The organism is Candidatus Venteria ishoeyi (assembly GCF_030378065.1).
GTDB lineage: Bacteria > Pseudomonadota > Gammaproteobacteria > Beggiatoales > Beggiatoaceae > Venteria > Venteria ishoeyi.
The window spans coordinates 1-57,671 of the sequence record NZ_JAUCGJ010000004.1 but is presented as its reverse complement, the minus strand read 5'-3'; the positions used below and the strand labels follow the sequence as shown (position 1 = coordinate 57,671).

Genomic DNA, 57,671 nt, shown 5'->3' with positions numbered 1-57,671 from the left:
CAGCCTGTCCATATTGCTGTCAGGCTCCTGATAATCCAGTTTATCAGGTAAATATAAATCCCAGCGTGAATGGGTGACTATCATGTCCGGGCGTGGCAGTACGCTGTAAATCGCACCAGACTGCCCCAGGGCTTCCAGTTTGCTGGCATAAATCACTTCCAGGGGAAAGCCTGCCGTGGAATTAATCATTTTAATTAATACGCTGCGGCGATTGGCATTACTGACAGCGGGTTCTTCGGCTTCTGCGGGTTTTTCACTTTTACCGCCGACAAACACTGACCAGACTTCCGCATCTGGCGGCAGTTGCAGGCGCAAAAACTGTTTGCGGCTGTTGCGTATGGTATAACGCGCAGTGGTTACGCTGAGGCCGTCACGGGTGAGCAGGGTGTGATAAGCCGCTTTCTCAATGGCGGCAACCTGTACGTCCAGTTCTTTATGGCGGGTGATTTTCAAACCCAGTCGATACGGGGTGTCTGCGCGTACATAACGATAAGCCAGCAAAATCGGGTTAGTAGTTTTTAATACCAGTTGCTGCGGCAGTTCATTTAAGTCCAAAGACGACAACTGCACCAGTGAAGAGGCCTGTACTTCCACGGCGGCTAAGGCTTCAACCGCAATGCGTCCATATTCCACTTCGGCATCGGTCACTGATACCAGCGGCACGCTGTTTTCTTCACTACCTTCCGCCAGAATCACTTCATAATTGAGTTCCAGTCGAAACTGGCCTTCAATTTCCTGGGTAAACTCTACATGCAGCTTTTGTTTATCTGCTTCGTTATTAATTTGATAGGTGCGCAACGCCGGACTGTTCAACGCCAGCACGTTAACATCCTGCGGCAGCCATAGGTTTAAGTCCATCACACTGCCGGATTTAATATTTAATTCCAATGTTGCCGCACCTTTTAAGGTGACATCACCAATGGAAATCAAGGTATCCGTGCGCACGTCAAATTTGCCACGTTTGCGCTCGGGGGTAATGGCCTGCGCCATCAGCAGCGGTTTGTTTCCACTGTATTTATAAGTATGCGCCACGGCCATTTTTAAGGCTTTACGCACATGGGTGGGTAGCTGGTTTTCTCCCACCCGCGATAAACGTTCGGTTTGCAGGGGTTTTAAGGCCAGTTCCGGGCCGGATAATAAGGCCAGCATACCGCGTTGGCGGTGGACATCAACGGCGCGTAATAAAGGCACCTGGAAATTTTCAGGTTTACCGCTGAGCAAGTATTCGTAATTCACCTTAAAGTGGAACTTGCCCTTAACCTTGCGATCCAGGAAAATACGCACGTTTTGGCGTTGCTGCGACTGGCTGCCTGTCTTGTCTACAGCGTCTTCTAACATGCGCCAGTCCGTCACCTTGCCGATTTTGGTACTGATTTGGTTAATCTGGGTGTTTGCCGGTACTTCAAGCTCCAGAATATTGGTTTCTCCGCGTGTCACCTGATACAACACAAATGCCTGTCCGTGTAATACGCCTTCTTCTGCGTGAACCGCATGATACAGGCTGGCATTGGCGCGTAACTCATCTTTGATTTCTGTAGGCACGGCTTCTGTCCAACTGAATGTCACCTGGGTGCGCATGGGAATATAAACACTGGCAACAGTTTCGCCCTCATCTTCCGTTGCTTCGCTTGAAGCACTTTCTGCCTCACTGTGTTCCAGTGTAACGGTTGCTGAAGGAGTGACCTGCACTTGTTTTTTCCCCGGCAGGCTTAATTCAAAAAAGGATACCGGCACTTCCGGCACCAACAGCGTGGCATTGGGCGAACCCTGATTTTTCTGAATCGGCACTTCAAAATACACCTTGATTTCATAACTGCCTGCACCTTGCAGCAGCGTGGCAAAATGCGCTTGGCGGGTAATTGCCAGTACCTGCTGGCCTTTCCCTGGATTTTTGCTTTCTGCTGCTTTTAATAACAGCATGGCTTTTTCATCATTGACCAACACTTCGGTCAAAGTGACTTCGCGTGGAAACAAAGGCAAATGGATAGGGTCGTCAGTAAACACCTCGACATTAAATCGCGCTGCCCAGCGCAAAGCATCGCCTTCTTGTTCACCCTGATAATGCGCACGGCTGAGTACATAATCCTGCTGTAGCGGTGCTTTCCAGGCAATTTGCAGGGCATTAGCAGCGGGAATCTCCGCGCTGACATGGGTTTCCCTGGCTTTATTTTCTGTATGAATATTCACTGCGGGTATGACCGAAGCCACCACGTCGGTTTCTTCAAAAATCATAGACAAGTGGCTGGCAGGGGCTTTAGGCAGAGGTGCAGCCAGTACCAAGCCCTGTTTTGAAGCCAGCGCATCCAGCTTATATTCCAATTGCACGGCATAGGTGTCCGCCTTTTGCACTGCCCAACTGAAACCCGCAGAGGTACGCACCAACTGTACTGGCTGACCATTCACGCTGGCTTGCGCTAAAGCAGTGCTGGCAGGTAAAAAAGGAATCAGCGTCCATTCATCAACAAAGCTTTGCACTTGAAAATGGATATTGATATGAGCATGACTGCGCTGATTTTCACTGCGAATGCGCATGTCAATTTGTGCCTTGCCAATGGCGTAACTGGCGGGGGCTGCTTGTGGCGGATTTTCAGCCAATTTGAGTAGTTTACGGTATACATCCAGCGGTACGCGCACTTCACCGCTGGCATTTTCCCAGTCTTGAGGCTCGAATTCAGTCTCCGCTTGGACAAAATGTCCAAAACAGCTCACAATACAAAACAGTATCCAGAATCTTATTGGCATGATTCGATCTCCTCAACTGGTTCTAACAAGTATTTCTAAAAATAGTAACAGGAGTTGTTTTAATATGAAACGCTTATCTATTTTTACACACAGTTCATGGTTTGTGCGTATTGCTGTTTATGTGGCGCTGTTCGTCATCATCGGCAGTATTCTGATTGGTTTATTGATGCTTTCTCCGGTTTCTGAACGACTCAGTCTTGAATCAAAACTAGGAGACGTTGAAAAAGAAAATCATGAGGATTATGTCCTTTTCGACTTGCCTGTGCCGATGCCCCAAGAAATTGACGCGGATAGTTTTGAGGTATCCGATGAGGAGATGGATGATGAAGCGGGTGCGGTGTATGAAGCACAAAAACAAGACAGTTTTTATGGGCAGGATAATAAACCTGCGTCCAAACGACATGTACCCATGACAGGAAAACGCAGCGAACAAGTGCTGGCGGAAGAAGAAAGCACCCGTGCAACCAGTAGCGATTATGCACAAAAAAACGCTATGTTTCGACAACTCGCTATAGAAAAACAAATGGCTCCGGTACAATCCACTGTAGGCCAATCAACGCCAGAACAGCCAACTTCAGGTATCGCACAACTTCGGGCCTTGAATCTGACTGGAGCAGTTGATGGCCTGCGCAAGCTTAAACCCACCTCACCACAAAAGCTGCAACGGGCCTTAATGAAACCCAAGGCTCCACCCGCTCTGATAACAGGCAGTGTTGCAGGCGGCGAAGCCTTGCGCAGAGACAGTAGCATTGCCAATGGTCGTTTGCGCAATGAAAACCGGGAACTTAAGCAAAGAAAAAAAGCTAAAAAACTTCAAAATAAACTAAAAGATAAACAAGCGCCCCGCAAAGCCCTTGCCCTGGCTGAAACCGTAGTAGCAGATTTTTATCAACAACGTGAGCAAATTCAGGGTTTATCTTATCAGGAGGCCAGCGGTTACTGGGAAAATAGCTATGTACCCGGCGATCCCTTGTTACGCCATTTGCAGGTGCGTCTTAATCGTCAAAAGCTGACTGCCGGTATCCGGCAAACCGCCTTAAAACAAATCTGGCAGCCGTTTGATCCCCCCCTGGATGCTGCGCTGGCAGTATATTTACACAGTGATAAGACTGCAATACAAGGGCCTACGCGACTACTGGCGCAAGTTGGCCTGAAAGGCAGCCTGCGCCACAGTGGGCGGCGACCGGCAATGAATGTGGGTATTATTCTGGATTTACGTACTGCGCTCAGCAATGAAGAAAATGCTGCGGTGCGTGCTTTGCTCAAAGCCTTTGTGCAGGCGCGGCGCAGCACAGATCGCTTTGCCTTAACCGTGGCTGGCGTACCCGGTGGTACGCTATTACCGCCGGAAGATTTTCGCCACGGCCCCTTGCAAGTCAAAATGGCTCAGTTATTTGGACAGGGCGCAGAAAGCCAGAGCGCACCCACCCTGAATCTGGTGGAGGCTATGCAAAACACCATGTCCTGGGTGCAGGGCCACAGCAAAGCCGATGCCTTACTGGGCAGCAGCGCAGTCATTCTAATTTCCAAGGGCAGTTTTGGCAGTGACCTGAGTATTTTGGAAAACCTCGCACACCACAGCGCGATTCGCGGCATCCCTCTGAGCCTGATTCAGTTGGCGGCTGCGTCCAATAAAACATCCCTGAACTATCAACAGGATGAGGAGATTCAGCGTTTAACCCTGATAGGTCAGGGCAACCGCCGTTTTTTACGCCGCCCGGATGCGGCAACCGGTCTGGTGGATAAAGAACTGCATTCAGCAGGCCGCACCGTGGCACGCGCCGTGCGTTTGAATATTCGTCTGGCTCCGGGAGTTAAACTGGTGGATGTTATCGGCTCCAAACCCCTGGCACAGCAACGCAGCCAGCAGGTCAGGCAGGCAGAACAAAGTTTGGATCAACGACTGGCGCGCACCCTGGGCATACAGCGTGATCGCAGTCGGGATGATGCCGGTATTCAGATTATGATTCCTGCTTATCATGCAGGTGATAGCCACAGTATTTTGCTGGATGTGGTCGTAGAGCGCCCAGGGCCGATCATGGAAGTGACAATGCGTTATAAGGATTTGGTGTATTTGCGTAATGGCAGCAACCAGGCGCAGCTCAGCCTGGGCAGTCAGGAAAGCCCACGCGGGCCGTTGGAATATAATGTGGTAAAAAACCTGCTGGCGATTCAATTAGCCAACAATGTGCGCCGTGCCGGTGAATATTTGGAACAAAATCAACAGCAAGCAGCTTTGAAATTATTGCAGCGCTACCAGAGCCTGTTGCAGTCGGTACAGCAGCAAACTGCCTTTTGGCATAATGACGCGGAACTGCTTCAAGATCAGGCCATGCTCACAGCCAGTGTACAGCAATTGAACTACAGTTCTGCTACGGAACGCCGTTTGCTGGCAGATCGTTTGCTGTATGCGGGGTTTATGAAAGTATTGCCAGAGTCTGCTGAGCCTTAGCACAGGCAGATTATAGGAAAACCTGAAATTTTACAGGATTTTGTAATTGCTGATTTAAATCCCTATTAAACGAAGGTGCTGCCATGTATCCCGATTTTATTCAATATTTACTCACTCATCCCCATGCTTACCCCCATCAGACTAAGCAGATTGAATTGGTCGAAACGCATATTTCCTGGGTGCTGCTGGCGGGGGCATTTGCTTACAAAATCAAAAAACCAGTTAATTTTGGTTTTCTTGATTACACACATCTGGCACAACGCAAGTTTTATTGTGAAGAAGAATTACGCTTAAATCGACGCTTGGCCCCGGATTTGTATTTAGCACTTATTGCGCTTACCGGCAGCACTAAAGCCCCTCGCTTAAATGGCACAGGCGTTGCGTTTGAATATGCCGTTAAAATGTTACGTTTCCCCCAGGAAAATCAACTGGATCGTTTACTGAGCCGACAACAACTCAGCAGTCAACGCATTGATGAACTGGCGCAAATTATGGCAAGATTTCATCAACAGCTTCCTCCAGCGGCGCAGGATACTGCCTGGGGCGAACCTAGCGCCATTTATCAACCGGCAATGGATAATTTCACTCAGTTAGGCAATATGCTGCCACTGAATAACACCTTATCTGAACAAATTCAGCACTTGCAACAGTGGACTGTAAACACTTATCAACAGCTTAAATCAATACTGATACAGCGTAAACAACAAGGTTTTATCCGGGAATGTCATGGTGATATGCATCTGGGCAATATCACAGTGATGCAGGGTAAGCTACTGATTTTTGATGGTATTGAATTTAATGCACAGCTACATTGGATAGATGTTTGCAGCGAACTGGCTTTTACCCTGATGGATTTACAGGCGCATGGGGAAATGGGTATGGCGCGGCGTTTACTGAATGCTTATTTAAGCCATAGTGGTGATTATGCGGGTTTGAAAGTGTTACGTTTTTATCTGGTCTATCGTGCGATGGTACGTGCTAAAGTTTATGCTTTGCAGGCACAGCAAGCCAAACCGGGCAGTCAAAATCATTGGCAGGCATTGCAGGCGCTGCAAAAATACCTGAACCTTGCCGAAATTGAAAGTAAACGCCAGGATAAACCCGCTTTACTGATTACTTATGGGGTATCGGGTAGCGGAAAAAGTTATTTCAGTCAGCAACTGCTGGTGCAGGTGGATGTGATTGTCTTACGCTCTGATGTGGTGCGTAAACGTTTGTTTCAAAACCAATCAGCAGACAAGGCAACACTGGCAAGCGGTATGTACAGTCAACAGGCCACGCAAACCACTTATGAATACCTTGAGCAACTCTGCCATTTGTTATTAAATGCCGGTTTCAGTGTTTTGGTTGATGCCACATTTTTACAACAGAGCCAGCGCCAGCGTTTTGCCGCAATTGCCAAAGTTGCAGCCTTGCCGTTTTATATTCTGGATTGCCAGACGGGTGAACAAACCTGCCGCCAACGTATTGAGCAGCGTTTGTCACAACATCAGGATGCTTCTGATGCCACGCCTGAAGTATTAAAATACCAGTTACAAACCATGCAGACCCTAACCCCAGAGGAACAAGGCTATCGTATTCCAAAATTGCCAGCATCACGCATAATAAATCTTCTAAATCCGCAGGCAGCCGAAACGGGTATCATGGAATAGTCGTGAAATTTACCAATAATGCAGTTGCTGGCATTCGAGAATTATAAAATCCTCGTTCCTTAGGAGTGAGGATAAAATAAATACAGAAACTGGGCGCAGGATTTTTATTCATTTTCAAGGCGTGAAAACAGGCGCATAGCAAGCTATGTAACTGTTTTCGGAACACAGAAAATGGAGAAAAAGACCAGCCAAGTTGCTGAAGTTATAAAATTCTCGCTCCTTAGGGTTGCTTTTGATATTGTAATAAAGCACCATCTTTTTCATACAAGGAAAGTACGCCATTTTCCAAAGCCACTTTTTCATAGCGATGCATCAATTTGCCATTGCTGGCGATAATGTTGAGCTGCCCCCGATTAAATTGCCATTGCCCTGCTTCAAATGGCAGGTTTTCCAAATGGGAAAGATAATAATGTATGCCCTTACTGATGCCAAATTGCAGCCGCATAACCGCTTCCCCCCCTAAACCTCGCCATTCACCAATCAGGGACTGAGCCGTTAGGCCATGGAAATTACCCTGGTAGTAGTGCTGTAACGCCTGAGTTCTATGAACAGTCATACGAGCTAAACACTGTTGTTGGCTGACACCATAACTCTGTTGTGCCAGACAGTTTTCATCACGAAACGGCAGCCATAAACGTTGGCTGGTGCGCAATTGTTTTTTATCATGTTTATGCAGACTGCCCATAATGTGTCGATATGTTTGATTAAGCTGGCGGTCTGCGCTGGCATAATCAGGTGCAGTCTTTGCCTGTGGCAGTGGTTTTTGCAGATAAGTGTTTTGCCATTCTTTTACTCTGTTTGCGGTCAAGGTTCTCAGGCATTGCATATCTGCTAATTTTGTTGTTGTACGCTGACATTGCGCGTCACGAAAGCGTATCCAATTGCGTTGTGACAGACGCAAAGCGCGTTGCGTGGCTTTTGGCAATTTTTTCATGAGTTGCTGATAATGCTGATTTAAGGCAGCATCCGCCTGTTGCCATTGCTGTTTTACGCAGGTCAGTGAATTTTTATTGTCACTACAATTGCTGCTTGCAACGGCCTGACTGCTCAATGCGCCAATATTGAACAATAAAATGATGGCTAAGAATAAACGGAAAAAAGGATAGTACATGGCAGTTATCTCTATAGGCTGTTTATGTGTACGCTATTATTTAGGAGCGAGAATTTTATAACTTCAGAAACTGGGCGGGTCTTTTTCTCCATTTTCTGTGTTATAAAAACTGTTACATAGCTTGCTATGCGCCTGTTTTCAAGCCTTTGCTGAAGTTATTTTGCTCCTGTTCCCTGGCGATTATCTTCATCCCGTAGAGGACGTGTCATTAACCGCACTTTTACCCCGTTGCCTTCCAGCATCGCAATTAAACGCAGCACCTGCTCATAGGTCACCTGCCTATCGGCGCTGATGACAACCGGGCGTTGTCGATTAATCCGCAAATGCGCCAAAACATGCGCCCCCAATTGTTGCCAGTTGTGTGGCGCATAAGCTTGATCCTGCGCATTTTCATCACTGAGCAAAGCAACGCCGGATTTTATGACCTTAATCAGCACAGGTAAAGCCGGATCGGGCGTATTGGGTGCGGTTTCAATCACCGGTAAATCTACTTCAACGCCCTGTGTGAGATCCAGCATGGGGGATGTCACCATAAAAATGATTAACAAAACCAGCATGACATCAATATAAGGTACCACATTCATTTCCGCCATTAAACGACGGCGGCGACGATAAACCGGCATGATATTCCCCTGAAAATAGCACTATTCATTGGTGCTGCTGGTTGCTCCAGTTGCAGCAGGCGAGGTATAGGCATGGCGTTGTAACACGCTGGTAAATTCCTCGCTAAAGCTATGATAACGTGACAACAAACGATCAACCTGAGTGATTTGTTGATTATACGCAATCACTGCGGGAATCGCGGCAAACAAACCCAGAGCGGTGGCAATCAGCGCTTCTGAAATACCCGGTGCCACCATTGCCAGCGTAACTTGTTTGGCATCTGCCAGCGCATGAAAAGAATGCATAATGCCCCAGACCGTGCCAAATAAACCAATATAGGGGCTGACTGAGCCAATTGTTGCCAGGGTGGGCAGGTTTTTTTCCAGCTCATCGGCCTCATTATTTAATACGATTTGCATCGCGCGCTGGGTCGCGCTTAAGCGATCAGCAGCAATCGCTTCAGCCTGTTTGCGCATTCTTGCAAACTCGGTATAACCTGCCATAAATAATTTTTCCATGCCTTGTTCATGGTAATCATGGGCATTAATACGGTTATATAGGCTGGCAAAATCCCGTGACTTCCAGAACCAGTCTTCAAAACTACGGGCATGTTGCCCGGCTTTTTTCAGACGACGACTGTTGTAAAAAATTAAATACCAGGATACAAAGGATAAGGTCAGTAATAACAACATTACCATCTGTACCAGCAAACTGGCATCCAGGACTAATTCTAAAATTGTCGTATCAAATTTCATAGGCTCAAAAACTAAGGTGCAGTGTTTTGGGATAAAGACTTAGGAGTGAGAATTTTATAACTTCAGCAACTTGGCTGGTCTTTTCCTCCATTTTCTGCGTTGTGAAAACAGTTACATAGCTTGCTATGCGCCTGTTTTCACGCCTTGAAAATGAATAAAAATCCTGCGCTCAGTTTCTGCATTTATTTCATCTTCACTCCTTAGCTATTAAAAACTCTGCCGCCCTTCCTCGCGTCCATATTGTATCCAATGCTCCCAAGCGTCCATACCTACTGCTGCAACATCGGGGTTGGCTGCAAAATATTTTTCTGCATCAAATGCCTGTTGTGAAATATCTGCTGGCAATGAGTGTGGTTGCTGCGACTCTGGCTCTCTTAGCAACTTCTGGGTGCTGTCACATGACGATAGCCTGCCAGCCGCAAAGTCATATCCATATCTTACTCTTTACTTGCTAATAAACTAAAACAAGGGCCATTAGGATGTTCTGCCGTTGCTTCACCATAAATCTGGATATTTTTAAATCCAAAAAATACCAGTGCATCCAAAATTGTTTGCCGTGGCAGCCAGCAACTGCTGGTTTCCGGCCCGCCACAAAAACCATTCCAGTTTAATGCGGCCTGATAATCCTGTGGATAAAGCGTGTGTTGAAAACCTGCCCAGCTTGTTTCTTGCCCCTGGGCAAATTTGTCAGCCGGAATATTGGGATTGTTAGCCAGTATTTCTTTATCGTAATAATGCGTCCAGATAAATAATCGGTCACTGGTTTTAGCCAGTAGTTCCAGCAATTCCACTGGGTTTTTCATGTGATATAACACGCCACTGGCAATACTTAAATCAAAGTGTGGCACTTGTTCACGGCGCAACCAGGTGACAAAATCGCCTAATAAAAAACATACCCGCTGTAACTCCAGCACTTCTTTCATGACTAAACATTTAAGATAAGCCCGGGTATTGGCTTCAATCGAAGTAACAGAGGCTGCGCCTGCCTGTTCCAGCATATAACTGTGTCCGGCTTCCAAAGGCCCCAGTTCCAATATATCCTGACCGCTGATGTCACCTATTTGTTGTAACATCCAGGCAATGCGATCATCTTCAAATAAACCCGCCTGACCGGTCGTTTTTAGTGGCGCGTAAGCCTCTGGAAGCTTGGAACGCCATTCACCCTGAAATAAATTTAGCGCATTTTGTGGTGTAGGTAAGTTTGTAATATAGGCATCGAGAATATTATTGCTTGGCATTCATATTCCTTAGATTTGGTGTAAGGTAACTCACAGCGAATACCCCCCCATTTTGCTGGTCTTTTTACCCGTTTTCCGCGTTATAAAAACCGTTACATAGCTCACTATGCGCCGGTTTTCACGCCTTGAAAACGGATAAAAATCCTGCGCGCTACGGGGGTGTTACTTCTTGCGAGTTACCTAAAATAATTATTTCATGTAACACAATGGTAGTTTTTTATGTCTAAGAGAATAAGTAGGCTACCTTTGCATAATATTCATTATTAATAACAATTTCGCTTTATCTATGCAAGTATTAAACAACTAAGATTAAGGAAAAAATTTATTTCAACTATAGTTTGAAAATAGAAATACCTTCATGCAAATCGTGTGCGGTTTGATCCAGTTGTTGCAGTGCTTGATTCGAGTGCGACAGGGAGTCTGCGGTCTGGCGTACAGAGTCGTTTAATTCACTGATAGCGTCACTGATTTCATCGGCACTGAGGGTTTGTCCCTGCATCCCTTCGCGTACGGTTTGAAAGTGAGGCAGCAGGCTTTTCATACGCTCAATAATATCGGCTAATTGCTGGCTGACCTGATCGATGCCTTTGACTTCATGACGAATCTGGCTGCTAAATTGCGCCATGCCTTGTACGCCGCCAGATACCGCGCTTTGCATTTCTTTGACAATCTGTTCAATATCCCAGGTGGCTTCGGCTGTTTGATCGGCAAGACGACGGATTTCAGCCGCCACGACACTGAACCCCAAGCCATAATCTCCGGCTTTTTCCGCTTCAATCGCTGCATTTAAGGATAGCAGGTTGGTTTGATCGGCAATTTTGGTAATTGTTGTCACAACCGTGCCGATGTTATCGGCTTTTTCCTGTACCAGTTCCAGCTTGGCATTAATAATATCGGTGGCATCCAGCATCTTGTGCATGGATTGCTCCATACGCAATAAGTCGGCATGTCCGGCTTCAGCAGATTCTGAAGTATTTTGCGCCAGTTCCGTCACTTCATTCATGGTATAAGCCAGATCGCGGGTTGATTTTGAAATCATGGTGGCTGTGGACATGATTTCATTGGCTGTTGCCGCTTGCTCGGTAACGGTAGCTTCCTGCTCACGGGCTGTCACTGCAATCTGTCCGGTTGCCGCGCTCAACTGGGCACCGGAGGCTTGTAAATGCGCAACTAATTCAGAGAGGTGTTGTACCATAATCTGCATGGCTTGCAACATACGCCCGGTTTCATCTTTCTGAACTTCATTGGCTTTTAGGTGTATGCGTAAATCCCCTTCGGAAACTTGCTCGGCCACCCGCACCGCACGAAATAAAGGCGTGGTAATACTTTTGACCAAACGTCTTGAGCCTAAGGCGGAAAGCAGTAGCATTGCCAGAATTGCCAGTATACTTAAGGAAGTTAAGGTATTAAGCCAGGTGAGCAAATCCTGATTGTTATTTTTCATTTTTTGTTGTTCATATTTGCCCAATTGGTTAATAGTGTAACGAATATTTTCCAATAAGGGGGCAACCTGCGTGTGCAGTAAGTAGGCATCCTGCCGCCACTGCGGGCTACTGTGCAGCTCACGAACTTGTTGCAGATTTTCCATATACTGTATTCTGGTTTTTTGAATCTGTTTAAGTTCCTCTCCCTGTACAAAATTTATATCATCACCTAAAGCCGCAATCAGCTTTGCTTCGTAAGTCAGAAACACCCTATAATATGCATCAATATTGCTAAACGTTGCAACGCCGCGATGGGCTAAAAAACCACGTAATTCATTAACAATCTGTGACCAGGTATGACGCATCTGATAAAGTATTTTCACTGTCCCCATATTATCCATATCTTCTTGCAGTAAATTACTGATAGATTGCAGTAATTCCAAACTGCCAGGGTTTAAATGCACTTGTGAATAATCGAGTGCCGGATAGTTTTTCTGGTCATCTTCAGTCAGGGCAATAATATCTTGACCTTTGTTATAAAAAAGCTCCGATTGTTTGCTGATGGCTTTGCTCAAACGACGAATTTCAGGATTGATATGGGTCTGTGGATGTTGCTCTAATTCCAGCAATAAGGTATCCAGTTCTTTTTTACTATCAAAATATTTTTGTTTAAAAGTCACATCCCGGCTGAGCAGGAACATTTCCAGCAAACTCAGGCTTTGTTCCATCTTATTTGCCAGCAACATGGTGTTTTGCACCATAGGCAAATCGTTATCAACCACTTCCGAAAACTGTTGCTTGAAATTGGATATCATGATGATAGCAATAAGTACCGCTATTAACAGGATAAACAGGAAACTGGAAAAACCCAGCCAGAGTTTTTGACGAATCGTGAAATTAGGTAGAGAAAAAACTGCCATGTCGTAAATACCTTGGGGAACTTGAGTCAAGCATTAGACTTTTAAATTTAATGTTTTCAAAAATGCTTGGGCTTCTGGTGGTAATGAGGTAAAGACAATTCTGAATAAATACTGTTGTGTGTCGTCTTGTTGTTTTGTTGCCGATTCTGCCACTGGTGCAGTTGCTGGCAATATAGCCGTTACTTTAGCATAGAGTTCCTGATACAACACAGCCTCTTGCGCATTAAGCAGGCTGATTTTTAGATTACTCAGTTTATCAATAGGGGTTTGGGTTTCCACATCGGCGCTATTTTCCAGTAAGCGCAGAATTTTACCAGGCCATAAAACCTGCCCTACATCTTTTTCCGCCAACACCGTAAATTGAATCGCCAAAGGTGTAGCCAGTATTGATAATGGCTGGCTTATCTTTTCAGGTAAATAAATATTAAAGTCTCCACCAATACCACCAATTTCACTGATGGTCATGGGTTTTTTAACGCCCTTGGGCATCACTTCCATCTGCTCATCAATGCGTAATATATCGCCACAAGCTTTCAGGGTATGCTCAGAAACCAGAATCTGTCCACCAATACTATAAGATTCTATGCGTGAAGTCAGGTTGACATGCTGCCCCACCACGCCATATTTAGCGCGTTTGCTAGAGCCAATATTGCCTACCACCAACGCGCCGGTATTAATGCCTATGCCCATATCGACTTCTGGGTAATTCGCATCACGATTCATCTGATTGACTTCCGTCATTGCCTGCTGCATTTCCAGTGCGCAAGCCACAGCGCGCTGGGCATCATTATCACGTTGTACCGGCGCGCCAAAAATCGCCAGAATTGCATCGCCGATAAACTCATCAATGGTGCCTTGATACTTGAAAATAATATCTGTCATGCGCTCCAGATAAATATTGATCATGGCAACCACCGTTTCCGGTGGCAGGCGTTCACTGATGGCGGTAAACCCCCGTAAATCCGTCATCATGATCGTGGCAACACGCTTTTCTCCGCCCAGTTCCAGACCATCAGGGGATTCCAGTAATGTATCCACCACATCTTCAGACAAATAACGTCCGAAAGTCTGGCGAATAAAGCCATTGGCTTTTTCCAGTTCCTTCATGGCTTCATTTCTTTCCAGCAGGTTAATATAACCCCGGGAATGATGGCGAATACGCGCAATCACCTCCAGCGGATCAGGCAGCTTGACCATGTAATCGTTAGCGCCGACACTGAAAGCCTTAGCCTTGACATCACCTTCTTCCTTGCTGGATAAAACAATCAGTGGCACATCACGGGTTGCCGGATTGGCGCGAAAATAACGCACTAATGTCAAACCCTGTACTTCAGGCATCACCAAATCCTGCAAAATAACAGTCGGTTGGATTTTATTGGCAAGCCCAATGGCGCGGGTGGGATCCTGACAATAATGAAAATCAATATCCGGTTCTTCATGCACCATGCGCTGCACGGCTTCGCCGATGATCTGTTGATCATCGATCAATAAAACCGTAATCCGGTGGGAAGTCAGCGCAATGCCGTGTTCTGTGTCCATAAATTAACGTGTGCAGGCAGATATTATTACCGAGGCGGTCATGATAGCATCCTCTGCGCCTTAGCGCCTTAGCGGGAGATAAAAATATATTTTTGAGCACTCCAGGAAATTTACTACATGCCATTCCCGAAGCGAATGCTTTCATTTTGCCAGTCCACCTTAATAGTTTGTCCCGGTACAAATTGCCCACTTAACAGAGCTTGTGCCAACGGGTTTTCCAGCATTTGCTGAATTGCCCGTTTTAAGGGTCTGGCACCATAGACCGGGTCAAAACCGGTGCGGCTGACATGACTTAAAACCTCATCACTGATTTCCAGCCCCATCTGTTGCTCAGCCAGACGCTGCTGTAAACGCTGCACCTGTAACTTGGCAATTTCCCGAATCTGATTTTCCTGTAAGGGATGAAATACCACCACATCATCCACACGGTTAATAAATTCGGGACGGAAGTGCTGGGTGATAATATCCATCAGCGCAGCTTTCATTTCGCCATATTGTTCCTCACCCGCCATGTTCTGAATGATTTGTGATCCCAGATTAGAGGTCATGACAATCACCGTGTTACGAAAATCCACTGTGCGTCCCTGACCATCTGTCAGCCGACCATCATCCAATACTTGCAGCAGTACGTTAAATACTTCCGGGTGGGCTTTTTCAATTTCATCCAGCAGTATGACGGAATAGGGTTTGCGGCGCACGGCTTCAGTGAGATAACCACCTTCTTCATAGCCCACATACCCCGGCGGTGCGCCAATTAAACGGGCCACGGAATGTTTTTCCATAAATTCTGACATATCTACCCGCACGATGGCATCAACCGTGTCAAACAAAAAATTTGCCAGGGCTTTGGTCAGTTCAGTTTTCCCCACGCCTGTAGGGCCAAGAAACATAAACGAGCCATTGGGTCTTGCAGGATCGGATAAACCCGCGCGTGAGCGGCGAATGGCATCGGCAACCACCTTGACGGCTTCGTCCTGCCCCACCACCTGCTGATGTATTGCCTGTTCCATGCGTAATAATTTATCGCGTTCACCTTCCAGCATTTTAGTGATGGGAATGCCCGTCCAGCGTGAAACCACTTCTGCCACTTCTTCTTCTGTCACCGCATTGCGTAACAATTCCATGGTATAGGTTTCGGCCTGGTCTGCTGCGGCAAGTTGTTTTTCCAGCGCCGGGATGCGCTCATACTGGATTTTTGCCATTTGCTGCAAATCACCAGTACGCTGCGCGGCTTCCATTTCAATACGGGCGCGTTCCAGGTCTTCTTTGATGTGCTGTGCACCTTGCACTGCTGCTTTTTCTGCCTTCCAGATTTCCTCTAAATCCGCATATTCCTTTTCCAATCCGGTTATGTCGGTATTTAATTTTTCCAGACGTTTCAAAGAAGCCTCATCGGTTTCTTTTTTCATTGCCTCGCGTTCAATTTTTAATTGCACCAAGCGCCGATCCAAGCGATCCATGCGCTCAGGCTTGGAATCAATTTCCATGCGAATACGGCTGGCAGCTTCATCAATTAAATCAATGGCTTTATCCGGCAGTTGGCGGTCGGTGATATAACGATGTGACAAGCTGGCTGCGGCGACAATTGCCGGGTCGGTAATATCCACCCCATGATGGACTTCATAACGCTCTTTGAGGCCACGCAAAATAGCGACGGTATCTTCTACATTCGGCTCGTCCACCAGCACCTTTTGGAAACGGCGTTCTAAAGCGGCATCTTTTTCAATAAATTTACGGTACTCATCCAGCGTGGTGGCACCAACGCAGTGCAACTCCCCCCGTGCCAGGGCGGGTTTGAGCATATTACCGGCATCCATTGCGCCATCGGCTTTACCTGCGCCGACCATGGTGTGCAATTCATCAATAAATAAAATAACCTGGCCTTCCTGTTTAGCAAGATCTTTTAACACCGCTTTCAAACGCTCTTCAAATTCACCTCGAAACTTGGCACCTGCAATTAATGCGCCCATATCCAATGATAAAACCTGGCGATTTTTTAAGCCTTCCGGTACTTCACCATTGATGATACGCTGTGCCAATCCTTCAGCAATTGCAGTTTTACCAACGCCTGGTTCTCCAATCAATACCGGATTGTTTTTGGTGCGGCGCTGCAAAACCTGAATGGTACGACGAATCTCTTCATCCCGACCAATAACGGGATCTAATTTACCCTGTTCTGCACGTTCAGTTAAATTAATGGTATATTTACTCAGTGCCTGACGGTGTTCTTCGGCATTGGGGTCATCAACAGACTGTCCACCACGAACTTGTTCAATAGCCTGTTCCAGTAGGGCTTTATTAGCACCCGCCTGGAGCAGTAATTTGCCGATTTCCCCCTTGTCTTCCAGCACCACCAGTACAAACCATTCACTGGAGATAAATTGATCCTGATGTTTTTGTGCTTGTTTTTCGGTCAGGTTTAATAAGCGGCCAAGCTCGCGGGAAACATGTACTTCACCCTGATGACTTCCGGTGACGCTGGGCAATTTATGCAAAAGTGTCATTAATGTATTGCGCAAGGCATTGACATTGACCCCAGCACGGCCTAATAATTGACGGGTAATACCGCCTTCCTGATCTAACAGGGCAATCATCAGGTGAATAGGCTCGATAAATGAATGATCCAGGCTGATAGCCAGACTCTGCGCTTCTGCCAGTGCCTGTTGAAATTTTGCAGTAATTTTTTCCATATTCATGCGATAGTTCTCTCATGTTATGTTTAAGTTATTGCTTCCCGATGTTGGATTGATTTATCTGGAATCAATATTTCTGGAAATATTTTTATTGGCGCAGACCGTAATTTAGATTAAGCTTTCTGGCATAACTTGTGCCTGAAGCCAAGTGCTAATGGCTATAATGGCACCCCAGCTTTTCTTAAATTAGATAGATTTTTTGATTTTTTATTTTTTCATGAAGGAGGAGCACAGTGGACAATACAGCATCCACCCAAGCATCCATGCAATCTCAAGAACCCTTTACACAACGTTATCTGCCGATTATTTTGAGTTTAACAGTCGGTGTTCTGGTCTCTATTGGCTTATATTATTTTGTGAACGCCTGGGAAGAAGACCGCATTAAGCAAAACTTTAATAAGGCGGCAGAAGACCGGGCAGTTTCCATACAACGCACGCTGGCGCATAAAATGGAAATGATTGCCAGCCTGAAAGCCTTTTTTAATTCCGTGGGCACTGACATGGGTCCGGAATTATTTCAAAGTTATGTGATGCCATTTATTACGCAAGACCCCTCAATTCAGGCAATTGAGTGGATTCCTTATATTCGTAACAATGAACGTACGCAGTTTATTGAAAAAACTCAGATATTACACCCCAACTTCCGGATTAGCGAACTCAACGCCGACAATAAAATTGTAAATGCCACAGAACGTGACAGTTACCTGCCACTGTATTACGTGCAACCGATTGAAGGTAATGAAGCCTCCGTGGGCTTTGATATTTCTGCGGATAAAAAGCGCCGTCAGTTATTGCATGAATCGCGGGATGAAAATAACTCGCTGGCTATTTCCCACGCCACCCTGGTGCCGGATACGGCTAATCAACATGGCTCGGTGGTCTTTATACCCATTTATAAAAACGACATGCCAATTCAAACCATTGCCCAACGTCGCACGGCTTTTGCCGGTTTTGCAATGACCGTGTATCTGATTGGTAAAGTACTGGATAATGCCATGGATACTCTGGAACCACGCCCGATTGATATTCGCGTGTTTGATATGTCAGAAGATATGGATGATGACTCCCGTTTCCTGCATTTCCTGCCGGGACAGGTAGATGAAGAAATTCTGGATATGCTGGATGACAGTGAGTTGACACAGAATATAGACAGCGCAAAATATAAAATCACCCGTGAATTTGAGATTGCAGGACGTAAGTTATCCGTTACCTGTACGCCAGCACCCGGTTATCTACAAGGTATCACCAGCTCCTGGCAAGCACCTGTAGTATTAATACTGGGGCTGTTATTAACCTTCCTGCTGGCAGCTTATTTTTACAACGCCATACGCCATGCTTACCTGATGGCAGAAGCTGCACAGGAAGCTAATATCGCACAATCCCGCTTCCTGGCGAATATGAGCCACCAGTTGCGCACCCCGCTGAACGCAATTATCGGCTACAGCGAATTATTGCAGGAAGAAGCCGAAGATATGGACGACCCCACCATTATTGGTGATGTTGAAAAAGTGAATATCTCCGCCAAATACCTGTTATCACTCAGCGATGGTATTTTGGACTTATCCAAAATTAAAAGTCAGCGCGTGGAAATTCATTCTGAAACCTGTAAGATTTCACATCTGGTGGAAGAAGTAGAAAAAATCTCCACGGTATTAGCCAAACAAAATGGCAACGCCCTGAATGTTACCTGTCCGGAAGATATTGGTGCCATGCAAACTGATATTACCCGTTTGCACCAGATTCTGTTTAACCTGTTAAACAATGCTTCTGATGCCACGGAAAATGGTGAAATTAACTTACATGTCGCCAGAGAGGTTGAAGGTGGCAAAGAATGGATTCGCTTTGCCGTCAAAGACATGAGTGGCGGTATGCCTTCTGAGCGCCGTGAATGGCTGCTGAAAGCGCTGGCGCACCCTGATCCCCATGCCAGTGGTAGTGAACAGTCAGTACGTCTGGGATTGGCTATCAGTTCTCACTTCTGGCAAATGATGGGCGGTAAATTTGATATTGAAGTTGAATCTGGCAAGGGTACAACTTATATTTTGAAATTACCTGCGCATAATGCTTAAGGAGTGAGGATGAAATAAATACAGAAACTGGGCGCAGGATTTTTATTCATTTTCAAGGCGTGAAAACAGGCGCATAGCAAGCTATGTAACTGTTTTCATAACGTAGAAAATGGAGAAAAAGACCAGCCAAGTTGCTGAAGTTATAAAATTCTCACTCTTAAGCTAAATATAGAGACGTAGCGCTGCTACGTCTCAAGCCGGTCGGGTTGTGTAAACCCGACCGGAACGTTTTGACTTAAGCAAATTCTGATTTACCTCTTTCCCAATGTCCAGATTGGAAATGCATATCTCGCAAATACGGCTTAGGAGTGAGGATGAAATAAGTGCAGGAACTGGGCACAGGATTTTTATTCATTTTCAAGGCGTGAAAACAGGCGCATAGCAAGCTATGTAACTGTTTTCACAACGCAGAAAATGGAGAAAAAGACCAGCCAGGTTTCTGAAGTTATAAAATTCTCACTCCTTAGGCTGAGCCTCCAGGGTAAACATTCCCAGGTAGAATCTGGAAATGAAGAATGAACATAAATAGTGCAATAGGATAAATAAGTGAATAAAAAATGTTTCGCAATGCTTCTGCTACTCTTTTTAATTATTATGGGTGGTGCATATAAATTTATCATTCAAGGCAGCGTTACTGAAAGTACCGATGGCAGGATGGCAATACATCTCACGCCTGCGGAGAGGGATTTAGTCCTTACAGAAATGCGGGCATTTTTAGAGAGTATCCAGAAAATAACCCAAGGTATTGCTGATAATGACATGAAACTGGTTGTGGAATATGCAAAAAAAGTGGGGGCAGCAGCACAAGGCGAGGTTCCCGGCTCACTCATAGGAAAACTGCCCATCGCATTTAAACGGCTTGGCTTTGATACGCATACTAAATTCGACCAGCTTGCAATGGATGCCGAGTCATTGGGTGACGGCGCTTATGCTTTAAAACAACTGACGGAATTAATGCAAAATTGTGTCGCTTGTCATGCAGGTCATCGTTTGGAACTGGAACAAAAATAAGCCTTTATGTCTTACGGCAAGTTCAAATCAGTTGAAGAAGTGGCGATTAAATTTGATATTACGGTATCAGACAGAACCCCATTTGTCGCACAAAAGCCATTTGAAATTCTGAATATTGTGTTTGAGATGATTGCCAAAAAACTCAAAGATGATACCAACTATATCAACGAATTTGCAATTTGTGACGCGCTGATTCGCCCTATTTTAGATATAGTGGCGGACAATTACCCCTTAAAGGTCTGGTCACATGTGCCATATAACGTGGATGAAGAAAAAGGTCTGGTTGGCGAGCCTGATTATTTGATTGCCGCAAAAACGAAATATGGCGCAATGGCAGAACCTTCACTTTGCATCATTGAAGCTAAAAAAGACAATTTTGATGATGGCTGGACACAGGCTTTATCGGAAATGGTCGCATCCTCCCTGTCGCAGGCACGTATTTGTTATGGCATTGTCACAACCGGCGCACTTTGGCAGTTTGGTAAGCTGGAAAATAATATTTTTGTGATTGATCCGAGATATTTATCGGCTACCACGGAATTACAGCAGGTATTTAATACGCTGAACTGGATGTTTAATCAAATAAATCAAGTGGAAAATTTGCAATAGCGAGTATTATCATTATTGATTGGGAAATTATTCACCTGAAAATCTATAGAAAATAAAACCATGAATTTATTAGCCGGAATAAAAAACTTTCTCATGGGCGGCAAACCTCAGCAGCGCAGCCCCGAAGCACAAGCGCAAGTGAATGAAAACTGCGTGCATTTAAGCCTGTATCATTTCCCTGCCTGCCCTTATTGTATTAAAGTCCGACGTCAGCTGTGGCGCTTGAACCTGCCCATTGAATTACGCAATGCCCAAAAATATAAATTTTCCCAAGCATTACTTGAACAAGGTGGACTTGAGCAAGTGCCTTGTCTGCGTATTGAAGAACTCGATGGCATTCAGTGGTTATATGAATCCGATGCCATTATCCATTATTTACAACAACACTTTTCCTGATTTAACCTGAGTTCAAGTTTATTTATGGCCGCCCAATCCTATCGTTACTCAGCCTGCGATGCGCAGGGAAAAAAACACCAAGGCACTCTTAATGCAGAAACTGAGCAGGAAGCCGTTGCCATACTGCAAAACCAGAAACTGATCCCGGTACAGATTCAACTGGATGAATCCGCTCCCAGTGGCGGGCGCTCGCGCAGTGGTATAAAAAACCGCGATGTCATTGATTTCACTAATGGTTTATGTACCCTGGTGGAAGCGCATGTGCCCTTGGATAAGGCACTGAGTTTACTGGAAGGTATTACCAGCGCCGCAGAAATGCAAAACTTGATTAATGAAATGCGCCGGGAAGTTAAAGATGGGCATAGCCTTGCCGATGCTTTGCAAGCGCACCCGCAAATTTTCTCGCGTATGTATATCAATATGGTACATGCCGGTGAAGAAGGCGGCATCTTAGAAAAACTGTTGCCGCGCCTGGCAAAATTTCTGGAAGATGCCGAAGAAGCAAGACGCACGGTGATGGCGGCGCTGACCTATCCCTTGATACTGCTGGTGGTGGGCGTGTTCAGTGTTGCCGCGCTGCTGATGCTGGTGGTACCGCAGTTTACCCCGCTGTTTGAAGACATGGGTGATGCCCTGCCTGCTTCCGCCGCCTTATTAATGGGGATTAGCGACTGGCTGAAACACTGGTGGTGGACGCTGCTGGGCTTACCGTTCTTACTGGCTTATGCCTGGAAACAATGGGGAACCAGCAAAAGTGGACGCTTGCAACGGGATGGTTTTTTATTGCGTATACCCTTACTGGGTAATTTGTTGCTGGAGGCAGAATCCTCGCGTTTTTGTCGTACGCTGGGCGCATTGTTGCAATCAGGTATCCCGCTGTTAAAATCACTGCATATCGCGCGCGGCGTGATGGAAAATCAAATGCTTTCCACTAACCTGGAATCCGTGGAAGAAAATGTACGCTCCGGTGCTGGCTTGGGTAAATCCCTGGCACAAGCTGGTAATTTTCCGGTTTTATTATCACAACTGGTGGTGGTTGGGGAAGAATCTGGGCGCACGGCTGAAATTCTCAACAAACTGGCGGAATCTTTTGACACCAATGTCCGTCAGCAAACCAGCCGCCTGATGTCCTTGATTGAACCGGTATTGATTTTAGTGCTGGGTGGTATGGTGGGTTCTGTGGTGATTATCATATTCTCCGCCATATTCAGCCTCAATAATGTGAATTTCTAATGCGTGCCATGATTCTGGCAGCAGGACGCGGAGAACGTATGCGTCCACTCACCGATACCACGCCTAAGCCACTGCTCAAAGTGGCTGGAAAAGCACTCATCAGCTACCATCTGGAGCATTTATATCAGGCGGGCTTTCGAGATATTGTCATCAATCATGCCTGGCTGGGCCAGCAAATAGAAAATACCTTAGGCAATGGCACGGATTATGGCCTGAATATTCATTACTCCCCGGAAACCACAGCGTTGGAAACCGGTGGTGGCATTTTTCAGGCGCTGCCTCGGTTAAGTCCGACCAGTACTGAAGCTTTTATTGTTATTAATGGCGACATCTGGTGTGATTGCGCGCTTGACAGTCTACAACTGCCTCCGGGCAAACTGGCCCATCTGCTGCTGGTGGATAATCCTGAACACAATCCTGCAGGGGATTTTGTGCTACATGACCACCACGCCTATGAAAAAACCACCCTGCCTGAACACATCCAGGAACAAGTATTCACCTTCTCCGGCATCGGTGTGTATCATCCTTTGTTGTTTAACCACTGCCAGGCCGGTGCTTTTCCTCTCGCGCCTTTGCTCAAACAAGCCATGCGCCAGCATTTAGTCAGTGCACAACATCATGATGGTCTATGGATGGATATTGGCACACCTGAGCGTTTAGCGCGATTAGACAAGCTGACTTCAGAGGCCAAAAAGTAAGCCCTTATATTGCTTATAAACTGAGAAATAATTGTGGAATTTTTTGCCATCGCCAACATAGAGGTAACCCCGGCAACACTGCAAGCACTCACTGTCGATAAACTGAATAAATATTGTGCGGATATTAACAAGGTGCTCCATATCGAAAATGATAATCAGGCAGATGTGTATTGTGTATGGGGAGAATTTACGGTTCACCGGCAGGTGATTAATGGCGGGGTTCGTTTCTCATTGCCTGACTGCCCTAATGCCTTGGCCTGGACCATAACAACAGGCTTTGCACCAGAACCGGAGAAGGTTGTGATTCATTGTACGATTAATCGCACAGAACATGATGCAGATTTTATCGACTCCATACAATTATTTATCCAATCCTGGCAATTTGGTTTGGAGAAAAATCTGGGTAAGCGGATTTCTGAGTCATAAAAGTGGCAGTCAATTTCTAAAAATCCGCCCCCATCATGCGCATGGCATCACGCATCATCTCACTCATGTTGCGCATAATTTCCCATTTTAGCTGAGCGGGGTTGCCACCACCGGGCATTACATTCATGACGCTGGGCGGTATTTCAGGCACTGGCATTGCAGACAGGGACTGCATGGGGCTGCCACCCTTAAGTTTAGGGGGGATATGGCTGCTGATACGGGCAAGTACGACAAAGTTTTTTGCCAGTATAATAAGATTTTGAGTAGCAACCGGTAACACCTTTTTAAGTTTTTTATACAGGTTTTGATTATCTTTACGCCAATCCACCTGTGCCAGATATTCCAATAATTGCTGCCACTTTCCTAAAAGCACTGTGCCACGCTCCCCAAGCAGGGTAAAACGATGAAACACGGCAGTTGCATTTTTGCCAAAAGCGCCGCTTTGTTCCAGTTGCTGACTGAGGCGGGTCAGTTCCTGAAATTCAAGGTGTAATGCCTGCACCTGTGGAATCAGTTGCTGACGTAACAGCGCCATGCCTTGTAATTGTGGTGCATTTCCCCGCTTACCGGCTGACTTTTGTGCATCACCCCCCATCCAGTACCAGAGCTGCTGTAAAAACTGTTGAAAATCTTTACGAATACGTTGATTCAAACGATGGTGTTGAATTAGTTGTTGTTGAGGCGGTAAATTCGCGTATTTGTTCTTTGCTGCTTGTCGGGATGACTGGTAAGTATTTGTACGTCTTAATAAAAATTGATTACCTTCACTATCCAATAGAAAAGCGCCGCTCTGGGGCATCAAAGTGAACTGAAAATAATGCGCCTGACTGTTAAATGTCCCCAGCAGATAATGGCCCTCTGGTTGTGCGGTTGCCGGGTAATATTGTTTATTAATCGTTAAACTGCCGGTATAGTGCTGCCCATCACCTTGCAAAGACAAGCTAACCTGCCCATCTGAAAAAGTGCCCTGCCAGTTTGTATGCTCATTTAGATTTGTGCCTGAATGCTGTTGTAATGGATTATATGCACTGAGTTCTGCTAAAGGTGAAAAAGATTCAGATAGTGGTAATATTTCTTGCTCTTGCGCCCAGGCTGTTTGAGCCAGAATGAGCAGGTACTGAATAAGAAATGATAGAATAGGTTTTAGATAGGACATTAAGGCTGTACAGTTTTAAGGAGTCGGTTTTATTTCATTACCATTCCTAAGCGTTCAAAAAGAAGTAACTCTGGTATGATGCGATACCATTATAAAAATAATTTACCCTTTATTCACCTTTTTTTATGTGAAACCCTATGCGCTACGCTGACGATTATATTGATACCCGCCTGTTTGATGCTGCTGAATTTCAACAACGTTTACAAACTACCAAATCTGCTATTCCTGTTTTTCGTGATGCTTTGAAAACTGGAGATAAAGAACTTAATTTACGTTTTCAGGATAATGCTTCCATCACTGAAATCGTTGGTCAACGTGGCTGGTTAATCGATCAAATATTAATTCACATGTGGCAGCAATATGACTGGCCTGACCAAAATGCCGTGGCATTACTGGCAGTGGGCGGTTATGGTCGGCAGGAATTACATCCGGCTTCTGATGTTGATTTATTGTTTTTATATCATGATGTACTGGATGATGTCACGCAAGAATATATTGAGCAGTTTTTGACCTTTTTATGGGATATTAAGCTGGAAGTGGGTCATAGCGTGCGCACCCCAATTGATACGCAGGCAATGGCGGCTGATGACATCACGGTGATGACCAATCTGCTGGAAGCCCGTTTACTGATTGGCAGTCAGGCATTGTTTGAGCAATTACAGGCATTGATAGGGCCTGAACACATGTGGCCTGCCAAAACTTTTTTTGAAGCCAAAGTGGCTGAGCAGGCTAGCCGTTATAGCCGCTACCATGACACGGCTTATAATCTGGAGCCAAATATTAAAGATGGCCCTGGTGGCCTGCGTGATATTCAAACCGTCTTGTGGGTGGCAAAACGTCATTTTGGATCGCCACAACTGCAAAACCTGTTTGGTCGTGGTTTTTTAACCAACGAAGAATACCAGTTACTGAATGAATGTCAAAATTTTTTATGGAAAGTGCGTTATTTGTTACATCAATTAACCGGGCGACATGATGATCGTCTGGGGTTTGAGTATCAACGCACCATCGCTGAGAAGCTCGGTTATCAGGATACGGAGCAACATCTCGGCGTGGAAACCCTGATGAAACAATATTACCGCACTGCTGAAGAAGTGCGTCAATTGAATGAAATGTTGTTGCAATTATTTCAGGAAGCCATTTTACGCCCGGAAAAAAATCAGGTAAAACCGCTGAATAAACGCTTCCGGGTATGTAATGATTTAATTGAAGTCGCGCATGATCGGGTGTTTGCAGATCGCCCTTTTGCCTTGCTGGAAATTTTCTTATTACTGGAAAACCATCCTGAAATCAAAGGAATTCGTGCCAGTACCGTGCGCTTACTGCGTTATTATAAATCCTCTATTGATGACGCTTTTCGCAGTGACTTACGTGCCACCAGCCTGTTTTATGAAATATTATGCCAACCTCAGGGCGTGACCCGCGTGCTCAGAATGATGCGGCGCTACGGCATCCTGGATGCTTATATTCCCGCTTTTGGCAATATTGTCGGGCAAATGCAATATGATTTATTCCACGTCTACACGGTGGATCAACACACCTTATCCGTATTACATAACCTGCGATGTTTTTCCATCGACAAACACCAACATGAATTCCCCTTGTGCTCTAAAATCATGGCACACTTACCCAAGCCTGAATTGCTGTATCTTGCGGGTTTATTTCATGACATTGCCAAAGGGCGTGGTGGTGATCATTCAGAACTGGGCCAGCATGATGCCATGGCATTTTGCCAATTACATAGTATGAGTCCGCATGGCAGCCGTTTAGTGGCCTGGCTGGTTAAAAATCATTTGCTGATGTCCGTCACCGCGCAGCGTCAAGATATTTCCGATCCCGATGTGATTCACCGTTTTGCCTTGCAGGTGATGGATTTGGCGCATCTGGATTATCTGTATTTATTAACAGTTGCCGATATTCGCGCCACCAGTCCAAAATTATGGAACAGTTGGAAAGCCTCGCTGCTGGAAGATCTCTATAACCGTACCCGCCACGCGCTGCGAGATGGTCTGAGCAACCCGATTGACCGTCAGGTGCGGATTGAAAGCATTAAGCGTCAGGCGAATAGTTTATTGGACAGCACGGATCAGGTGGGGGTGGGTATGTTGTGGGACACCCTGGATGATGAGTATTTTCTGCGTTGCAGTCCCGGTGATATTGCCAGAGAAACTGACGCGATTTTATTAAAAGCGCCTAACGAACCACTGGTGCTGATTCCTGATGCCCTTAAAGGCAGCACGGATTTTACCATTTACACTGAAGATCGTGATGATCTGTTTGCCACCACCGCTTTATACCTGGAAAAACAGCGCCTGAATGTGGTTGCTGCATATATCATCACCACTAAAAAACACTGTACCTTATTACATTACACTGTACTGGAAGATGACAGTACCCATCTGGATGAAAAACGCGCGGAAGTCATACGCCAGGGTTTGATCGCAGCCTGCCAGCAACCACAGGATTTCTCCGCCATTAAACGTCACCAACCCAGCCAGATTAAATATTTTACCATTCCCACCCAAGTCGAATTCACCATTGATCACAGCAGCCATCACACGGTGATGGAACTGGTGACCACCGACCGCCCCGGTGTTTTATCGCGGGTTGCCCAAGTCTTGCAAAAATGTGGCGGTCGCCTGAAAAATGCCAAAATTGCCACTTTTGGCAGCAAGGTTGAAGATGTTTTTTATATTATTGATAAAGAAGGCAAACCGCTGCAATTGCCAGAGCAGCTTGATTGCCTGCGCACTCAGATCAAAGAATGGCTGGACGATACGGAGCAACAAAAGCTGCAAAAGCATGTTATTTGAGTATTTGTGTTTATTTCAAAATACCCCGAATATGTGCCAGATTCGCGCTGCCCTTGGCTTTACGCGCTTCCGGGTCCGCTGCTTGTTGTTTACCGCCCTGCCAGTGTAAATCCTCTTCCGGCAACTCGCCTAAAAACCGGCTGGGGTCGCAGTTTTTCATTTCCCCGTAACGTTTGCGCTGCTGGGCAAAGCTGAAAGTCAGGCTGCGCTGGGCGCGGGTGATGCCCACATAGGCCAGACGCCGCTCCTCCTGTAGCATCTGCTCATCTTCCAGGGTATTGGCATGGGGTAGCATTTCCTCCTCCATGCCGACCAGAAATACATGCGGGAACTCCAGACCCTTAGCCGCATGTAAGGTCATCATCGTCACCCGGTCATTATTTTCTTCGGCTTTATTCTCTTCCTGACGTTCCAGAATATCCATCAGGGTTAAATACGCCACCAAGTCAGCCAGTTTTTTGTTTTCCGTACTTTCTGCGGTGAGTTTGCCCAGCCATTCCACCAGTTCCCAGATATTTTCCATGCGCCGTTCAGCCGCTTTCACGCTATCGCAGGTATCTTGCAACCAGACTTCGTAATCAATAGTACGAATGATTTCCTTGGTCAGATCCACCGGGTCTTCGCTGCGCTCGGCGCGGTCGCTGATATCTGTCAGCCAGCGGGCAAAATGCTGTAAACGCTGCAAAGCGCGTTCTGATAAACGCTCTGCCAAACCCAGTTCAAAACAAGCGGCAAACAGACTGATATTCCGATCCGTGGCGTAGGTACCCAGTTTTTCCAGGGTGGATGCACCAATTTCCCGGCGAGGCGTGTTGATAATGCGCAAAAACGCATTATCATCGTCGGGATTCGCCACCAGACGCAGATAAGACATGATGTCTTTGATTTCGCTGCGGGAAAAAAACGAGGTGCCGCCACTGAGAAAATAGGGGATTTTATGACTGCGCAACATACGCTCAAACAGACGCGACTGGTGATTGCTACGGTATAAAATTGCATAATCCTGATATTTGTTCTGGTGCTGAAAACGGTGGCTGATGAGTTCTGACACCACCTGTTCCGCTTCATGCACTTCATCCTGGGTACTCAGCACCCGCAACTGATCGCCCAGACCCTTATCACTCCACAAGGCTTTTTCAAATACATGGGGGTTATTACGGATCAAGGTATTGGCGGCTTTCAATATGCGTTTGCTGGAACGGTAATTCTGCTCCAGTTTCACCACTTTAAGACCGGGGAAATCCTGTTTCAGCAGATGCAGGTTTTCCGGCTGCGCGCCACGCCAGGCATAGATCGACTGGTCATCATCCCCCACCACCGTCAGTGCATTACGCACCCCCACCAGTTGCCGCACCAGTTGATACTGGCACTGGTTGGTATCCTGGTATTCATCCACCAACAGATAATGAATTTTTTTCTGCCAGTGCTCCAGCACTTCCGGGTGCTGCTGAAATAAAAATACTGGCAGGCCAATTAGATCATCAAAATCCACGGCATTATAGGCTTTGAGCTGGCGTTGGTATTGTTCATACAAATGCGCATCACGGTGCTGGTCTTTATCTTCCGCTTCTGCCTGCGCACGTTCAGGGGTGACTAAGGCATTTTTCCAGCGGCTGATCTGGTTTTGCAGCCCCTGCAAACGCTCTTTATCCAATAATTGACTGCGCTCGGAAATGGTTTGCAACAGTTGCATACTATCTTGCGCATCCAGAATCGAAAAGCCGCTTTTATACCCTAAAATACTGATTTCGCGGCGCAAAATATTCAGTCCCAGGGTGTGAAAAGTGGAAACCATCAAACCCCGTGATTGTTTGGCAGAAAGCAATTTCCCGACACGCGCCTTCATTTCCCGTGCAGCCTTATTGGTGAAGGTGACAGCGGCAATATTACGCGCCTGCATATTGGCTTCAATAATCAAATAGGCAATTTTGCGGGTGATAACCCGGGTCTTACCGCTACCCGCGCCTGCCAGTACTAACAAAGCGCCATCAAGATAAGCGGCAGCTTCCCGTTGTGGCGGATTTAAATCTTTTAACATGGTGAACCTGGAGTGCTTCTGCGTGACTACTGTGAATTGATGCGCATGATAGCAAAAAATGGGTAATTATTTTGTAATATTACTTGGATTCCACAGCGTGAATAAGCTCAACAATCCCTTTATTATCATATACTTGAGACAGTCTTTCTACTTTTTCAGAAAATATCGTATATTGCTCATTTTCTGCCTGGGTATTGCTAATCCATTGTCTGATGCAAGCCATATTTCCAGTTTCAGCATAGTTTTTTAAGTATGCCAGACTTGCAGAAGGAGGTACTTGAGACTTAATATTGGTTGTTTTTTTTGCAGGCCGTGGTGATATTGCAGTTTCTATCCACTCCAGATTTAAGCAGGTTTTAATTTGTGAATATAAACATTTGGATTCGACGGGCTTGGGTAAAAAATAATTAAAACCCATTGCTTTAACCTGATCTTGAGCAGCTTGTGAAACATTGGCAGAAATTGCAATAACAGGGGTTTTTGCCAGTCCAGGCAAGGTACGCAGCTTTTGAAAAGCTGTAAAACCATCCATGACCGGCATGGTTAAATCCATTAATATCAAGTCCACTGTTTGCTGCTGTAAATAAGCTAAAGCCTTTTCTCCGTTATCAGCTTGTACCACTTTAAATCCTAACGGGCTTAATAAACTTGATAATAACATACGATTATAATCGACATCATCTACCACCAGAATACACTGCGGTTTACCACGATAAGCTGTAATTTTGCTACCATTTAAGGTCTTTTTCGGCGCAATGGCAGTGGCAGAAATAGGGAATTCCAACTCAAACCAGAAACGACTTCCCTGTTCTGGTAAGCTTTCTACCTGAATCTGCCCTCCCATTTTCTCAACTAATTGCTGAGAGATCGTTAAGCCCAAACCGGTTCCCATTGCATTCATATTTGCCTGCTGGAAAGGTTTGAAGATATTTGCTTGCAGCTCACTGGAGATACCAATACCCGTATCCTTTATTTCAAAAAAAATATCCATTTGCTGCGTTTGTTCTATCGGTTTTGCTGCTGTCTCTGGTATTTTTGACTGTATATGTACTGATAATGCAACTTCACCCTGTGCGGTAAATTTAATGGCATTACTCAATAAGTTTAATAACACTTGCCGCAAACGTTTTTCATCGGCCCAGATAATGTCTGGCAGGCTATTATCTTGCTGATAAATCAAGGACAGGTCTTTTTGTTGAGCCTGCATCTGTATCATGGCAACCACTTCTGCCAGAAAATTTTTCAGATAAATCGAAGTGGGTTTTAAACTGAGTTTACCTGCTTCTATCTTGGCAATGTCCAAGACATCATTGATCAATGTCAGTAGGTGGCTACCACTTTGTTGAATGATTTCCAGGCCATTTTGCTGTTTTTCAGCCAGGTTGCCATGGCGCAGTAAAATCTGGGTATAACCCAAAATACCATTTAATGGGGTACGTAATTCATGACTGATGTTGGCTAAAAATGTTGATTTGGCGTGGTTGGCAGTTTCAGCCGCTTTAATGGCTTTTTTCAGTGCTGTGGTATTTTCCCAACGTTGCAAGGTATTACTGAACATTTCAGCAACGGTTTGCAACAGCATGATTTCCATTTCATCGAGCATACGTGGTTCAATACAATTGCCAAAGCCAATAGTTCCCCACCAATGGTCATTAAAATGAATGGGAAAACAATATTGAGACAGCGTATCAAAATGTTTTAGCGCCAGTGGGTATTCTTTGAACAGTTCATGTGTCATTCCCCCTATGCTTTGGCCTTTGTTTAGTGCTGCTTGTAATTCTGGCGGAAAAATTGACCAGGGTAAATATTTTTTCTGTTGATAAGATCTCTGCTCTACAGTTACCTCAGCCACATACTCAAAACAGGCTCCCAGATCGGGGTTCTGGATATTTTTAACCAGCATGACATGACTGATATGTAAACCATCCAGCAATGATTTTAATGCCTGGATTAATATATCCTGTTTTTTTTGTGGATCATCTAATGGTGGTATTAATAAGCTGCGGGAACACTCTGCAATTGCGTGTTCATAGACATTTTGTTTTTTCAGGGAATTTTCTGTGCGTTTATGCGTGGTAATATCCTGAAGCGTACCAAAAACTTCAACAGCCTTTCCCTGTTCATTAAAAATTGCTTCAAAACGATTACGGTAATAGTAAAATTCCTGCTTGTCTGAGTGATGAATGGTGATATCGAGATCAGCAATACAACCTTGGGTAATCACTTCATGTAAAGCCTGCTTCCAGCACTTAATATCTTCTGGCTGCAATAAATGATTCACTTCATCCAGGGTTAGGGAACGCGCCTGCTCACCCAGTCCTACCATTTGACATAGTTCTTTAGACCAGATAATTTCTCCTGTATTCAGATTATGGTGAAAATCCCCCAATTTTGCCATATGATATGCACGCACCAGATTGGCTTCAGTATGACATAATGTGGTTGTTTGCTTTTCCAACTCCGTTTGCAAGTTATGATATTGCCTATCACGCTTATCAGAATATATTTGCAGACGATTTAAGCGATACCAGAGATACAAACTGTAGGCAATTGCCGCCAGTAAAAAAATAAAGTATAACGCTTCCTGTTGCAAGTGGATTTACTCCTGGCAAAAATCAATATCGCTGTTGCTAAACGCACCTTGATCCAGGCAAACCTGATTGAGTATGTGACAAAATGGTGTGTCCTCTTTATCCCAAAACCATTGTTGCTGTTCATTATCATAATTGAAATGAAAACCACCACTACGCGCCGCCAACCAAAGTTGAGCCACAGGCGTCTGACGATTAATAATCACTTTACTGCCATTTTCAAATTCCAGGGTCAAAATACCTGCACTGGTTTCATAATCAATATCAACATCACATTCATCCAGATAATTTTCGATCCATTCCAGGGTTGCATCAACTAAATTATTAAAGTCAGATTCATTTATTTTCATAATCAGCACCAAATTTTATTTTTCAGTAGGTTACAAGTTACATAATGACTTTTTTTATCATATCACTCAGCGTTTGCTCAAATTGATCAGGCGTTCGTCAAATTTGGCTAAACTACTGAAATAGAGTTCCAACAATTTACCCCGAGAACACAAGACCTACTGTGGAGCAGATGAACAAGATACGCCTAGCAGCGTTAATTGACAAACACTTTCAGGCACATGGCAACTGGCAAGGACTGAGCATGGGGTAAATCACTACCACTTGATTGAGCTGCATCCTTAAAAAAGGTGAAATGAGTTTTATCACTCTTGGACTTTCCTGCTACGATATATCTGGCTTTGAGCGGGTAATTTGTTAAACTGAGTTGTGAAATAAGCGAACGGTGAGAACAATCAGAATTTCTCAAATTTAACAGAAACTATATGACAACAGGTTTATAGGGATGTCATTTTTTGGGAATGCAGCCGTACGGTATGCAATAAAAAATCCCTTTATGAAATAAATTACTGTGCAAACATCATGACAATTCATAAAATATTCGGGATACCCCCTTCACAAACAAACAAGCAGGCATTTCACTTTATATGATACCGGAAATTATTCTCGCACAACCGCGTGGATTTTGCGCAGGCGTAGTGCGTGCGATTAAAATTGTCGAGCAAGCCCTGGAAAAACACGGCGCACCAGTTTATGTCTTTCATGAAATTGTGCATAACCGCCACGTGGTTGAAGATTTACGTCAGCGTGGTGCGATTTTTGTTGAAGATATTAATATTGTTCCACAAGGTGCTTTATGTATTTTCAGTGCCCACGGTGTGCCACGTAAAGTGGTCATGGATGCTGCACAACGACAACTGCATGCGATTGATGCCACCTGCCCACTGGTTACCAAAGTCCACCATCAGGCGCAGCGTTACCAAAAGCAGGGGCTGAGCGTGGTCATTGTCGGACACGCCGGACACCCTGAAGTAGAAGGCACCTGTGGACAACTTGATGATCCGGTACATGTTTTATGCAGTGTCGCCGAAGTTGAGCAGCTACAGCCTGCTGACCCTGAAAAATTAGCCTATGTTACACAAACGACTTTAAGCGTGGATGACACGCAAGATGTCATCAGCGCATTACAACAATATTTCCCCAAAATTCAAGGCCCTTCCCTGAAAGATATTTGTTATGCCACGCAAAATCGCCAGAATGCTGTGCGTGAATTGGCTACGGATATTGATTTATTATTAGTGGTGGGTGGGCATAACAGTTCAAACTCAAATCGTTTGATGGAACTGGGCCGACAAGTCGGCATTGCATCTGAACTAATTGAAGATGCGGATGATATTCAGCCACAGTGGTTTAAACATGAAACAAAGGTGGGTATTACTGCGGGTGCTTCAGCCCCTGAAGACTTGGTTCAAGGCGTTATTCAACGTCTATCACAATTGGGCATTAAGCAGGTACATGAAATGCATGGGATTCAAGAAAATACGACCTTTAAATTACCCGAAATTTTGTAATCAATAGAATGAAACAGGTTATACTCAAATAATTTATGCTCACTCAAAGTCAACTCCCCCAACCTGATAGCAACGCACAACAGCTCAGCCAGCAATTGATAGCCAATATCAAAAGCCAAATTCAGCAACAAGGTGGACAACTGCCGTTTTCAGCCTTTATGCAGGCTGCGCTGTATGAACCAGGCTTAGGCTATTACAGTAACAGCCTGCGCAAGTTTGGTGCTGCGGGTGATTTTATAACGGCACCGGAAGTCTCCCCCCTGTTTTCACAATGTCTGGCGCAGCAATGTCAGCAAATATTTGCAGCAATAGCAGATAAATCGGCAATTATTTTAGAATTTGGCGCAGGTTCCGGTATTATGGCAGCGGAACTGCTCAAAGAACTGGCAAATTTAAATGCTCTGCCTGAGCAATACTGGATTTTAGAACTCAGCGCAGAACTACGCCAACGCCAGCGTGAAACCCTGCAAACACATATTCCGACGTATTTAGACCGGGTGCAATGGTTGGATCATTTACCAGAACAGCCTTTCCAGGGGGTGATTCTCGCCAACGAAGTGTTGGATGCCATGCCCGTGGAAAAGTTTCGTATTAAGGCAGCGGGAGAATTTGAACGGGCTTGTGTCAGTTGGCAGGAAAACCAGGGGTTTCATTGGCAATGGCAAACTATGCCGGAAAATCTGGCGACGCAATTACAGCATGGATTAAGCGATGTGCTGTCAAGCCTGCCCGAAGGCTATGAATCCGAGTGGAACCCAGCGCTGGCGCACTGGCTGCAAAGTGTTGCGGAGATTTTGCAACACGGTTTGATACTGCTGATTGATTATGGCTTTCCGCGTCATGAATATTATCACCCGCAGCGCGATCAAGGCACCTTATATTGTCATTATCGCCATCATAGCCACGGCGATCCGTTTTTGTATCCGGGCTTGCAGGATATTACCGCACATGTTGATTTTACCGCCGTTGCGGAAGCGGCATTGGATGCTGGTCTGGATGTCTGCGCTTACAGCAATCAGGCTGATTTTCTGCTAGCCTGTGGCCTGCCTGAGCGTTTTGCCCTGTCTGATCCCGATGATGTGGAAAATCATGCGCGTCTGTCCAAACACATACAAACCCTGACCCTGCCCTCAGAAATGGGAGAATTATTCAAGGTGATTGCTTTGGGTAAGGAAATTGATATAGCTTTACAAGGTTTCCCAAGAGAGCAACGTTATCGTCTGGGTTAGCGATGTAAGGCATAAGGTTTTTTATCCAAACATGCTTAAATCCAGTGCACACTATCAAGAGCTTAGGAGTGAGGATGAAATAAATACAGAAACTGGGCGTAGGATTTTTATTCATTTTCAAGGCGTGAAAACAGGCGCATAGCAAGCTATGTAACTGTTTTCACAACGTAGAAAATGGAGAAAAAGACCAGTCAAGTTGCTGAAGTTATAAAATTCTCACTCCTTAGGAGTGAGGATAAAATAAATACAGAAACTGGGCGTAGGATTTTTATTCATTTTCAAGGCGTGAAAACAGGCGCATAGCAAGCTATGTAACTGTTTTCACAACGTAGAAAATGGAGAAAAAGACCAGTCAAGTTGCTGAAGTTATAAAATTCTCACTCCTTAGCATGAGACAAGAGTGTTTTTTTGCGCGATTAGCACAAAAATAAGCTTGCATCGAACTCCGGTGATTCAATATGTTCCACTATATACTCAAACGCCTGTTATTGATGATTCCGACTTTATTCGGGGTGATGTTAGTCACTTTTATGATCATCCAGTTTGTACCTGGCGGCCCGATAGAGCAACTGACAGAACAATTACAAGGCAAGCATGGTGGTTTAGGTGGCGCTGAAGCCAGTACCGGCATGGGGGTGCAAGGCATTTATCAGGGTGCGCAAGGTTTGGATGCCGAACAACTGGATGCGCTGAAAAAGCTCTATGGCTTTGATAAACCGGTATGGGAGCGTTTCTGGCTCATGCTGGATCATTACTTACAGTTTGATTTTGGCGAAAGCTATTTTCATCAACAATCTGTAGTTGAGCTGGTCATCTCGAAACTGCCGGTTTCTATCAGTTTAGGATTGTGGACTTTTTTCCTGACTTACGCGGTCTGCATTCCGCTGGGCATCAAAAAAGCGGTGAAAGATGGTTCCTCTTTTGATGTTACAACCAGTAGTATCATCTTGGTCGGTTATGCGATTCCCGGTTTTATGCTGGGCGTTTTTTTGCTGGTATTATTCGGTGGCGGCAGTTTCTGGGATGTGTTTCCCCTGCGTGGACTGGTTTCCGATAATTGGGATGAACTGCCCTGGTATGCACAAATCCTGGATTATCTCTGGCATATATTTTTACCCATCACCACCATGGTGGTCGGTAATTTTGCAGTGATGACCATGCTGACCAAAAATAGTTTTCTGGAAGAGATCCGCAAACAATACGTCTTAACAGCGCGTGCCAAGGGCTTAACGGAGCAAGCCATACTCTATAAACAAGTCTTTCGTAATGCTATTATTCCATTAATTACTGGCTTTCCGGCAGCCTTTATCGGCGCATTTTTTACCGGTAGCTTATTGATAGAAACCGTTTTTTCGCTTGATGGCCTGGGTTTATTGTCTTATGAGTCCGTATTAAAACGGGACTATCCGGTAGTGCTGGCAACCCTGTATATTTTTACTTTATTGGGTTTAGTCGGTAAACTGCTGACCGATTTGAGTTATGTACTTATTGATCCCAGAATTCAGTTTGATGCAGCAAAGTAAATGAATATACCGTCACATCTAAAAAAATTTGTCGGCAGCGGTATGACCTCCCAGCGCGCGCGTGATCGTCTGGTCGAACGCTTGCGCCAGCAAGGTATCCGCTCTGAACCCGTATTAGAGGCAATACGCTTTACCCCCCGACATGTCTTTGTTGATGAAGCGATTGCCAGTCATGCTTACGATAATACCGCCTTGCCCATTGGTTTTAATCAGACCATTTCGCAACCCTATATTGTTGCGCGCATGACTGAATTGCTGCTACGTCACGGCATTCCTGAAACAGTCCTGGAAATCGGCACCGGCTGCGGTTATCAAACGGCTATCCTGGCGCAACTGGTGCCGCAGGTTTATAGTGTTGAGCGTATTCAACCTTTATTACAAAGTACCGAGCAACGTCTGGAAGAACTTGGCCTGCGCAATATTCAACTGCAATACAGCGATGGACAGTGGGGCTGGGAGACACATGCGCCTTATCAAGGCATACTGGTGACAGCGGCACCGAATGAAATCCCCTATGCCTTACTGGATCAGCTTGCTGTGGGTGGTAGTTTAATACTACCGCTGGGCGATCAATACCAAACCCAAACCTTAACCCTGATTCAACGCGATGAACAGGGGATTCACCAGCAAGCTCTGGATGCGGTCAGTTTTGTTCCCCTCTGCAATGGAACTCAATAAATATGGTTGTGGGGATTTTGAGTATCACACACTGGAAAATTCTGGCATTAACCAGGATAATAAACAAGAAACGGGTATTATGGACTTTCAAGCCTACTTAGATCAGGAAAAATTACAACAAATTCCCAATGAATGGGTATCAGGCCAATTATATGCACAGACAGAGCCCGATGAACACAGTTTCGCCCTGCGCATGAATCTGGCTTTTTTATTAAATGAACATCTCAGCACAACCGATTACCAATTACATGTGGGCGATGTCCGGTTGTATATTGAAGCGGCAGATTCCTGTGTTTATCCTGATTTATTTGTTTCGGCAAAAAACAGCCACAGCGCTGCATATAAAAAAGAAGCTCAGGTTATATTGGAAATTCTTGCCCCAGATAATGAAGCATTTAAACGTGGCCTTAAGTTTTCTTTATATCGACAACTGCCCCAGTTGTCAGAATATATCCTGATTGACTCAAAACGGCAGGTAGTGGATATTTTTCGTTTCAATCAAGGTCAGTGGTTTTATTACCCGGCAGAAAATCACCAGCGATTAGCCTTGCCCAGTCTTAATTTTGAATGTGGTATTGATGAACTTTATCAGGATGTTTTTGATTAAGGCAATTGCCGGAGAAGCAAAATACAAGCTTAATGGTATATTCTTTAACGAGCAATTGCATATGAAACACAAAACAATACCAACAACTGATAATAATAGCGCCACTTATATTGGTGATCATCGCCCCTCAGTGATTCGCCGTCTGATGAAACTGGGTATCACTCCAACCCAGCAACGTATCCAGATTGCCATGTTTTTATTAAAAGCTCCGCAACATTTGAGTGCGGATGAAATTTTGCTGGCGGTGAATAATGCAGAGCGTCAGGTATCTAAAGCAACGATCTATAACACCTTAAATTTGTTTGTCGCCAAGGGTCTGATTCGGGAATTAACGGTTTATCCGGGCAAGGTGGTTTACGATTCAAATACCACCGCACATTACCATTTTTATAATATTGATACGGGTGAGTTGTTTGATATGGATGTGGATGATCCAGGTATTACAACACCGATTTTACCGGATGGTACCCGCCTGGATAGCATGGATGTGGTGGTACGAATCCGTAATGCCTGAAAAAAATAACTTGCAATATAAGGGTATATTGATATACTAAATATCATATATTCAAGGATGAATAGACAAGGATTAAATACTTCCAGGAAGGAAGTCCAGGGATGGACCTACTAACCTCCTTTATTGTAACTATTCAGACCCCGATTATTTTTTACCACAGAATACGCGGAAAACACAGAAAAAACTTATAACTACATGAACTCATGCTTGAATTAGATTCATGTCAATAATTTCTGGGAAACTTTAATTCCTCAAATTCTGTGAAGAATACCGTCCTCTACCCATGTGCTAAGGAGTGAGAATTTTATAACTTCAGCAACTTGGCTGGTCTTTTTCTCCATTTTCTACGTTGTGCCTATTTGGACTTAGGCAGTTACATAGCTTGCTATGCGCCTGTTTTCACGCCTTGAAAATAAATAAAAATCCTGCGCCCAGTTTCTATATTTATTTCATCTTCACTCCTAATATTGTTTTTAAGACCATCAAACTGACAATACAGTCGTTTTTCTGACCGTCCAAATAGGTTAATATTTTTTGCCTCATTAAAAAGGTGAGAATTATGCACATACAAATCACAAAGCTTCACCTGCTACTACTTTACAGCCTGTCTATAAGTTGCGCTGTTACTTTTGCCGCGCCCCCAGATAGCCGCCTGCAACAAGCCGATGCCTTGTTTAACCAACAACAATACGCAAAAGCTCAGGATTTATATCTGAAACTCTATAGTGAATGGAAAAGCCAAACACCGCGCCCGCCGCATTTTTCAGAACTGGTAAATAATATTGCTGCCTGTTCGATGGTGCAGGGTAAAACCAAGTTGTTCCGCAAAAGTTTTAGCCTCGCCAAACAACTCAAACAAGCCCTGCCACACACCAAACCCACAAAAATCAGCAATAATTTGCTGCAAAACGGCGGCTTTGAAGACGGTTTGTTGTTTCCCTGGGGTACGGGACATTATGAGCGTGAGGATGGCAAGTTTGATTTTGGTCTGTGGTGGAACAGTAAAAACGCCCAGGCATTTATGAAAATAGATACGGCTGAATTTCGCAGTGGACAACGCGCCTTGCAGATTGGCAACGCTTCGCCCAACGCGCCGCACGTATTCAGCACGCTTTCCCAGCGCATCAGCGGCTTGCAGCCAAATCAGGTTTATCATATTGAATACGATGCCAAGGCGCGTGACTTAAAACCTGGCGCAATCAGTTTTGCCGTTGATCCGGGCTGGAATAAACGCCTGCCCGCACCACCGCCCGGTACTTATGGCTGGCAACATTTCCAGGCTGACATTAACATCGGGCACAATGATTTGATTGATTTTCGCATTTTGTCACTGAATAGCGGTTTTTTCTGGATTGATAATATTCATATCAGCAAGGCTGAAAATAAAAAAAACAGCATACAACAGGCAGAGCGTTTATATGACAGTGGACAGTATCAGAAAGCCCTGGACATTTATCAGCGCCTGCAACAACAAACTGATAGCAAACGTCAGCAAGCTTATCTGGGCTGGCAGGCAGGGCGTGCGCAGATGGCACTGGGAGATTATCCAGCCGCGCTGGCGGCGTTTGAAGCCGCCTTGCAGCACAAATATTTACATGCCCATATTGATTTGGGGCAATGGGCCATGCAACTGGGGGATTACAGTCGCGCAGAAACTCACCTGCAAGCTGCCGCGAAACATGTTGCAGGCGATCAAAACACCCTGAGTCTGGTGCTGAATCAACTCAGCCGCTGTTATCTGGCACAAGATAAGGCCGACTTAGCCCTAAACAGCCAGCGGCGCGCCTACCACATCTTAAAACATATCGATAACCCGCATGGTCAGGCGCTGGCACTGAATCAATTGGGGCGTATCTATCTGGCAAAAGCAGACTTTGCCGCCGCCCAGGAGCCTTTTGAGCATGCTAAAAAACTGGCTCAGCAACTGGATGATCCCTTATTAAGCCAGCGCAGTTTGCTGAACCTGGCTTGGCTGGCTTATCTCCAGCAGCAGCCGACACAAGCCCAGCAATGGTTAAACCAGGCATTGCCACTGGCGAAAAGCCTGCAAGATCGGGTGGGAGAAATCCGTGCTTTACGCCTGCAATCACTGTTATTACGTGACAGCCACCCTGCTGCTGCGATTTTGTTTGGCAAGCAGGCGGTGAATAATCTGCAAAAACTGCGCAGTGATTTATCCGTATTAGAACAAAGCCTGCAACAGCAATTTATCAAAGATAAGGCCAAAACCTATGAAGAACTGGCTGATTTATTGATTCAGCAAGGGCGTTTGAACGAGGCCCAACAAGTGCTGGCAATGCTCAAGGAAGAAGAATATTTTGATTTTGTGCGGCGTGATACAAAAATACAAAACCTGTGGCAGCACTTAAATTACAATTCACAGGAACAAGCTTGGAACCAGTCTTATGCCAGTATTAATGTACAACTGGTCGCCATTGGTAAAAAGTTGCGGATGCTGCGTAAAAAGGCCCATGCCCAAACCCTGACAGCGACAGAACAACAGCAGCGTCAACAATTATCTTTAGAATTGGAAGCTGTATTACAGGCATTTCAGCAATGGCTGGATGCTATCCAGGATGCAGAATCATTATCCGTGGATGCCGGGGAAAAAATTACTTTAGGCGAAGACAACCAGCGGCATTTACAGCAATTACAACAAAATTTACACACGCTGGATAAGGCCGGACAAGGCGTGGCCTTATTACATTATCTGATTACCGAACAGCAATTGCATATCCTGCTAACCACCGCCAGGCAGCAGCAAGTGCGCAGTGTGCCGATTAGTGCGCAAAAGCTGCATCAATTGATTGCCAATCTGCGTGCCGCCTTGCGCGATCCCCGCAACCGCAGTTACCGCTCACGCGGTAACAGTCTGTACCAACAGCTCATCACCCCGATTGCACCTGCATTGGAACAGGCTAAAGTCCATACCTTGATGTTATCTTTGGATGGTGCTTTGCGTTATGTGCCGCTGGCGGCTTTATATGATGGCAAGCAATTTTTGCTGGAGCGTTATGCGCTGGTCAATTACACCGAAGCGGCAAAACAGCACATCACCACACCACCGCTGCAACAATGGCTACTGGCAGGGCTGGGGCTGACCCAGGCGATTGAAGGTTTTGCACCGCTGCCTGCGGTGGCTAAGGAATTGGAAAGTATCATCGTACAAAACCCGCAAGATAAAGACGGTGTGTTGAATGGCGTGATTTATCTCAATGATGACTTTAACGCCGGACAATTTCAGGGCGTGTTGGGCAAGGATTATCCGGTGCTGCATATCGCCAGTCATTTTGTATTCAGCCCCGGCACGGAAAAAGATTCTTATTTGTTGTTGGGAGATGGTCGCCATCTGGACTTGGGTGAAATCCGTCAGCATTATGCCTTTGCCGGTGTGGATTTACTTACCTTGTCAGCATGTCAGACAGCAGTGGGTTCCATCGGACAGGGCAGCGGTCGGGAAATTGAGGGCTTTGGCGCACTGGCACAGAAAAATGGTGCAAAAAGTGTAATCGCCAGCCTGTGGTCGGTGGATGACCGCAGTACTGGATTATTAATGCAGAAGCTTTATGAAAACCATCATCAGGGGGATAATAAAGCCGAAGCCCTGCGCCGTGCACAACTGGGATTTATTCAGCCACAAACAAACAGCACTTATCCAGTTTATTATCGTCATCCTTATTATTGGGCAGCATTTATTTTAATGGGGAATTGGCTATAAAAATATATTTATAAGATTTTTTATGAAAACACACCACTATATCACCCTGATTCCAGAAATCAGCTACCAGCACGGCGTGCAACAGGCCATCATCTCTCCCGGTTCCCGCTCAGCGCCGCTGACCCTGGCTTTTTCCCGCCATCCACACATCCATTGCCATACCGTGGTTGATGAACGCAGCGCCGCTTATCTGGCGCTGGGCATGGCGCAACAGTCACAAAGCCCGGTGGTTTTAATCTGCACTTCAGGCACTGCGGCCTTAAATTACGCCCCTGCCATCGCCGAAGCCTTTTATCAACAAGTACCGTTGTTGGTGCTGACGGCAGATCGGCCCGGTGACTGGCTTGACCAGCGTGATGGACAAACCATCCGGCAAACCAAGCTTTATGGGCCACATGTCAAAACATCTGCGACATGGCCGGTAGACTTAAACCACCCTGATGCCTGCTGGTTTGCTGTCCGCATTCTGTCGGATTTGCTAATCAAGGCTAAACAGCAAGCATCTGGCCCGGTTCACCTGAATGTACCGCTACGGGAACCCTTGTACCCCGAACCCGGAGAATTACCGGGTTTGCCAGAAAAATTCAATATTATTCAGGCACCACTGTGTCAAAGCATTGTCTCAGAATCGGCATGGCCTGCATTAATTGATAACTTTCAAAATGTGCAGTCCATTTTATTGCTAAGCGGACAATTAACCCCGCAACCCGCATTGGCAGAGGCTGTCATCGCACTGGCAAAAAAATCTGGCAGCGTGATTCTGGCTGAGCTATTAAGCAACCTGCCACCGACAGAAAGCGTCTGTCAGTTATCGGATCGCAGCGCAGCAAGCTGGTCAGCCGAGCCGCCGGAACTGCTGATTAGCTTTGGTCAATCGGTTTTATCCAAAAAGCTAAAAAAACTGATTCGACAATACCCCCCCCGGCAGCACTGGCATATTGAAGCAGGCGCGGATATTGCTGATACTTTTCAGTCCATGACTCAGAGAATTTCAGCCGATCCAGTTTGTTTTTTTCACACACTGCAAAAAAAAATCAAACCCCAGGCTTTGAACCCGGTTGCCAAACGCTGGCAAATGGTACATCAGGCCAATCAATATTTTATTCAGGATGCTTTCAAGCAACAGCCCTATTCAGAAGCCGAAGCAGTTGCGCAGCTCATCCAGGCCATGCCATCTGGCACCCAATTACATCTGGCTAACAGTCTGAGCGTGCGTTATGCCTGCTTATTGGGTATTGCACCGCCACAGGGTGCGGTGTGGGCTAACCGTGGCACCTCAGGTATTGATGGCTGTCTGGCAACGGCGATTGGTCATAGTTTGTTATCGGATAAGTTACACTTGCTTATTATTGGTGATATGGCATTTCAGTATGGCCGCAATGCGCTTTGGCTGGAAAAAATCCCCTCCAATCTGCGTATTGTGGTTTTGAATAATGGCGGTGGCAGAATTTTTGAAATGCTTGATGATTGCGCGAAGCAACCAGAGTGCGAGGAATATTTTGTCACCCGGCAACAGTTAAACTGCCAACAAATTGCCCTGGAATATGCTCTGGCCTATCAACGTGTGACAACACGGCAGGCAGGTTTGCAGGCAGCAAAGTGGCTGGCTGAAAATGCAACACAAGCCAGGCTTGTTGAAATCTGTTTAGCACCAGAGGACAATAAAAGGGTTTATCTCGCTTTGAAGCACGCACATGATACTTGAAAAACAATACGCTACGCTGCCAGCACTGCAAGCCAACTGGCGCAGCATGAAACTACAATTTCAATTTCCCGGCACAACCTCACGCGGCACCATGACCGAGCGCCAGATTTGGTTGCTGCGTATCCACAATCGTGCTAACCCGGCGCAGTTTGGTCTTGGCGAAGCCGCGCCATTGTTTGGCTTAAGCCCTGAAACCTTGCCGGAAATGCCTTCCCAACTGGCGCAATTCTGCCATGATTTACACTGTCATGGCACCAGGGCTGCGCTGGCAGCAATAAGCCAGCCATCCATTCGTTTTGCGGTTGAAATGGCCTTATTAGACTTGCTCGGTGGCGGACAACGAATTTTATTTGATTCACCTTTTGTGCAGGGTAAACAAAACATTCTGATTAACGGCCTAATCTGGATGAACAATACCCAAACCATGCTGGCAGCGATTGAAGACAAACTACAAGCAGGTTTTTCCTGCATCAAATTAAAAATCGGTGCATTAAACTGGCAGGAGGAATATCACATGATAAAAAACCTGCGCAGCCGTTTCAGTGCCTCCGAAATAGAAATTCGCCTGGATGCCAATGGCGCATTTTCAGCCGATACCGCGCTGGACAGGCTCAAGCAACTGGCACAATATGACATCCATTCCATTGAACAGCCGATTGCGCCGGGGCAGCATGAGTACATGGCTAAACTGTGTCTTGATTCACCGATTGCTATTGCCCTGGATGAAGAACTCATCGGCATTGACAGCACGGAACAACGCACCCGCTTGTTAGAAACGATCAAACCGGCATTTATCATCTTAAAACCCACGCTACTGGGTGGTTTTGCTGCAACGCTGGATTGGATAAACTGCGCCAAACAGCAAGATATAGGCTGGTGGCTGACTTCCGCGTTAGAATCCAATATTGGATTAAATGCCCTGGCACAATGGGCTGCGACCTTAAACACGCAAATGCCACAAGGTTTGGGAACGGGGCGTGTTTTTCAAAATAATATAGTCTCGCCACTGGTGCAGGAAGGCGAGTGGCTGCATTATGCTCCAGAACGGCCCTGGGTACTGGGAAATCCTTAATGCAGATGGGTTTAAGCTTAAATGGTATTTATTATGATCCCGCCGCCTTAATCGCATTAATAAGCCGTGAACGGGAACAGACTAAGCTACCTGCCTGGAAAAACGATATTTATCAATTTTTACAGGCATGGTACGGGCCGGATGAACACATTAGCCTGCAAACCTCCGGCTCCACCGGCCCGGCGCAAACCATTACTGCGCAAAAATCACGCATGGCGAGCAGCGCCCGCGCAACCTTGGATGCTTTAGGCATTTCCGGTAAAGGCAAGGCATTACTAATTTTACCGGCAAGCCATGTGGCGGGAAAAATGATGCTGGTTCGTGCCATTATTGGCGGTTTGGATTTGATTACGCTGCAACCCAGACTAACCTGGCAGGCCATGAATATTCCACTTCAGTCATACTGTCTGGCTGCTGCCACGCCCTCACAATTAATGGGACTGATGCAGACCAATAAAAAAAACCGTGGCGCAGTAGATCAGATTAAACATTTATTGGTCGGCGGCGCTGCGCCGTCACCGGCATTAGAAAGCTGGCTTTGCCAATGCAAAAACCCGGTTTATCTCACCTATGGCATGACGGAGACCTTAAGCCACGTTGCTTTGCGCCGTCTTGCGCCAGCACCTGCAAGACCATACTATCAGGCATTGCCCGGTATTCATTTTGAACAAAACCAGGAAGCCTGTCTGATTATTCATGCACCCGCATTATGTGACGGGCCATTGCATACCCGGGATCAGGTAAAGCTGTATACTGCAACAAGTTTTCACTGGCTGGGGCGGCTGGATTTTGTGATTAACAGCGGTGGCTTGAAGTTTCACCCGGAGCAGATTGAAGCGGCATTATTTCCCGTTATGCAAAAATTGAAGCGGCGTTATATGATAGTGGGTATCAATGATAAGCAATTGGGTGAATGCCTGACATTGCTGCTTGAGGGGCAAGACCTGGAAGAGACAGCGCAAACACAGTTATTGAATGATTGCAGCAAAGTGAGTCAATCGAAATATGCTTGCCCCCGGCAGATTAAAACCGTGTCCCAATTTAGCATGACGGATAGCGGCAAGCTGGATCGGATGCGTACCTTGTTGGCTTATCATAAAGGCATCTAAAACATGAGCATTTGGTTCCAGCCCGTTACAGTGGCGCAATTAAATAAAGACTTTGACAGCGCCATGATTCACCATTTAGGCATCCAGATTAGTCAGATACAGGATAACGCCTTAATCGGCACCATGCCGGTGGATGAGCGAACCCGACAACCTTTTGGTTTGTTACATGGCGGGGCTTCTATGGTGTTAGCGGAAACCCTGGGCAGTCTTGGCTCTTATTTGTGCGTAGACTCCAACCGGTTTTACCCGGCAGGTCAATCCATTTATGGCAACCACATCAAAAGCGTTGCTGAAGGTATTGTTACAGGTATGGCAAAACCTGTTCATCTGGGTGGAAAAAGCCACCTTTGGCAGATTGAAATACGGGATAATCAAGAGGCGCTCATCTGTACAGCCCAATTGACCACCCGTATTCTGACTCAAAATAATTTAAAACCACAACTTTGAAGCTTCACAATTGGGTTGCTTACTGGCAAGCCGGTAATAAAATACCCAAGGCTTATCGGCCTGATGCGTTGATTAAGTTAATAATTGTCGTCTTATCCAATGCTTCCGGCGACAGGTCGATATATCCATCATCCTCTGGTTTCTCATCAAGCACAGATGCTCCTGCCATACGCAGAATGGTTCTAAAATCCAGCGTATAAACCATGCTGTGGAATAAATACTCACGGGCATAGGTGGTGTGTGGATTATGGCTGGCGGTAATGGAATTGCCAATGCTGATATTGGCAAAATACATACGATTTTCATTATCTATATTTACAATCAAGCCGATTACATTTTGTTTTTTACTGATATTAAGCTCAGTGCAGGTAACGATATTATTGGGGTTTACCATATAGTTTTCACCAAATTTCTTCGCCATCTCACGGGCAGCCAGTATTTTCATTCTAACCTCATCGCCTTTGTTGAAATTAAAATAATTCACCATCAATAGTTTGGCTTCCCCGATATTTTTTTTGATATAAAACAGTTCAGAAGCCCCGTGTGGTGGCGGGGCATCGGTCATGTCGCCGGAGAACAGCAGATTAGCCTTATCCGAGCGATAGGCCGCGTCCCAGCCAGTCTTACCACTCAGACCAATCGCAGATAAATCCAGATCAACCCGATTTTTGCTATTCACCCAGTGGATACCGACAATCAAATCCTGTGGCACTGCAACATAAGTACCTGTGGGCAGGTTGCCGGTAAATTGTTTTTCTGTTGCTGGCAGGGCGTAATGAACGTGTTCCGGGATATAAATCAGCTTGTTTTCAAGATTTTTGCGCAGTTCATCGGTGATGGCGGCAAGCACCGTATCAAGCGCTTGTTGTGTTGTTTGTTCCAGCGTGTCCGACCAGTCAAATTCAGTGGCCCAGCCTCGACCATTACGCACACGGTAAACAATGGAATTTCCCGCATGAAGACGGTGGTTTAGCGCATAGGCCAGACGGATTTTACGGAAAATGGGGGCTTTGTTCAAAACAGCCGCAAGCCTGTTCAAATCTAAAGTATTTTGCTTGATTTGGGCAGTTATACTATTCAGGTAGTCCACCGGGAGCGGACGATGTAAATGCTTTGCCTGCTTGCGCAAGTGGTTGAAAAATGACTTATTACGCGAGATGGACTTCATCGCCAGGAACAGGGGTTTGAAGCGGAAGAAAATAGCTGCCAGATTGTCCGGTGCATTTTTCAATAATTCATCTAAAAATTTGCCATTTGCGCTTTTGATTTTCTCAATCAAGGCATTGTTCTTGATGAGCAGGGATTCATCCGTCAGTTTACTGAGCAGATGCCGCAGAAATTCTTCTGGATCGGACGGCACAATGCCATAGTGGTCGTAAAGCAAGGCTTTTAATTCACGGTTTTGTATTTTTTCGATAAAAGTTTGTTGGTAAGCATTGGCTGCGACAATTGCCATCATGTCATCCAGCGTTGCCTGGGACAGTGCAATACCTGAAGCCAAATCAATAATTGCATTAAGAATTTCATTGGCATCCATCGCCTTAATCATAATTAAGGGTATATCGTCTTTGAGCGCGGGAATCGCTAATTTTTCGTGGGGAATATAAACCCTATCCTGCTGATACAGGCCGAGCGATTCAAAGCCATAGGTGGTGACATAGTGGATAAGTTGCTGAACAACCAGTGATTCTATTGAGGATTCCTGAATGACTTTCCAGGATTTATGGAAAGCGGCATTGGCTTTTTCGCCGGAAAATCCGATGATGCGCTCAATAGTCTCCAGTAAGCAGGCATCTGGATGGATAGCGGGATCGAGGACATAACCGTTTTTGAGTGTTCGCGCCAAAACGGACTCTGGCATATCCTGCGGTTGCTTGTTTTCAACCTGAATCGCGTTAAATAATCGTAATACGGCATCCATAGCTATCCCCTTAATAATTGCGGGGAAGGCAGGATTTGAACCTGCGACCACCGGCTTAAGAGGCCTGTTAAGGAACTCTCGGTGCCATCGGCGGAGAGTAATACGGTGCTCTACCAGACTGAGCTACTTCCCCAGGCGCGGGCGGGGCGTAAATACTTTATTCAGAAGTGTTAAGGAACGCCGTTTGCCCACGTTTAATAATATAGCATAAAGTTTATTAGCTTGTTCTCGGACAGCCTTCTAGTTTAAAACCTGGAAGGCCTGGTGGAAACAGGCGCATAGTGAGCTATGTAACTGTTTACACAACGCAGAAGCCGGATAAAAAGATAAGTGCGTTAGTTATTTACTGACTATTCCTTAGCTGCTTTAATCAGTGAAACCAGGCTATGGCCTGTCATGACTGCGGGAATATCCATGCCCATCAGCGTCAGTATGGTTGGCGCAACATCGCTTAATGCCCCGGATTTCACCTCAGTCTGGCGCGGCCCGACATACACGAAAGGTACCAGGTTGCTGGTATGCGCGGTGTGCATTTGTTCGGAGTCGGGATCAAACATTTTTTCTGCATTGCCATGATCGGCGGTAATCAGCATTTCACCACCGACTTTGGCGCTGGCTTTCAGAATTCGGCTCAGACAGTGATCAATGGTTTCCACAGCTTTAATACCTGCGTCTATATTGCCGGTATGCCCCACCATATCAGTATTGGCAAAATTACAAATAATGGCATCGTAAGCCTGATCGGGCTGGCTGTGGATACGTTCTATCGCAGCAACCAGATGATCGGTGACTTCGATGGCACTCATTTCCGGCTGCAAATCATAAGTTGCCACTTTTGGCGAAGGAATCAAAACCCGATCTTCACCGGGGTAAACGGTTTCTTCTCCACCATTAAAAAAGAAGGTAACATGCGCGTATTTTTCAGTTTCAGCAATGCGTAACTGACGCATACCCGCGTTGGATAACACTTCACCTAAAACTTGCGGTAATTGCTCAGGCGGATAAGCCACTGCGCAGTCAAGGCTTTTCTGATATTGTGTCAGAGAGACAAACTGGCTGAGTTTAGGCTGGCACTGGCGCTCAAAGCCTTTAAAATCCTGTTCCAGAAAGCAACGGCTGATTTCCCGGGCGCGATCAGCACGGAAATTCATAAAAACCACCGCATCACCATCGGCAATCCGTACCGTTTCTCCCACCAGGCTGGGTTTTACGAACTCATCATTTTCATGACGCGCATAGGCCTGCGCCAAGGCTTCTTGTGCTGTATCTGCGTGGTAATGCGCAATGCCGCAGGTTAGTAAATTATAGGCTTGCTGCACCCGATCCCAGCGCTTATCCCGGTCCATGACGTAATAACGCCCGACTAAAGAGGCGATGCGCCCTGTACCCAGACGCTTAAATAATTCTTCCGCACGTTTTACGCTGTTGCTTGCGCTACGCGGTGGCGTATCACGCCCATCCAAAAATGCGTGCAGGTAGAGTTTTTCCGCGCCTTGTTGCACGGCAAGCTCAAGCATGGCAAATAGATGATCTTCATGGCTATGTACGCCGCCAGGGGATAATAAACCCATGATATGCACGGCTTTACCTTGTTCAGTGGCGGCTTTGACTGCTTGCTGGAGTACCGGATTTTGCTTAAAACGCTGGTTTTTGATTTCCTGACCAATACGTGAAAAGTCCTGGTAGACCACGCGTCCCGAACCCAGATTGAGATGCCCGACTTCAGAGTTACCCATTTGTCCTTCCGGCAGGCCAACGGCAAACCCGGAAGCATCCAGAAAAGCATGGGGATTGCTTTCCCATAACTGATCCCAAACCGGTGTATTTGCCTGGGCAATGGCATTATACTCAGCTTGCTCAGAATAACCCCAACCATCCATAATTATTAGTGTTAATGGGCGGCAGGTTGGTTTCATGTTTTAATTCCTTAAATTAGTGATGTCCGGTGGAAGCTGCGCTTAAAGCGCGTTTAAGCTGTTCTATTGATAACAGATTCTGTTGTGGCTTTGTGTTGCCTTGAAAGGGTGCCTGGGAGCTTGTTTGCACTTGCTTAAGGCATCTAAACCCTACTATTATAACATAATGCAAATGACACAATTATTGCGTTAGCTTACCTAAGGAGTGAGGATGAAATAAATACAGAAACTGGGCGCAGGATTTTTATTCATTTTCAAGGCGTGAAAACAGGCGCATAGCAAGCTATGTAACTGTTTTCATAACGTAGAAAATGGAGAAAAAGACCAGCCAAGTTGCTGAAGTTATAAAATTCTCACTCCTAAGCATTTGCCGACAAATACACACATAAAAAAACCGGCACGAGGCCGGTTTTTTTATGTGTGGGAGAACTTACCCAATTACAACAAAGGTACCATCATCAATGCCACAATATTGATGATTTTGATCAATGGGTTGATAGCAGGGCCTGCGGTATCCTTGTAAGGATCGCCAACAGTGTCACCAGTTACCGCAGCTTTATGGGCTTCGGAACCTTTACCACCAAAATTACCATCTTCGATGTATTTTTTGGAGTTATCCCAGGCACCACCACCAGCGGTCATGGAAATTGCCACAAACAAACCGGTTACGATAGAACCCACCAGCATACCACCTAAAGCTTCCGCGCCCAGGGTCAAACCAACAACCACAGGAGCCAGAACAGGTAATAAAGAAGGTACAATCATTTCACCAATAGCGGATTTAGTCAGCATATCAACTGCTTTAGAATAATCCGGTTTCTGGGTTTTATCCATAATACCCGGCATTTCCTTGAACTGACGGCGTACTTCAATCACCACAGAACCCGCTGCGCGACCTACGGCTTTCATTGCCATTGCGCCAAACAGGTAAGGCATCAAGCCACCGATAAACAGGCCGATAATCACCATGTGATTAGACAAGTCAAAGGATAAGGCTTTTTCACCATGATGGCTGAGTTCGCGGGTATAGTCGGCAAACAGTACCAGGGTTGCCAGACCGGCAGAACCAATTGCATAGCCTTTGGTAACGGCTTTGGTGGTGTTACCCACTGCATCCAGTGCATCAGTAGTTTCACGAACAGACTCATCCTGATCGCTCATTTCAGCAATACCACCGGCATTATCAGTAATCGGGCCATAAGCGTCCAGCGCAACAATGATACCAGTCATGGATAACATGGCGGTTGCAGCAATCGCAATACCGTAAAGTCCTGCCATTGCATAAGAAGCATAAATACCAGCGCAAACTGTCAGTACGGGTGCAGCAGTTGCCTCCATAGACAAAGCCAGACCGGCAATAACGTTGGTGCCGTGACCGGTAGTAGAAGATTCAGCCAGTTTTTTAACCGGGCTGAATTCTGTTGCAGTGTAATATTCAGTAATAATTACCATCAGCGCAGTAATGATCAGACCCACAACAGCGGAGCCAAACAGTTGCATTACGGTATAAGGTTGACCTTCACCGCCCATCATCCAGGCAGTAACCGGATAATAAACCACCAAGGAAAAAGCAGCAGAAATAATCAAGGCGCGATACAACGCAGACATGATTTTTGCGCCTTCTTTAACGTGTACAAAGAAGGTACCGATAATAGAACCGATAATGGAAACTGCACCCAGCATCAGAGGGTACAATATGGCATTAGGGTTATCATTAAAAATGGATAAACCCAGAATCATGGTCGCAACCACGGTAACGGCATAGGTTTCAAACAAATCAGCCGCCATGCCCGCGCAATCACCCACATTATCACCGACGTTATCGGCAATAACTGCTGGGTTACGTGGATCATCTTCAGGAATACCTGCTTCCACTTTACCTACCAAGTCTGCGCCAACATCAGCGCCCTTAGTGAAAATACCACCGCCAAGACGGGCAAAAATGGAGATTAAGGAACCACCAAAAGCCAGACCAACCAGTGGTGACAGGCTGACAGCCTCACCTTCAGGGGTCATACCCAGCAATACCGCATAGAAACCAGCAACGCCTAACAGCGCAAGACCAACCACCAGCATACCGGTGATGGCACCGCCACGAAAGGCAACATCCAGCGCAGGGTTAATGCCCTGTTTAGCTGCTTCTGTAGTACGTGAGTTAGAACGCACGGAAACGTGCATACCCACAAAACCGGTTAAGCCGGAAAGTATTGCACCAATGGCAAAACCGACAGCGGTTAAGGTACCCAGCGCAAAGAAAATAACGACCAGCAATACAAGACCAACGATACCGATGGCCATGTATTGGCGTTTCAGATAAGCGGAAGCACCTTCCTGAATAGCTTGAGAGATACGTTGCATCTCACCATCGCCAGGGGAGCAGGCAAGTACTTTAAAAATAGATACGACACCATAGCCAATCGCTATGAGTGCGCATACCAGAATGATAAGCAAGGATAATGGCATGTTTTCTCCTTATGAGAAGTTGGAAAATAATAAACCTGCCTGATACTTGAACATTCCGGGTGATCAGACAGCTTTTTCTGGCAAAACTTCAGATCGAGCATTAGGATCATCTCATAAACCTCTGTTATCAGCTATTCGTGAAAACTAATGCGTCTATAAAATAAAACGATAAATCATTTTTTTCACCTTATTTAAGGCCGTTTCAGTTTTGCGATGTTTTTGGCGTATAGATAGCGGGTTGACCGCCACCACGTAGTTTGGCAACTTTTTGAGCCAGTTCCGCGAGTAACTGTTGTAGTTCGGCCTGTTGTGCCTGCTGTTTTTTAATAATGTTTGTTTTTTATTGGGGGTGATGTCGATACCTCCAGAGATTCGATAATTACCCCTCTTTGCTTGGCGCTCATGTCAATTTCTTTTAAGGAGTGAGGATGAAATAAATGCAGAAACTGGGCGCAGGATTTTTATTCATTTTCAAGGCGTGAAAACAGGCGCATAGCAAGCTATGTAACTGTTTTCACAACGCAGAAAATGGAGGGAAAGACCAGCCAAGTTGCTGAAGTTATAAAATTCTCACTCCTAAGTGAATGACAGTGATTTTTTAATCAGGATAAAGATAAAAAAATAAGAAATCGATGCTTTTTCTGGAAATTGCTGTTAAAAATAGCTATGTTTTATTTTCTCATACCAAAAAATAGAGAATTATCATCATGCGCACTCTCCCCCTTTTCAGTTTATTTTTTTATTGCTTTTTCCTTGCTAGCAGCGCTGCTGCCATCGAAGTCGAAACCTATGCTTATCTGAAAAATGAAACCGCAATTTTTACCCGTAGTGGCGCTGTGATTGGGCAGCGTAACAGACATTCAGGTGCAGCAGAACCGCAACATCGCAGTGGTGATTTCAGTAAACTGGAATTTTCCGCCAACTTATTTCTTAATAGCGAACTGACTGAAAACCTGTCCGGGCATATGCAACTAAATTTTGCTTATTATGATGAAGGTGAGCATGACAACCTTAAAAAACATCATACGCTTTACAGCCAACAGGATTATGTACGTGAAGCCTATATTGATTACACGTTGGGGGAAAATACCGATATTCGCCTGGGTAAGCAGCAAGTGGTGTGGGGCACGGCTGACGGGGTTAAGTTGCTGGATAAGCTCAATCCCACCGATTATCGTGAGTTTTTTCAAAATACACCGGAAGAGGCGCGTATTCCAGTGTGGATGGCAAAGCTGGAACAATCCATAGGTGACACCGGTAACTTACAATTATTAGCAGTGCAGGCCGTGCCTAATCGCATTCCCGGCTTGCAAGCAGGTGGCGAAGCTGGACAAGCGTTTATGACCCGGGGCGTGGACGCCATTACCGGGCCGGTGAATGGCTTTACCCATATCACCCCGGCACTGGGTAACACCGCGTTTGCTTTTGGACAATTTGCCGCAGCGTTCACAGGCGGTTTATCGGGGAAATTAGAAAGCGTAGGCGGCAATACGTTTACAGTGCAGGATTTTATTAATGGCAGCAGTCCATTTTGTCCAGGGGGCAAACCAGTTGCGGATGCAGGCATACCGGCAACAATCAATAGCTGTGCAAAATTTTTAGATTTTGTCGCGCAAACGCCGGGTCTGGGCGGCAATGAAAACGTAACCAACCTGGTGGAAGCTGAGTTTGATGCCAGCCAGCCGGATAATACCTTTGAATATCTGGCGCAGGCTTCATTTTCCACGTTTGATAGCTTTTCTCAGGCACAGACCCGCTACCGGCGAAAATATCCAAATGATGAGCAGGTGAATTTTGGTTTGCGTTATCAAGGTAATTGGCAGGATCAGGTCAATTATTCTTTGAATTATCTTTATCATTATGATGCCAATCCAGTAGTGAATGTACACTGGGAAGACCCGCAGGGCCAGCGTTTACAATCCTTTATCACTGACCAACAGGGGGTGACGGGGGATACGGTACGCACCGTGCGCCTGCGCAAAGATGATGGCAGTGTATTTAATGCCCGTGATCCCCTGGCGGAAAACGACGGCGTTGCGACATTGGTATTTGAAGAATCACTACAACGTATACACAGCATAGGCGGGTCATTTGATACCCAAGTTGATAGCAAACGCTTTGGCTCCATTATTCTACGCGGTGAAATGGTCTATGAACACGGCGTAAAAACCCCGGTGATTAATCGTGATGCACTGGCGATTGGTGATATGGCGCAAGGTTTAAGCACCGTATCTGCGGATTTCTTTAAATATGCAGTGGGCGCGGATATTACACTACTCACCAACCTGACGGTGGGTTTACAATGGATACAGTTTATTAATCTGGATTATATTGATGAAGCGGGTAATGGTTATGCTCAGGGCGCAAATCAGGGACGTTACACGGCAGCACAAAGCACCATGCACCTGAGCAACAACCTGAAAAAAGCTGATAAAATGGAAAACTTTATCTCGGTATTTTTATCCAAGCCCTTTGGCGAATCCCAGCGCGGACGCGTGAATAATCTGTTTTTATATAAAAATGACGGGGGTAACTGGAACCGTTTAAATCTGGAATATGTCTTCAGCGACCAACTGCTTGGCACGGTGGAATGGAACCATTATTTTGGCAGTCGCAACAGCTTGTTTGGGCAATTGCACCAGGCCTCTAATTTTCAACTGGGCATACAGTATTTGATGGAATAACCCGCTTTATGCCAGTTTAGCCCGGATATTTATGCAATATCCGGGTATGTGTCCCCCCCCCTTGCCCTTAACCCGAAAAAATAAAAACTCATGACCATAGACCAAAAAAAACAACTCGAACAACAACTCTGGAACATCGCAGACAGCCTGCGTGGCAAAATGAACGCGGATGAATTCCGTGATTATTGCCAGGGAGGCTGCCTGAGAACACAAGACCTACTACAGAAAAGCTGGATTTGGTCAGATTTCCCCCTTATTTTCGTTAAATATACCCAATATTCGCCTCAAATAATGAAAAAATCTGCCTCAAACCAGCTTTCCCTCGCTACCCAAGTTTGCCACCTACTTCAAACTTCCCCTTAAAAACCAATGAGTTGAAATTTTTTTAGCCTTGTTATGGCACTACAAAGTTTTTCCTTGTCAGTTAGAAGATGGTGCGTTGAGAAATTCCAGCCTGGGAAGAAATGCCTAAAGCATCATAAATTTTTTGTTGTGAAGGTTCTGCCTGTGTCGATTTGCGCACATGGATGGTTTTGCCTTCACGATTGTTCATGGTTACGGTAATTCTGCTACGGGTGTGCAATAAGTTGCGTAGTTGTTCCCAACTATTGTGAATGCCTTTCGCCTTGAGCTGAGTACGTAGCGTATGAATCAGGTGATAGCTGAGTAGGCTGATGAACAAATGGCCACTGATACGCTTATCTTTTTGGTGATAGATGGGACGTAAACCCAATTCAGATTTTAAACTGCGAAAGACGGCTTCAAGATCGGTTAGCATGGTATAGGTATGCCATAGGGTGCTTTCATCCGAATCCTTCAAGTCTGTACGCAAGCAATAAACACCAGGATGTGTGGCCTGGCTGCCAGACTTCTCCTGGCGTATCCATTTAATGGATATGGCTTTATCACTATCCTTATCTTGTTCGACCGTAATTTGATAATGCTGGGCTGCACGAGAAAATCGTTGCTTGATGCGACCGATACGTTCCATAATGACCCCGTATTTTTTAGCGCGGCCTTTTATGCTTAGTCCATCATGTAGATATTGGAGCTGTTCTTCAAAACGCTCACAGACACGATTTTGCATCGCTTGTTCTTTTTTTTCACGGATTTTGGAATAGCAGTAGAGTTCAATTTCATCCGTTTCTTCGTTGACAACTCGCTGGACGCTGACTTCTTGCCCGGCTACTTCTTTGACGGTAACAGCCTGGTCTTGGTCAAATTGGCGATTGCGTTTGCGGCTGACGACCAGATAATGGTATTTTTTAGCTTTAAGCCAACTGATATTGTCTTCGGTGGCGATTCCTGCATCAACGATGATGATGGCTTTTGGGTTGGCATTAAGCCCTTTCAGCATGGTTTCCAGGGTTCCAGGTTCGGATGCATTACCAGGAAAAATGCGACTGCTACGGGGAAATCCACTTTTATCCAAGACCAATCCAAGTGTTACCAGAGGTGCGTCGGTACGTTTTTCTTTGGAACGACCATAGTTGCTTAGTTTACCGCCCTGAGATGCACCTTCAAAAAAGGTATTGGTCAAATCATACAAGGTGACGGTTTCCTCAAAGGAAAATAAGTTCTTTTCAGTACGGTAGAGCTGTTCTTCCAACTGGTCATGGTATTTCCATAACATATCTGAGGCTTCATAAAGTCGTTTTGCCGCCATGCCTTCGAAATCATAATCCAGCAGTTCACCTAAAGCACTGTGTTGTTGTAGCCACTCGTGGGTAGCCGCTTCGCTTGCAGGCTTGGTAATGCGCCCAATGATATTACCCAAAGCTGCAGCTATCTGGTGACGATTAAATCCCAATTCCTTCAAAATATCCCTCAAACCTAGTTGTTCTGCGGCATGAAGAGCTAAATCCTGAATCCGTGACGTAAATTCAAAAAAATTAAATAATTAACTTTATCAATACCTTCGCCACTAAGCAGCCATTTTTCTCTCATGAATCCTTCCCAGCACAGGAATCTCTGTAAATAGCTGCTCAATATTAATCGGTTTTACATTTTCAGGAAGTATTTTTAATACCTCCTGAGCGTAACGAATAGCGTGATGA

The 57,671-nt window shown here is 45.6% G+C and carries 39 protein-coding genes and 1 tRNA gene (1 of these 40 running past the window's edge); 22 read left to right on the top strand and 18 right to left on the bottom strand.

The genetic code is table 11. From position 1 onward, the window contains the following. Nucleotides 1–2,742: the 5' portion of an LYR motif-containing protein gene (locus QUF61_RS02065; RefSeq protein ID WP_289680235.1), read on the bottom strand. 438 nt of this gene lie to the left of the window's left edge; 2,742 of the gene's 3,180 nt are visible here — the first part of the coding sequence; the start codon lies at nucleotides 2,740–2,742; its stop codon lies beyond the left edge, outside the window. Between the two features lie 64 nt (nucleotides 2,743–2,806). On the opposite strand from QUF61_RS02065, the gene QUF61_RS02060 reads away from it, so the two are divergent. Beyond that, on the top strand, nucleotides 2,807–5,194 hold the full coding sequence (locus tag QUF61_RS02060; RefSeq protein WP_289680233.1) for a hypothetical protein: 2,388 nt from the start codon (nucleotides 2,807–2,809) through the stop codon (nucleotides 5,192–5,194). Nucleotides 5,195–5,277: 83 nt separating this feature from the next. Further along, nucleotides 5,278–6,846, top strand: a complete 1,569-nt coding sequence (locus QUF61_RS02055) for a bifunctional aminoglycoside phosphotransferase/ATP-binding protein (RefSeq protein WP_289680230.1) — start codon at nucleotides 5,278–5,280, stop codon at nucleotides 6,844–6,846. A gap of 220 nt (nucleotides 6,847–7,066) precedes the next feature. On the opposite strand, the gene QUF61_RS02050 is transcribed toward QUF61_RS02055, so the two are convergent. The 8 genes from QUF61_RS02050 to clpB all read right to left on the bottom strand — a co-directional run bounded on the left by QUF61_RS02050 (nucleotide 7,067) and on the right by clpB (nucleotide 17,132). Next, complete coding sequence (locus QUF61_RS02050) at nucleotides 7,067–7,957, bottom strand: lysozyme inhibitor LprI family protein (protein WP_289680228.1); 891 nt, start codon at nucleotides 7,955–7,957, stop codon at nucleotides 7,067–7,069. A 155-nt stretch (nucleotides 7,958–8,112) separates the two neighbouring features. Further along, nucleotides 8,113–8,580, bottom strand: a complete 468-nt coding sequence (locus QUF61_RS02045) for a biopolymer transporter ExbD (protein ID WP_289680226.1) — start codon at nucleotides 8,578–8,580, stop codon at nucleotides 8,113–8,115. 21 nt (nucleotides 8,581–8,601) lie between these two features. After that, complete coding sequence (gene tolQ, locus QUF61_RS02040; RefSeq protein WP_103920790.1) at nucleotides 8,602–9,315, bottom strand: protein TolQ; 714 nt, start codon at nucleotides 9,313–9,315, stop codon at nucleotides 8,602–8,604. 207 nt (nucleotides 9,316–9,522) lie between these two features. Continuing rightward, nucleotides 9,523–9,660: a hypothetical protein gene (locus QUF61_RS02035; protein ID WP_289680224.1), complete on the bottom strand. Its 138-nt coding sequence runs from the start codon at nucleotides 9,658–9,660 to the stop codon at nucleotides 9,523–9,525. Nucleotides 9,661–9,752: 92 nt separating this feature from the next. Next, nucleotides 9,753–10,553, bottom strand: a complete 801-nt coding sequence (locus QUF61_RS02030) for a class I SAM-dependent methyltransferase (RefSeq protein ID WP_289680221.1) — start codon at nucleotides 10,551–10,553, stop codon at nucleotides 9,753–9,755. A 331-nt stretch (nucleotides 10,554–10,884) separates the two neighbouring features. After that, on the bottom strand, nucleotides 10,885–12,897 hold the full coding sequence (locus QUF61_RS02025; protein WP_103920793.1) for a methyl-accepting chemotaxis protein: 2,013 nt from the start codon (nucleotides 12,895–12,897) through the stop codon (nucleotides 10,885–10,887). A 33-nt stretch (nucleotides 12,898–12,930) separates the two neighbouring features. Next, the gene (locus QUF61_RS02020; protein ID WP_289680219.1) at nucleotides 12,931–14,436 is read right to left on the bottom strand and encodes an adenylate/guanylate cyclase domain-containing protein; all 1,506 of its coding nucleotides are present in this window, start codon (nucleotides 14,434–14,436) and stop codon (nucleotides 12,931–12,933) included. Between the two features lie 113 nt (nucleotides 14,437–14,549). After that, entirely contained in the window at nucleotides 14,550–17,132 is a 2,583-nt protein-coding gene (gene clpB / locus QUF61_RS02015) for an ATP-dependent chaperone ClpB (protein WP_289680218.1), read from the bottom strand. A 230-nt stretch (nucleotides 17,133–17,362) separates the two neighbouring features. Between clpB and QUF61_RS02010 the strand changes: the two genes are divergently transcribed. The 7 genes from QUF61_RS02010 (at nucleotide 17,363) to QUF61_RS01980 (ending at nucleotide 23,571) form a co-directional block, all read left to right on the top strand. After that, nucleotides 17,363–19,198 carry a CHASE domain-containing protein gene (locus QUF61_RS02010; protein WP_103920549.1) on the top strand — a complete coding sequence of 612 codons (1,836 nt, stop codon included), beginning with the start codon at nucleotides 17,363–17,365 and terminating at the stop codon, nucleotides 19,196–19,198. Between the two features lie 546 nt (nucleotides 19,199–19,744). Next, nucleotides 19,745–20,209, top strand: a complete 465-nt coding sequence (locus tag QUF61_RS02005; protein WP_103920548.1) for a hypothetical protein — start codon at nucleotides 19,745–19,747, stop codon at nucleotides 20,207–20,209. Between the two features lie 6 nt (nucleotides 20,210–20,215). Continuing rightward, entirely contained in the window at nucleotides 20,216–20,818 is a 603-nt protein-coding gene (locus QUF61_RS02000; RefSeq protein WP_289680214.1) for a hypothetical protein, read from the top strand. Between the two features lie 60 nt (nucleotides 20,819–20,878). Beyond that, nucleotides 20,879–21,214: a glutathione S-transferase N-terminal domain-containing protein gene (locus QUF61_RS01995; protein ID WP_103920546.1), complete on the top strand. Its 336-nt coding sequence runs from the start codon at nucleotides 20,879–20,881 to the stop codon at nucleotides 21,212–21,214. Between the two features lie 24 nt (nucleotides 21,215–21,238). Beyond that, complete coding sequence (locus QUF61_RS01990; protein WP_289680213.1) at nucleotides 21,239–22,447, top strand: type II secretion system F family protein; 1,209 nt, start codon at nucleotides 21,239–21,241, stop codon at nucleotides 22,445–22,447. Beyond that, nucleotides 22,447–23,145, top strand: a complete 699-nt coding sequence (murU, locus tag QUF61_RS01985) for an N-acetylmuramate alpha-1-phosphate uridylyltransferase MurU (protein ID WP_289680212.1) — start codon at nucleotides 22,447–22,449, stop codon at nucleotides 23,143–23,145. Before QUF61_RS01990 ends, murU begins: the two co-directional genes overlap by 1 nt. A gap of 33 nt (nucleotides 23,146–23,178) precedes the next feature. Then, the gene (locus QUF61_RS01980) at nucleotides 23,179–23,571 is read left to right on the top strand and encodes a hypothetical protein (protein ID WP_289680211.1); all 393 of its coding nucleotides are present in this window, start codon (nucleotides 23,179–23,181) and stop codon (nucleotides 23,569–23,571) included. A gap of 16 nt (nucleotides 23,572–23,587) precedes the next feature. Here the strand turns inward: QUF61_RS01980 and QUF61_RS01975 are convergent, their stop codons facing one another. Then, nucleotides 23,588–24,727: a hypothetical protein gene (locus QUF61_RS01975; RefSeq protein ID WP_289680209.1), complete on the bottom strand. Its 1,140-nt coding sequence runs from the start codon at nucleotides 24,725–24,727 to the stop codon at nucleotides 23,588–23,590. A gap of 137 nt (nucleotides 24,728–24,864) precedes the next feature. Here QUF61_RS01975 and glnD point away from each other — a divergent pair, with 137 nt between their 5' ends. Next, on the top strand, nucleotides 24,865–27,540 hold the full coding sequence (gene glnD / locus QUF61_RS01970; protein WP_289680207.1) for a [protein-PII] uridylyltransferase: 2,676 nt from the start codon (nucleotides 24,865–24,867) through the stop codon (nucleotides 27,538–27,540). Between the two features lie 10 nt (nucleotides 27,541–27,550). Here glnD and rep read toward each other — a convergent pair whose 3' ends face one another. The 3 genes from rep to cyaY form a co-directional block, all read right to left on the bottom strand. After that, nucleotides 27,551–29,578 (bottom strand): DNA helicase Rep, encoded by a 2,028-nt coding sequence (gene rep / locus QUF61_RS01965; RefSeq protein WP_289680206.1) that lies wholly within the window; start codon nucleotides 29,576–29,578, stop codon nucleotides 27,551–27,553. A 79-nt stretch (nucleotides 29,579–29,657) separates the two neighbouring features. Further along, complete coding sequence (locus tag QUF61_RS01960; RefSeq protein ID WP_289680205.1) at nucleotides 29,658–32,171, bottom strand: ATP-binding protein; 2,514 nt, start codon at nucleotides 32,169–32,171, stop codon at nucleotides 29,658–29,660. Nucleotides 32,172–32,177: 6 nt separating this feature from the next. Next, nucleotides 32,178–32,519: an iron donor protein CyaY gene (gene cyaY / locus QUF61_RS01955; protein WP_286019522.1), complete on the bottom strand. Its 342-nt coding sequence runs from the start codon at nucleotides 32,517–32,519 to the stop codon at nucleotides 32,178–32,180. 585 nt (nucleotides 32,520–33,104) lie between these two features. Between cyaY and ispH the strand changes: the two genes are divergently transcribed. From ispH to QUF61_RS01900, 11 genes are all read left to right on the top strand, one after another. Beyond that, nucleotides 33,105–34,028 (top strand): 4-hydroxy-3-methylbut-2-enyl diphosphate reductase, encoded by a 924-nt coding sequence (ispH, locus tag QUF61_RS01950; RefSeq protein ID WP_289680203.1) that lies wholly within the window; start codon nucleotides 33,105–33,107, stop codon nucleotides 34,026–34,028. Between the two features lie 35 nt (nucleotides 34,029–34,063). Beyond that, nucleotides 34,064–35,257: a class I SAM-dependent methyltransferase gene (locus QUF61_RS01945; RefSeq protein ID WP_289680202.1), complete on the top strand. Its 1,194-nt coding sequence runs from the start codon at nucleotides 34,064–34,066 to the stop codon at nucleotides 35,255–35,257. Between the two features lie 458 nt (nucleotides 35,258–35,715). Then, on the top strand, nucleotides 35,716–36,780 hold the full coding sequence (locus QUF61_RS01940) for a microcin C ABC transporter permease YejB (RefSeq protein ID WP_289680201.1): 1,065 nt from the start codon (nucleotides 35,716–35,718) through the stop codon (nucleotides 36,778–36,780). Further along, nucleotides 36,781–37,458, top strand: a complete 678-nt coding sequence (locus QUF61_RS01935) for a protein-L-isoaspartate(D-aspartate) O-methyltransferase (protein WP_103921719.1) — start codon at nucleotides 36,781–36,783, stop codon at nucleotides 37,456–37,458. Next, nucleotides 37,418–38,065, top strand: a complete 648-nt coding sequence (locus tag QUF61_RS01930) for a Uma2 family endonuclease (protein ID WP_177428609.1) — start codon at nucleotides 37,418–37,420, stop codon at nucleotides 38,063–38,065. The genes QUF61_RS01935 and QUF61_RS01930 overlap by 41 nt, the downstream gene beginning before the upstream one ends. After that, the gene (locus tag QUF61_RS01925; protein WP_289680200.1) at nucleotides 38,058–38,579 is read left to right on the top strand and encodes a Fur family transcriptional regulator; all 522 of its coding nucleotides are present in this window, start codon (nucleotides 38,058–38,060) and stop codon (nucleotides 38,577–38,579) included. Before QUF61_RS01930 ends, QUF61_RS01925 begins: the two co-directional genes overlap by 8 nt. A gap of 559 nt (nucleotides 38,580–39,138) precedes the next feature. Then, a complete protein-coding gene (locus QUF61_RS01920; protein WP_289680199.1) occupies nucleotides 39,139–42,297 on the top strand; it encodes a CHAT domain-containing protein in 3,159 nt (1,052 codons plus the stop codon). Between the two features lie 22 nt (nucleotides 42,298–42,319). Next, entirely contained in the window at nucleotides 42,320–44,002 is a 1,683-nt protein-coding gene (menD, locus tag QUF61_RS01915; protein WP_289680198.1) for a 2-succinyl-5-enolpyruvyl-6-hydroxy-3-cyclohexene-1-carboxylic-acid synthase, read from the top strand. After that, complete coding sequence (menC, locus tag QUF61_RS01910; RefSeq protein WP_289680197.1) at nucleotides 43,992–45,074, top strand: o-succinylbenzoate synthase; 1,083 nt, start codon at nucleotides 43,992–43,994, stop codon at nucleotides 45,072–45,074. The genes menD and menC overlap by 11 nt, the downstream gene beginning before the upstream one ends. Further along, on the top strand, nucleotides 45,026–46,183 hold the full coding sequence (locus tag QUF61_RS01905) for an AMP-binding protein (protein WP_289680196.1): 1,158 nt from the start codon (nucleotides 45,026–45,028) through the stop codon (nucleotides 46,181–46,183). Before menC ends, QUF61_RS01905 begins: the two co-directional genes overlap by 49 nt. Nucleotides 46,184–46,186: 3 nt before the next feature. Beyond that, nucleotides 46,187–46,630: a hotdog fold thioesterase gene (locus QUF61_RS01900; RefSeq protein WP_289680195.1), complete on the top strand. Its 444-nt coding sequence runs from the start codon at nucleotides 46,187–46,189 to the stop codon at nucleotides 46,628–46,630. Nucleotides 46,631–46,682: 52 nt separating this feature from the next. Here the strand turns inward: QUF61_RS01900 and QUF61_RS01895 are convergent, their stop codons facing one another. From QUF61_RS01895 to QUF61_RS01880, 4 genes are all read right to left on the bottom strand, one after another. Further along, nucleotides 46,683–48,551, bottom strand: a complete 1,869-nt coding sequence (locus QUF61_RS01895) for a hypothetical protein (protein ID WP_289680194.1) — start codon at nucleotides 48,549–48,551, stop codon at nucleotides 46,683–46,685. A 20-nt stretch (nucleotides 48,552–48,571) separates the two neighbouring features. Beyond that, a tRNA-Lys gene (locus QUF61_RS01890) sits at nucleotides 48,572–48,684 on the bottom strand. Between the two features lie 217 nt (nucleotides 48,685–48,901). Next, on the bottom strand, nucleotides 48,902–50,467 hold the full coding sequence (gene gpmI / locus QUF61_RS01885; RefSeq protein ID WP_103921710.1) for a 2,3-bisphosphoglycerate-independent phosphoglycerate mutase: 1,566 nt from the start codon (nucleotides 50,465–50,467) through the stop codon (nucleotides 48,902–48,904). 438 nt (nucleotides 50,468–50,905) lie between these two features. Continuing rightward, complete coding sequence (locus QUF61_RS01880) at nucleotides 50,906–52,930, bottom strand: sodium-translocating pyrophosphatase (protein ID WP_103921709.1); 2,025 nt, start codon at nucleotides 52,928–52,930, stop codon at nucleotides 50,906–50,908. Between the two features lie 707 nt (nucleotides 52,931–53,637). Between QUF61_RS01880 and QUF61_RS01875 the strand changes: the two genes are divergently transcribed. After that, the gene (locus tag QUF61_RS01875; protein WP_289680192.1) at nucleotides 53,638–55,614 is read left to right on the top strand and encodes a DUF1302 family protein; all 1,977 of its coding nucleotides are present in this window, start codon (nucleotides 53,638–53,640) and stop codon (nucleotides 55,612–55,614) included. Between the two features lie 424 nt (nucleotides 55,615–56,038). Here the strand turns inward: QUF61_RS01875 and QUF61_RS01865 are convergent, their stop codons facing one another. Then, nucleotides 56,039–57,484: an IS1634 family transposase gene (locus tag QUF61_RS01865; protein ID WP_455423527.1), complete on the bottom strand. Its 1,446-nt coding sequence runs from the start codon at nucleotides 57,482–57,484 to the stop codon at nucleotides 56,039–56,041. Between the last annotated feature and the right edge of the window lie 187 nt (nucleotides 57,485–57,671).

What these genes read in the sequence shown, in the direction of transcription:
- murU (WP_289680212.1), top strand. Translation starts at nt 22,447, where the DNA reads ATGCGTGCCATGATTCTGGCAGCAGGACGCGGAGAACGTATGCGTCCA.
- QUF61_RS01895 (WP_289680194.1), bottom strand. Translation starts at nt 48,551, where the DNA reads ATGGATGCCGTATTACGATTATTTAACGCGATTCAGGTTGAAAACAAG.
- clpB (WP_289680218.1), bottom strand. Translation starts at nt 17,132, where the DNA reads ATGAATATGGAAAAAATTACTGCAAAATTTCAACAGGCACTGGCAGAA.
- menD (WP_289680198.1), top strand. Translation starts at nt 42,320, where the DNA reads ATGAAAACACACCACTATATCACCCTGATTCCAGAAATCAGCTACCAG.
- QUF61_RS01900 (WP_289680195.1), top strand. Translation starts at nt 46,187, where the DNA reads ATGAGCATTTGGTTCCAGCCCGTTACAGTGGCGCAATTAAATAAAGAC.
- QUF61_RS02025 (WP_103920793.1), bottom strand. Translation starts at nt 12,897, where the DNA reads ATGGCAGTTTTTTCTCTACCTAATTTCACGATTCGTCAAAAACTCTGG.
- QUF61_RS02045 (WP_289680226.1), bottom strand. Translation starts at nt 8,580, where the DNA reads ATGCCGGTTTATCGTCGCCGCCGTCGTTTAATGGCGGAAATGAATGTG.
- gpmI (WP_103921710.1), bottom strand. Translation starts at nt 50,467, where the DNA reads ATGAAACCAACCTGCCGCCCATTAACACTAATAATTATGGATGGTTGG.
- menC (WP_289680197.1), top strand. Translation starts at nt 43,992, where the DNA reads ATGATACTTGAAAAACAATACGCTACGCTGCCAGCACTGCAAGCCAAC.
- cyaY (WP_286019522.1), bottom strand. Translation starts at nt 32,519, where the DNA reads ATGAAAATAAATGAATCTGACTTTAATAATTTAGTTGATGCAACCCTG.
- QUF61_RS01945 (WP_289680202.1), top strand. Translation starts at nt 34,064, where the DNA reads ATGCTCACTCAAAGTCAACTCCCCCAACCTGATAGCAACGCACAACAG.
- QUF61_RS01920 (WP_289680199.1), top strand. Translation starts at nt 39,139, where the DNA reads ATGCACATACAAATCACAAAGCTTCACCTGCTACTACTTTACAGCCTG.
- QUF61_RS02030 (WP_289680221.1), bottom strand. Translation starts at nt 10,553, where the DNA reads ATGCCAAGCAATAATATTCTCGATGCCTATATTACAAACTTACCTACA.
- QUF61_RS01975 (WP_289680209.1), bottom strand. Translation starts at nt 24,727, where the DNA reads ATGTCCTATCTAAAACCTATTCTATCATTTCTTATTCAGTACCTGCTC.
- tolQ (WP_103920790.1), bottom strand. Translation starts at nt 9,315, where the DNA reads ATGAAATTTGATACGACAATTTTAGAATTAGTCCTGGATGCCAGTTTG.
- ispH (WP_289680203.1), top strand. Translation starts at nt 33,105, where the DNA reads ATGATACCGGAAATTATTCTCGCACAACCGCGTGGATTTTGCGCAGGC.
- QUF61_RS01940 (WP_289680201.1), top strand. Translation starts at nt 35,716, where the DNA reads ATGTTCCACTATATACTCAAACGCCTGTTATTGATGATTCCGACTTTA.
- rep (WP_289680206.1), bottom strand. Translation starts at nt 29,578, where the DNA reads ATGTTAAAAGATTTAAATCCGCCACAACGGGAAGCTGCCGCTTATCTT.
- QUF61_RS01880 (WP_103921709.1), bottom strand. Translation starts at nt 52,930, where the DNA reads ATGCCATTATCCTTGCTTATCATTCTGGTATGCGCACTCATAGCGATT.
- QUF61_RS01990 (WP_289680213.1), top strand. Translation starts at nt 21,239, where the DNA reads ATGGCCGCCCAATCCTATCGTTACTCAGCCTGCGATGCGCAGGGAAAA.
- QUF61_RS01875 (WP_289680192.1), top strand. Translation starts at nt 53,638, where the DNA reads ATGCGCACTCTCCCCCTTTTCAGTTTATTTTTTTATTGCTTTTTCCTT.
- QUF61_RS01930 (WP_177428609.1), top strand. Translation starts at nt 37,418, where the DNA reads ATGCGGTCAGTTTTGTTCCCCTCTGCAATGGAACTCAATAAATATGGT.
- QUF61_RS01935 (WP_103921719.1), top strand. Translation starts at nt 36,781, where the DNA reads ATGAATATACCGTCACATCTAAAAAAATTTGTCGGCAGCGGTATGACC.
- QUF61_RS02000 (WP_289680214.1), top strand. Translation starts at nt 20,216, where the DNA reads ATGTCTTACGGCAAGTTCAAATCAGTTGAAGAAGTGGCGATTAAATTT.
- QUF61_RS01995 (WP_103920546.1), top strand. Translation starts at nt 20,879, where the DNA reads ATGAATTTATTAGCCGGAATAAAAAACTTTCTCATGGGCGGCAAACCT.
- QUF61_RS02050 (WP_289680228.1), bottom strand. Translation starts at nt 7,957, where the DNA reads ATGTACTATCCTTTTTTCCGTTTATTCTTAGCCATCATTTTATTGTTC.
- glnD (WP_289680207.1), top strand. Translation starts at nt 24,865, where the DNA reads ATGCGCTACGCTGACGATTATATTGATACCCGCCTGTTTGATGCTGCT.
- QUF61_RS02060 (WP_289680233.1), top strand. Translation starts at nt 2,807, where the DNA reads ATGAAACGCTTATCTATTTTTACACACAGTTCATGGTTTGTGCGTATT.
- QUF61_RS02055 (WP_289680230.1), top strand. Translation starts at nt 5,278, where the DNA reads ATGTATCCCGATTTTATTCAATATTTACTCACTCATCCCCATGCTTAC.
- QUF61_RS02020 (WP_289680219.1), bottom strand. Translation starts at nt 14,436, where the DNA reads ATGGACACAGAACACGGCATTGCGCTGACTTCCCACCGGATTACGGTT.